Below are 57,671 nucleotides of genomic sequence, written 5' to 3'. Positions count from 1 at the left end.
GGTGACGATGAGCTGGTCGCGGCCGTTGTGCGCGAGCAGCTGACGGAAGTCGGTGCGCTGGAACGCCGAGTAGCGCCACTTGGTGACCTGGATGTCGTCCGGGCCGGGGGTGAGTTCGTCGATGACCTCGGTGTCGCGGCCCGTGCTCAGCCCCACGCCCCAGAAGTCGGCGAGGATGCCGCGACGCGACGGATGCTGGTCGCCGGGCTGCATCGTGTAGACGACGGGGATACCGGCGGCCAGGCACGCCTCGCGGAGGCGGACGATGTTGGGCACCACGGTCGCGAGCGGTTCGGCGTCGCGCTGGTAGGCGTCGATGAAGTACCTCTGCATGTCGTGGATCAGCAGGGCGCAGCGGGACGCGTCGAGCGTCCAGTCCACCCGAGCATCGGGAATCTCGTCGCCGGTGGGCAACTCGTACGGATCGATGCTCGGGATGGCCATGCGACTTCCTTCTGCTGTTCGGGGGTACGCGTGCGGGCACCGAAAGTGTCGGCATGCGTAGGCTACCCTAACCAACCCTGCGGTGGGATGTCTCGTCCCCCGGATACGCGACCGGCCCGCACCGGAGTTCGGTGCGGGCCGGTCGGCGACAGTGGAAGCCGTCAGTGGAAAACCGTCAGATCAGACGCCAGTCCTCGAGGCCCTCGTACAGCGGCACGGACTGCGCCAGGGCGCTCACGCGGGTGCGCAGCGACTCGGCGTCGGCGCCACCGACGAGCGTCTGCGCGATGATCTCGGCGACCTCGGCGAACTGCTCGTCGCCGAAACCGCGGGTCGCGAGCGCCGGGGTGCCGATGCGCAGGCCCGAGGTGACCATCGGGGGACGCGGGTCGAACGGCACGGCGTTGCGGTTGACGGTGATGCCGACCTCGTGGAGGGCGTCCTCACCCTGCTGGCCGTCGAGCTGCGAGTTGCGCAGGTCGACCAGGACCAGGTGCACGTCGGTGCCGCCGGTGAGCACCGAGATGCCCTTGTCGGCGACGTCGGACTGCGACAGGCGATCGGCGATGATCCGGGCACCGGAGAGGGTGCGCTGCTGACGGTCCTTGAACTCGTCGCTCGCGGCGATCTTCAGTGCAACGGCCTTTGCGGCGATCGCGTGCATGAGCGGGCCGCCCTGCTGACCGGGGAAGACGGCCGAGTTGATCTTCTTCGCCCATTCCTGCTTGGCGAGGATCAGGCCGGAACGCGGGCCACCGAGCGTCTTGTGCACGGTGGTGGAGACGACGTCGGCGTAGGGCACCGGCGACGGGTGCAGACCCGCGGCGACCAGACCGGCGAAGTGCGCCATGTCGACCCACAGGTAGGCACCGACCTCGTCGGCGATGGAGCGGAAGGCGGCGAAGTCCTCGTGACGCGGGTAGGCGGACCAGCCGGCGACGATGACCTTCGGCTTCTCGCGCAGGGCGATGTCGCGGACCTCGTCCATGTCGATGCGGTGGTCGTCCTTGCTGACCCCGTAGGACGCGACGTCGTACAGCTTGCCGGAGAAGTTGAGCTTCATGCCGTGCGTGAGGTGGCCGCCGTGCGCGAGGTCGAGACCGAGCAGCTTCTCGCCGGGCGTCATCAGCGCCATGAGCACCGCCGCGTTCGCCTGCGCACCCGAGTGCGGCTGGACGTTCGCGAAATCGGCGCCGAAGAGCTCCTTGGCGCGGTTACGGGCGAGGTCCTCGACGACGTCGACGTTCTCGCAGCCGCCGTAGTAGCGACGGCCGGGGTAACCCTCGGCGTACTTGTTGGTCAGGACGCTGCCCTGGGCCTGGAGGACGGCGCGCGGCACGAAGTTCTCCGACGCGATCATCTCGAGCGTGTCGCGCTGACGCGACAGCTCGCCGGCCATGGCCTCGGCGACCTCGGGATCGAGGTCGTTCAGTGCGGCAGTGTTCACGTCGGCGCCGGGCGCAGCGGTCATCGAGGTTTCTCCAAGCAGAGGGCGTCAGGGATACGAGCTCCAGTCTACGAAGGCCGTCCACCGCTGCGGAAGCCGGTCCCCGAGCAACCTGCGGTTCACCGCAGGCTGCTGGGCACCAGGGGTTCGTCGAGCAGGCGCCGGAAACGGTCGGCGCGCTCGGCTCCGGCCGGAACCTGCTCGAGCCAGCCGCCGAGGAGCCGGTAGCCCTCGACGTAGGTGCTGATGTAGGCACGCCACAACGGCGACGACAGAAAGCGCAGCGACTGCCGGGCACGTTCGGGGCTCGACAGCGACCAGCGCTGCAGGAATTCGACGACCTCGTCGTGGCTGCGCCCGCGGTCGTGGAGCAGCAGCGCGGCGTCCTGCCGCACCGACAGCAACTGCTCGGACGCCTCGGACAGTTGTTCGGCGAGTTCGCCGTCGAACCGGAGCCCGAGATCGGCGTAGATCTCCTGCGCCCACGTCCCCCAGCCCGGGCCGACGATCGCGTCGAGTGCGAGATCGGCGAGCCCTTCGGCCATGAGGCACTGCGGGGTGTTGACGAGGAACAGCGTCTGCTCGGCCTGACCGCCGGCGACGAGACCGGCCTCCTTGCGGCAGTGCTCGGTGTGGTGACCGGGATACGCCTCGTGCGCGATCAGCCGGGGCAGGTGCGCCATCGTCTGTTCGAGATCGGAGTTGATCGCGACCCGCGACCGGTAGTCGCCGAGGTAGTAGTTGAAGCCCGACCACGGCTTGTCGCCGACGACCTCGTACTCGACACGCTCGGTGTCGGGCAGCGGGTGGACCGCCCGCACCTTCTCCCGCAGAGCGCTCGAGAACGCCTCGACGCATTCGGCGAGACGATCGGCGGGGATCACCTCGGACTTGCGGTGGGCCTGCATCCGTTCGGTGAGCGATCCGGTGCCGGGCAGCAAAGCGTCGAGGCGACGGTGCGCGTCGCGGTAGGCGTCCTCGTCGCCGGGCTCGATGCGGACGTCGAAGTACGCCTCGACCTCGTCGACGAAACCGATCTCCTCCCCCGCGAACTTGCGGGCCGAGCAGTCGAGGGCGCGCAGATGCACGTCGAGGAAACGGGTGCGCTCGTCGGACAGTCCCGCACCGGGCAGTTCGTCCCGCAGCCGTCGCGCGGTGTGTGATAGATCACGGGGATCGGGAGTCGGGGCGTTCTCGACCTTCCGCCGCAGCGCGGGATCGCCCGTGTAGGCGTCGACGAACCCTTCCTCGAGCCGGTCGAAAGCCAGGCCCAGCAGCAGATATTCGTTCACGAAGTCGTCGGCTCCCATACCGGCCGAGCCTAGTCGCTCGTCGGCGAGCCGACACAGGAGAACCCGCCGGAGTGGGGACCCCGGGGAGGCATCCGCCTGTGTCAGCGAGCACAATCCGTTACATGGACATGCAACGCCGCATCCGCCGCGCCACCGGGAAGCCGTGCCGATGGCTCGTCTGAACGAACCGAGCCCGTATGTCGAGTTCGACCGCAAGCAGTGGCGGACGCTGCGGAAGTCGACTCCCCTCGTCCTCACCGAGGACGAACTCATCGGGCTTCGGGGCCTGGGCGAGCAGATCGACCTCGCGGAGGTCGCGGAGGTGTACCTCCCCCTCGCCCGGTTGATCCACCTGCAGGTCGCAGCGAAGCAGCGGTTGTTCGCCGCGACCGCGACCTTCCTCGGGGAGAAGCATCCCGACCAGCAGGTGCCGTTCGTGATCGGTGTGGCCGGTTCGGTGGCGGTCGGCAAGTCCACCACGGCACGTGTGCTGCAGGCGTTGCTGGCACGCTGGGATCACCACCCGCGGGTGGATCTCGTGACCACCGACGGGTTCCTCTACTCCACCAAGGAACTGGTGCGGCGCAACATCATGCACCGCAAGGGTTTTCCCGAGAGCTACGATCGACGCAAGCTGCTGCGGTTCGTTACCGAGGTCAAGTCGGGAGCGAAAGAGGTTGCGGCGCCGATCTACTCCCACATCTCGTACGACATCATCCCGGGCCAGTACCACATCGTGCGGCAGCCGGACATCCTCATCATCGAGGGCCTGAACGTGCTGCAGACCGGTCCGCGACTGATGGTCTCCGACCTGTTCGACTTCTCGATCTACGTCGACGCGCGCATCGAGGACATCGAGAAGTGGTACGTGGAGCGCTTTCTCGCGCTGCGCAAGACCTCCTTCGCCGATCCCGAGGCGCACTTCCACCACTACGCGAACCTGTCGGACCGGGACGCGATGAGTGCCGCGAAGGAGATCTGGCACTCGATCAACCTGCCGAACCTGGTGGAGAACATCCTGCCCACGCGACCGCGCGCGACCCTCGTCCTGCGCAAGGACTCGGATCACGCCATCAACCGGCTCCGGTTGCGCAAGCTCTGACGCGGCCTGCCGCTCGGCCCTGCCTCAGGCGCCGAACCGGCGGTGCTGTCAGGCGCCGAAGCGGCGGTGCCGTGCGGCGTAGTCGCGCAGCGCGCGCAGGAAGTCGACCCGGCGGAACTCGGGCCAGTATGCCTCGGTGAACCAGATCTCCGAGTAGGCGGACTGCCAGAGCAGGAATCCGGACAGTCGCTGCTCGCCGGACGTACGGATCACGAGATCCGGATCGGGCTGGCCGGACGTGTAGAGGTGACTGTCGACGCCGTCGACGGTCACGGACTCGACGAGTTCCTCGCCGCGCAGCCCCTGCGCGTAGCGCACCCGCAGGAGCGACTGCACCGCATCGACGATCTCCTGGCGACCGCCGTACCCGACGGCGACGTTGACGTGCGTGCCCGTCCGGCCCGCGGTGCCTGCCGCGGCCTCGTGCAGTCGCTTGGCGTGGTCGGCCGGGAGGAGGTCGGTGGTGCCGACGATCTTCACGCTCCAGTTCTGGCCGGGCGCGGAGATCTCCTCCACCACGTCGGAGATGATCTCGAGCAGAGCATCGAGCTCCTCCGGGTCGCGCCGGAGGTTCTCGGTGGACAGCAGGTAGATCGTCGCCGTCTCGATGCCGGCCGCGTCGCACCAGCCCAGCAGTTCGGCGATCTTCTTGGCGCCCTCGCGGTGACCGTGACTGACGTCGGTGAAGCCGTTCTCGCGCGCCCAGCGCCGATTGCCGTCGCACATCACCGCGACGTGTCGCGGATTCCGTGCTCCTTCGAGTTCCTTCAGCAGCCGGCGTTCGTAGAGCCGGTACAGCAATCCGCGGACGCTCACCCCGTCATCACCACGCGAGTCACATTACGCCCAGGCACAGGGAGGGTCGCGTCGGTGGTCACAGAGTCTCCCGGAGCGCGGTTCCACGCTGTAACGTGGCGACGGAACAAACCTACGGGTGCGTAGGTTACTGTCCGGTACCGGAAGGAGCGCACGCATGACGGCCTTCGGCCTCGAGGAACTGCCCGTCAAGCCGCGGATGCGCGGATGGATCCACGCCTGGGCGTTCGGCGTGGCCGTCGTCGCCGGTGCCGCACTCGTCGCGGCAGCGGCCTTCCTCGCCGACCGTCCGGACGCCGTACTCCCGGCGACGGTCTACAGCCTCACCGTGTGCGGAGTGTTCGGAGTCAGCGCCCTCTACCACCGCCTGAACTGGGGTCCCCGGGCCCGCGTGTGGATGAAGCGCGCCGACCACTCGATGATCTTCGTGTTCATCGCCGGCAGCTACACCCCGTTCGCGACGCTCGCCCTGCCCCCGGAGTCCGGGCGGCCGCTGCTGATCGTCGTGTGGGCGGGCGCACTGGCGGGCGTGGCTCTGAAGATGCTGTGGCCGACCGCGCCGCGCTGGGTCGGTGTGCCGCTGTATCTGTTGCTCGGATGGGCGATCGTGCCCGTCGCCGGACAGCTGGTCGCCGAGGTCGGTCTCGCCCCCATGCTGCTCCTGTTGGTCGGAGGGCTCTTCTACAGCGGAGGTGCGATCCTCTACGCCACCCGCTGGCCCGATCCGTGGCCCGCGACCTTCGGGCACCACGAGTTCTTCCACGCCGCGACGGTGATCGCGGCCCTGTGTCACGCGGTAGCGGTGTGGCTGGTGATTCTCGGTTGAAACCTCATGGGCCGCTTCGTGCAACTTCTCACACCACCTGAAGCAACCGGCACCCGTTTGTAGACTCGCGAGGGATGTCTATTCCGTTGCTCGCCTTCGAACTGACCGAGACCAACCGGGACTGGCTGATCCACCGGCCGCTGGCGATCGTGAGTTACATCGTCGTCGCGATCGCGCTCCGCTTCGTCCTCCACCGGCTGATCGACCGCATGACGAAGCCGCGCGAGAGATCCGGCAAGCCCCGCCGATCGTTCCTCGCGCCGCTGCAGGAACGCGCCGAACGCGCCATCGGTGATCCCTACGCGCGCGAACGCCGGATCCAGCGTGCCCAGACGATCGGCTCGGTGTTCAAGTCCGGTGTGTCGGTCGTCGTGCTCGTCTGGGTGGTGCTGCAGACGCTCGACACCCTCGGCTTCAACGTCGCGCCGTTCATCGCCTCGGCCGGTATCGCCGGTGTCGCGCTCGGTTTCGGTGCGCAGAACCTCGTCCGGGACTTCATCTCGGGCATGTTCATGCTGCTCGAAGACCAGTACGGCGTGGGCGACGTGGTGGACCTCGGCGACGCGGTGGGCACCGTCGAGTCGGTCGGCCTGCGCGTGACGACCGTCCGCGACATCGACGGCACCCTGTGGTTCTGCCGCAACGGCGAGATCCTGCGCGTCGGCAACATGAGCCAGGGCCACGCCGTCTCCGTGATCGACGTGCCGATCGCGCCGACCTCCAACGTCGACCGCGCCTGCCAGATCGCCCTGCGGGCCGTGCTCGACGGCGTCGAACGCGAGGACATCGCACCCGACGTCCTGGAGAAGCCCGAACTGCTCGGGGTCAACTCCGTGACGGCGGGTGCGGTGACGCTGCGGCTGACCGTGCGCGTGCGCGCCGGCAAGCAGTGGGCGATCCGCCGCAGCCTCACCCGCTCGGTGCTCGAGGCATTCGATCAGAACGGCATCGAGTCGCCGAACCTCGCGGTCGCAGCTCCCGTGAGCAGCTAGACCCTCTCCGGCGAGCGCTCCACCACCGGATCCGCCTCGGTCCGCCGACCGGCGCGGATCCGGTCGAAGGCGATCACGAAGAGCAACGAGACAGCGCCCCAGATCGCGAACGTGACCAGGTGCGGACCGACGGTGTCGCCCCCGAAGTAGAGGATCGAGCGCACCGATTCCACGGCCGCCGGCATCGGCAGCACACCGTGCAGGAACCGGAAGGCCTCCGGCGTCATGTACATCGACATCGCCCCGTTCGAGGCGGGCACACCGAGGAACATCAGGATGCCGACGGCGGGGATGACGGCGAGCAGCCCGAACAGACGGTGCAGCGCCAGCGTGAACATCGAGGTCGTGAACGTCGCCACGATCCCCACGCCCCACAGGGGCAGGAAGTGCCCGTCGACGGCTCCGGTGATCGGGTCGGCGATCACCCACAGGACGGCCGGCATGAACAGCGCCCACCCCGCGGAGATCGGCAGGAAGCGGCGCAGGACCATCGCGGCGGGCTGCGCGCCGCCGGCCACGACGACCACCATGAAGCCGGACATGATCCAGCCCATCGCGACGTAGAGCGTCACCGTGCCCATCGTGTCGGAGCCCGGCAGCGGCGTCATGTTCTCGACGGTGAGCGGCAGCTGCATGCCGCCCGCGACCTGCTCGAAGACCCGCTGCACGACCTGCTGCTGGCTCATGCCCGCAGCCTCGTTGGTGATGAGGGTCGCGGTCGGGGACGCCGCAGACGGCAGGACGAACGCCGCGACGATCTCGCGATCCCGGACGTCGGCGCGCGCTGCCTCGATCGAATCCGAGGTCCGCAGGTCGAACAGACCGGACATGTTCTGCTCGAGCCCGGCGACCGTCTGTTCGGCCTGTTCGGTGCTCGCGGCGACGACGGTGACGGGCATGTCGCGCGGCGTCGGCTGGTACATCGCGCCGAGCATGATCGACAGCATCAGCACGACCATCGCGAACGGGAAGAACGCGAGGGTCAGGTACCGCACGCGGTTGCTCTCCGGACGCGGTCCGGGCGTGAGCGACGGCATCGTGATCTCGGGATCACCGGCGTCGGGGTTGCGGCGACGCTTCAGGGCATCGACCCCGAGGGTCGCGGCGAGCGCAAGCACCGCACCGATCACCAGCACCAGGAGGTGCCCGCCGACCCCGTCGCCGCCGAAGTAGACGACCGACCGCAGCGACTCACCGGCGGCCGCGGTGGGCAGGAAGCCGTGCAACCACGGGTAGATCGACGGCAGTGCGTACACCGACATACCCAGATTCGACGCGGGGACGCCGAGGACCATCACGAAGAGCATGCCCACCAGGACCGCCATCGGTCCGAGGATCCGGGTGAGGAACAACTGCACCGAGCCCACGGCGAAGATGGACAGCCAACTGATTCCCAGCAGCGTCGCGGTGGGGCCCTCGACCGCGCCGAGGATCGGTCCGGCGACGAGCCACACGAGCGTGCCGATCAGCACCGACCAGCCTGCGAGCAGGGGCACGATGCGACGGAAGCGCAGCAGCTCGGGCGAGTTGGACAGCATGATGCTCAGCGGCATGTAGCCCGCGAGCATCAATGCCTGCGCCATGAACATCACGCCCAGACCGGCCATGTCGTGGTCCGGTAGCGGAGCCAGGTCCTCGGCCGTGAGGTCGAGACCCGATCCGATGATCGGCGGGGCCACCAGACCGGTGACCATGTTCGACTGCGAGGCCCCGGCGGCGCCGGCGGTGTACACGGTGGCGGTGCCCGCGTCGGACAGCGAGACGGCGCCCGCGACCTCCCGGGAGAGCACGAGGTCGCGTGCCCGGTCGTCGGTCCCGACGACGCGGACGTCGACCGCCTCCGGATCGGCGCCCTCGAGTGCGCGGGCGAAGTCGTAGGCCTGCTGCTGCGACGATCCGGCGACGGCGATCGGCATGTCGTGCGGGGCCGGTGCGTGCATCGCGTACAGATAGCCGGTGATCATCATGCCGACCATCAACAGCGGCATCACGAAGATCGCGACGTAACGCCCGATCTGTTCCTTGCGGGCGCGGGCGAGCTCGGCCTCGGTCGGGCCGTCACCTCCCGGTGGATCGTTCTTCTCGGTCGTAGCGGTGTCGGTCACTGACGAACTCCTCGATATCCGGTCATGGACTGAACGCTTCCCGGCCGGTACCGGCAACTCGGAAATACGCTGACTGACTTAAAAAGCTACGCCGCGTGTCTTAAAGTGGACAACCTGAGACACTGGTGACGTTCGTCCCACCCACCGATGAGCCGTACGGCAGAACGAGAGAGCAGCGGGTTCCAGCGTGAGCACCTACGGCGACCAGGCACGGCGAGCACTACTCGACTCCGCGGAGGAACTGTTCGCGACCTACGGCGTCGACGGGGTCTCGAACCGGCGCATCGCCGAGCACGCGGGCAACGCGAACCACTCGGCCGTCAACTACCACTTCGGGAGCAGGGACGAACTCGTCCGCGCGATGGTCACCCGCTACGCCGAGGACACCCGCCGACGACGAGCCGAACTCGTCGGCCTGCTCGGCCCCGAACCGGGACTGCGCGACTACCTGAGCTGCCTCGTCGTCCCGTTCACCGATCAGCTCGCATCGATGCCCGTCCCCAGTTGGCGCGCCCGGTTCCTCCGACAGCTCCGGACGGTCCCCTCGATGGTCGACATCGTGGGCCGCAGCGTCGTCGAGGATCCCCATCTGGACGCTCTGATCGAACGGGCCAGGGCGTGCGTCGCCGACATCCCCGACGGTGTGATCACCGGTCGGTCGTGGCTGCTGGGGAAACTCGTCGTGGACGCGTGCGCCGACTACGAAGCACGGCTCGAACGGGAACGGGTGGAACCCGACTGGACGGGTTTCGCCCTGTTCCTCGTCGATGCGATCGCCGGAATGTTCGAAGCGCCGGTGACGAGCGTGGGCGATTTCCTCGGCTCGCGCACCGTCTCCGCATGGCCGTGACAGGTCAGACCGCGGCGAGGACCTCGCGCAGTTCCGTCGCCGTCGTCACCGGCCGATCGCACACGAAACCCCTGCACACATAGGCCGCGGACGCTCCGTCGACGAGCGGCCGACCGTCGAGCAGCGGCGACGAGTCCGGTTCGCCACCCACGACGACCGCTCCCCCGGGCGCGATCCGGCGCGCGAGGTCCAAGAGTTCGCCCCCACCCACGACGGCGACCTGCAGCGGACCGCGCACCGACGCCTCGGCCACGGTCAGCCAGTGCCCTCCGGCACGCGGCGCCTTCTCGAGCAGGATCGACGCCGCCGACAGCGACAGCGCGGCGGCGTCGGCGTAGCGGGGGTCGTCGTGCACGAGCGCGGACAGACCGAGCAGCGCCTCGGCGATCAGCGAGGCCCCCGACGGCGTCGCCCCGTCGACCGGATCGCGCGGCCGGGCGACCAGCGATTCGGCGTCGTGCGCGGTGTCGAACCAGCTCCCTGGACGATCCGGATCCGCGAACTGCGTGAGCGCGACGTCGGCGAGTTCTCGCGCGCGCTCGACCCAGCTCCTGTCCCCGGTCCCCTGATGGACGGCGAGCAGTGCGGTGACGAGCGCTCCGTAGTCCTCGAGCACGCCCGAGGGAGATCCGACGACACCTCCGAGCGACGCGCGGCGCAGTCGTCCGTCGACGAGGTGCCGGTCGAGCAGGAACCGCGCGCACCTCGCCGCGGCGTCGATCCAGGCGGGTTCGCCCAGTGCGACGCCGGCCTCGGCCAGTGCGGTGATGGCGAAGCCGTTCCAGGCGGTGACGACCTTGTCGTCGCGCCCGGGTTGCGCGCGATCCTGCCGGGCCGCGAACAGGCGGGCCCGCACGTCGGCGAGACGGGTCGGATCGTCGGGCTCGTCGAGCAGCTGCAACACCGAGGTGCCGTGCTCGAAGGTGCCGCCGGGAGTGACGGTGAAGGCCTCCGCGGCCCACCGGCCGTCCTCCGCGCCGAGCACCTCGACGAGCTGGTCGGGAGTCCACACGTAGGTCAGGCCCTCGACCCCGTCTGTGTCGGCGTCGAGCGCCGAGGCGAATCCGCCGTCCGTGGTGAGCAGGTCGCGTAGCAGGAACTCGGCGGTCTCCCGGGTGACCCGCGTCGGCAGTTCCGCGCCGGTCACCCGCGCGAGGTGCGCGTACAGCCGCAGGAGCAGCGCGTTGTCGTAGAGCATCTTCTCGAAGTGCGGCACCGTCCAGGCGACGTCGACGCTGTAGCGGGCGAAACCGCCACCGAGCTGGTCGTAGATCCCACCTCGCGCCATCGCGTCGGTCGTGCGCTCGACGAGACCGAGCGTGTCGGCGGAGCGCGTGCGCTCGTATCCGCGCAGCAGACCCTCGAGCAGGTTGGACGGCGGGAACTTGGGTGCACCCCCGAAGCCACCGTGTTCGCGGTCCTCGTCGGTGGCGATCGCAGCGGCTGCCGCGTCGAGTAGGGGCGCCTCGACGGCGGCTTCCCCGACGGGCAGTCCCCCGCTGCTGCGACGGAGCTCGGTGGCCACGGCGTCTGCGGCCTGCGTGACCTCGTCGCGACGGTTGCGCCAGGTCTCGGTGATGGCCTCGAGCAGTTGGACGAAGGACGGCATGCCGCCGCGCGGCGTGTTCGGGTAGTACGTGTTGCAGTAGAAAGGGGAACCGTCCGGGGTGAGGAAGCAGGTCATCGGCCACCCGCCCTGACCGGCCATGGCGACGGTCGCGTTCATGTAGACCGCGTCGATGTCCGGCCGTTCCTCGCGGTCGACCTTGATGCACACGAAGTTCTCGTTCATGACGGCGGCGGTGGCCTCGTCCTTGAACGACTCGTGTGCCATGACATGACACCAGTGGCAGGCCGCGTACCCGATCGACAGCAGGATCGGCACGTCGCGCTCGCGCGCCTCCGCGAGCGCGACGTCGCCCCATTCCTGCCAGTGGACCGGATTGTCGGCGTGCTGCCTCAGATAAGGGCTCAGGGCGTCGGCCAGTCGGTTCGCCATGCCCCCACGCTACGGAAGGAGCATCGTCGGTGACGGCCGGTCGTCAGCTTCCCTTGGTGGGTTCCGGACGTTCCGGACCGGTGGCCTTCGTGCCGCCGGCCTTCTCCTCCTCGGCACCGCCGGGGATCGCACCCGGCAGCGTGCCGTCGTCCACGGCCTGGTCGGGCTCGGGGTGCTCCGGCTGGAAGTTCTCGGGCAGCTTCTTCAGCCGCTTGTTCATGTTCCAGATCAGCAGAGCGGTCGCGACCAGCAGGACCACCACGATGGCCAGTCCGAGCGGGGACGCCTTGCCGAACTCGGGGCCGGTCGGCTCCTGAGCCAGAATCTCGACGGCCAGAACATCGACCGCGAGCGTGCCTATCGTCATTTGCCCTGTCCGTCCTCGATGCCCGCGAACAGATCCGTCTCGGGAAGCTCCGTGCTCACGCGGGTCTTGGCCAACTCGAACTCCTCGGTCGGCCACACCTTCTGCTGGATGTCCAACGGCACCGCGAAGAACGATCCGTTGGGGTCGATCTGGGTGGTGTGGGCCCGCAGCGCGTCGTCGCGCTTCGGGAAGTAGTCGCCACAGGTGATCTGGGTGGTCACGCGCCCCATGATGTCGCCCTGCTCGGTGCGCCACTTGCTGAGCCACTGCTCCATCGGGAAGGGCTCCCCGCGACGCTCGTACTCCTCGCGGAACAGTTCGAGCCGCTTACGGATGAACCCGTGCGAGTAGTAGAGCTTGCTCACCGCCCAGGGCTCGCCCAGCTCGGGGTGGAAATCCGGATCCGCGGCCGCTTCGTAGGCCGCGACCGACACCTCGTGGCACCGGATGTGGTCGGGGTGCGGGTAGCCGCCGTTCTCGTCGTAGGTGGTCATGACGTGGGGGCGGAACTCGCGCACCGACTGCACGAGCCGGCGGACCGGTTCGTCGAGCGGGATCGCCGCGAAGCAGCCCTCCGGCAGCGGAGGCTTCGGGTCGCCCTCGGGCAGTCCGGAGTCGACGAAGCCGAGCCACTGCTGCCGCACCCCGAGGATGCGGGCCGCCTCGGCCATCTCCTCCTGGCGCACCTCGCTCATGCGCTCACGGATGCCGGGCACGTCCATGGCGGGATTCAGGATGTCGCCGCGCTCTCCGCCCGTGAGCGTGACCACCAGGACCTCGTGCCCCTCGGCCGAGTACCGGGCCATCGTGGCCGCGCCCTTGCTCGACTCGTCGTCGGGATGGGCGTGCACGGCCATGAGCCGTAGTCCGCTCACGTGTATTCCTCCACCTCACGTCGTCTGCTTCGCCGGAACCGACCCTGCGCCCGCGTCGCGGTCGCTTCAGATCCGTCCTCTATAGTTCCACCTGATAATTCCGACGTCAGCCGTGACCCTGCGGCGACGCCCGATCCATCGTTCCGCTGTGAAAGCAAAGTGATGAGCAACACCGTGCCCACCGACCGGTACCCCTCCTCCCGGTACCCCGGACCCCGCGTGTCGACACGCGGCAAGCGCTGGGGTTTCACCATCGCCGGTCTGCTCGCGGGGCTCGTCGTGGCGTTCGTTCTGTTCCAGAACAACTCGGCTCCGATCGAGTCGGAGGTCGTCGCCTTCGAGATCATCGACGACAGCACCATCGACATCCAGCTCAAGGTCACGCGCGACGATCCGTCCGAGGACGCCGTCTGCATCATCCGGGCCCGGTCGAAGGACGGCAGCGAGACCGGACGGCGCGAGGTGCTCATCCCGGCATCCGATTCGCAGACGGTCGTGCTGACCTCCACGGTCAAGACGTCACAACGCCCCGGAATGGGCGACACCTACGGCTGCGCCACCGAGGCCCCCGAGTACCTCCGCGCACCCTAGGAACCTGCCGCGACCAGCGTCTTCCTGCGCTTTCCCGGAGCAGCGACGGGAGTGATGCTAAAATAGCCGGATACACGGTTCCACCCTTTGGGGCCGTGTATTGCTGCATAAGAGCATCAACAGACAGTACGACTTCCGTTCAGCCTGACAACAAGGGGGGACGACGGGGGTCGTGCTGTCGCGGTCGTTGCATGTGCACGACTTGTCCACGGAGCCGGGGGCTCCAACCCGAAGGAAGTGATCGAGGATGACCGAGACCCAGGTGACCTGGCTGACGCAGGAGTCGTACGACCGGCTCAAGGCCGAGCTGGACCAGCTCATCGCGAATCGTCCTGTCATCGCCGCCGAGATCAACGAGCGTCGCGAGGAAGGCGACCTCAAGGAGAACGGTGGCTACCACGCAGCCCGTGAGGAACAGGGCCAGCAGGAAGCCCGTATCCGTCAGCTCCAGGAGCTGCTGGGCACCGCCAAGGTCGGCGTCGCTCCGACCGAGTCGGGTGTCGCCCTCCCCGGTTCCGTCGTCACCGTCTACTACGCCGGCGACGAGACCGACACGGAGACGTTCTTGATCGCGACCCGCGAGGAAGGCGCCCGCAACAGCGAGCTCGAGACCTACTCCCCCAGCTCGCCCCTCGGTGGCGCCCTGATCGACGCGAAGGTCGGCGAGACCCGCGAGTACACGCTGCCCAACGGCAACACCATGAAGGTGACCCTGGTGAGCGCTGAGCCCTACCGCGGCTGATCCCTCCGCAGACGAAGGCCCGACCGGATTCTCCGGTCGGGCCTTTCGCGTGTTCACGGCAGGTATCAGAAGATGCGCCGCGCCTTCATATCGGGGAAGACCGGCCCCACCCGCACGACGTCGCCGGTGGTGGGTGCGTGCACCATCTGCCCGCCGCCGATGTAGATGGCGACGTGACCCGGTCCGCCGGCCTGCCAGTTGCCGAACAGCAGGTCGCCGGGGCGTGCCGCGTACAGCGGCACCTCGGTGCCGATGTGCCACTGTGTCTCGGACGTGCGCGGCAGCGTGATGCCCGTCGCGGCGAAGACCGCGTACGACGTCAGGCCCGAGCAGTCGAAGCCGCCGCCGGACGGCCCGTTGATGTTGCCGCCACCCCAGACGTACGGCAGGCCGAGGTACTTGAAGGCCAGGTCGACGATGCGATTGCCGACGTCGCCGGCCCCGCCTCCGATGCCCAGGCCGAGGAACGGCGAGAGCATGCGGGCGAAGACGTGCTCGGTCGCGCGGATCTTCGCGACGTAGGGCTTCGTCTGGTTCTCGTAGTCGGGATGACCGGACGGCATGCCACCCGAGCGCTTCACCGCGCCGAGACCGGCGTTGTAGGCCGCGAGGGTCAGATCGAGGGTGTCGCCTTCGACCAGACCGCGTTTCTTCCAGTCGTCGATGAGCTTGTAGTTGTCGCACAGGAGGTTGCCCGACGCCATGACCGGGTCGGCGATACCGAGAACGTCGGCCTTGCCGTCACCGTCGGCGTCCTTGCCGTACTGGTCCCAGGTGCCGGGCATGAACTGCCCCGGACCGCGGGCGCCGACCGGCGAGACCGGTGCGGTCGGGCCGTACCGGAAACCGTTCTCGGCGGAGTAGAGGGCCGCGAGGACCGGCGCGGAGATCCCGTCGCACAGTTCGCCGGCCTTCTTCAGCCACGGCGCGAACACGGCGATCGCACCGATGGGTGCGAGTCGCGTTCCGGGAAGGATCGCCGGGATCGACGGCAGTGCGATCCCGGTGCCGGGGATCGTGGGACCCGGTTGCGGGTTCCCGACCGCGCCGGTCGCCGGCGGTTGGACCGGTATCCCGAAGAGTCCGGGCCGGGCGGCCGGCGGTTCGGGCGCCAGCGCGGGCGGAGCCGCTTCCGGATCGGCGGGGTGCAGTGCCGCGGCCGCCTCCTCGGGCAGATGCGGCTCGATCGCCCCCGCGACCGCCGTTGTCGCATCCGCGACCGCCTGTTGGGCTCCCTGCTGCATCGGTTCCGGCAACGACGCGACGAAGTTCGCCACGTCCGTGTCGGCGTTCTCGGCAGTCGCCTCGAACGATTCGATCGCCCCGTTGATCTGATCCTTGATCTCTGCTGGTAAGTCCACACCCTGAACGAGCGCACTTGCTGCCGTAGCCACTGCCACGATGACCGCAGACGGGTCCACCGACATCCGCTACCCCCACATCCATCCATCAACCGCTCTCACCGTAGCTGTGAGGTCGATCACCAGTACGGCTTCCGGATGTTCTTATCACATATATTCAGGAACACGTTCTAGTACTGGGACCAGTGGGATCCGTGTTTCCCGAGTGACCAGAGTTACGGTTCCGGATAGAAGTCCGCAGCATCGGGATGGGTCAGGACGTCCATGATGTCCACCGGATCGACCGTGCCCTCGGCGAGCAGCGCCACGAGCGTGTCCCGCTGGTCCTCCGTCACCGGTTCGCAGCCGCCGGGCATCACCCATCGGCCCTCACCCACCGGCATCACGCGGGCGCACAGCAACGTACCGGCAGGCACCTCACCTGCGAGCCAGGGCGCGGACACCTCGACCACCCGATCGCTGCGCACGTCGCGCAGCGTGAGCGACTCCTCCGGCGCACTCGCCTCGACCTCGAAGACCGAACGCTCGACCGCCAGCCACGAGCGGGCGAGCTCCGCCTCGTCCTCGGGAAGCAACTCCCCGCGACGCTCGACGAAATCCGCGAACGCGCCGGCATCGAAGAGCAGGACGTCCTCGACGAGCGGATCGGCCACGGCCTCGGCCACAGCATCGTCGTCCCCGTAGCCCGAGCGGGCCTCCGCCAGCGCGACCCGCTGTTCCGCCCATCCGGGTTCCAGGGCGTGCATGGCCGCCTTCATGTACAGCCAGTCGGACCGGTCCTCGAGCGAGTGGTCGGCGCGCCCGAGATGGCACGCCTTGTACTTGCGGCCCGACCCGCACCAGCAGCGGTCGTTGCGGCCGAGCCCCGGGACCTCCTTCGGCCGGTACCGTTCGAGCACTTCGTGGAGGGGATGTTCGTCACCGCCCGGCACCCGGGCGAGCAGGGACAGCCCCCGGATCGCGTCCCCGCGATCGGAGGCGAAGCGCGCGAGGTCGAACAACGGCAGGTCGAAGGCGGAGTCGAGGTCGGCCGAACGCTCGTAGTGCCGTTCGGCTTCCGTGAGGCGTCCGGTCGATTCGGCCGCGCGACCGGCGATCCAGTGCGCCGCCCCCGCCGCGCGTCGCGGCGCATGGTCGAGCAGCCACAGCGCGGCCTGTTCGATCGCCTCGGGCGCGAGTTTCTCCCCCACCAGTTCGTCGTAGACGGTCTCGGCGATCTCGGGATCGGACAGCACCGAGTACAGACCGGATTTCCCCACGGCGAAACGCTCGTCGAGTTCGGCGTCGTCGCCGCGTTCGAGGGCTTCGACCAGCGACGCGAACAGGGCCACGCCGGGCACGGCGTCGACGGGGATCCCGAGCTGTTCGGCATAGATCTCGAACATCGCCCGGTCGGAGTATCCGTCGAAGTCGAAACCGTTCGGTGCCACCAGGTCTCCGCTGCGGGCCAGACCGGCTCCGGCGAGCAGTTCCCCGAGGGGCAGGGACGGCGTGGAGAACGCGTCCGGCGTGTCGGCGAGCACGTCGAGGAAGGCGCCCTCGAGGCTCGCCACCTGCTCGCGGGCGATGGTCTGTTCGAGCGCGTGCACGAATTCACTCTCACTGCTCCGGACTTCGTCGTCGATCGGAGCGAACGACAGACGACCGTCCCGCGCGGTGAGCGCGAGCAGATCTCCCGGCTCGTGACCCGACAGTGCCTCTTCGGGAAAGACGATCGTCTCCTTGCGGAAGATTCCACCCGAATCCGTATCGTTCTGCGCGGCAGCAGCTTCGGATCCACCGGGCTGCACGAGATCGAACTCGTCGTCGTCGGAGACGAGCAGCAGGAGCGGTTCGATGTCGTCGACCGGGATCGCGTGCCGATCGAGTTCGTCCGCGGTGAGTCGGTGTGTCAGCGTCCTGCCCTCGAACAGCGCATCTGTCGCCGCGACACGGTCGTCGGACAACCACATCAGCAGCGGATGCGGTTCCGACTGTTCGAGATCGATCATCACCTGCTCGGCGGAGCCGAATCCGTGCTCCTCGAGATGATCGGCCACCTCGTCGATCGTCATGGGTCCGTGGCTCCGTACCGTATCGAGCACGGTGTCCCACAGGGCGGATTCGGGATGTTCGCTGTCCGTCACCACGTGATCGTACGGCCCCCGGCAGTGCTTCCGGGGGCTATGCGGTTCCTTCCGCAGGTCGCCGTCACGCGTCACGCATCGCAGGCGGCCTTCAGTCGGGTTCGGGCCCAGCCGGCCAGCGGGGTCGGGGTCGTGGTGGTGTAGTCGCGCGGGTTCTCCGGCACGAATCCGTCCCGGATGCCGGCCGTCATGTCGACGATCGCCGCCACCTGCTGCGGAGTCAGTCCGGCACCTTCCAGTTCGGCGCGGACGTCGTCGTCGGAGACCTGCCGGACGGTGACGGAGCGATCCAGCACTTCGCCGAGCACGGCCGCGACCTCCCGGAAGGACAGATCTTCCGGACCGTGCACCGCCTGGACGTGCCGTCCGTGCCAGTCGGAGGAGAGCAGCCGGGCGGTCGCGACGGCGGCGATGTCCTCGGGCGCCACCCACGGGAGCGGGCGGTCGACGTCCATCGCCGTCGTGAGCGTGCCGCCCAGGATCGAATCGAGGTCGAACAGCAGATTGGTGAAGAAGTACCCGCAGCGCAGGTGGGTCACGTCGATGCCCAGCTCGTCGAGGGCGGTCTCGGTGAGGGCGAGCCCGTCGATGTCGCCCATCCCCCGTCTGCGTTCGGCACCGCCGCTCGACTGGAAGACGACCCTGCGGATCCCGTTGGTGCGGACGGCCGCGACGAGACTCTCGGTGGCCAGCCGGTAACCGTCGAGCGGATCGGGCAGGGAGGTCGGTGGGTCCACCCAGTACAGGGCGTCGACCCCCTCCGTGGCTTCGACGACCGAGTTCGCATCCAGTTGGTCCACGCGAACGGCGTCGACGTATTCGCGTACATCGGAGGACAGGGCGGACGGATGCCGGAGCAGGACGCGGGGACGGAGGCCGGCCTGCACGACCAGCCGTACGACATGGCGCCCGACGTTCCCGGTCGGTGTGGTGATGGCAACGGTCATGGCTCCGACTCTTCCGAAACGGAGGGCGACGCGTCGATGTTTTTCCCGATCGAAACGAGAAGAAGGCGCCCTTCGGGACGCCTTCTTCTCGTGTCTTCTACGACCGGTGTGTCAGCCGAGCGCCTGTTCGACGTCGGCGAGCAGGTCGGCGGCATCCTCGATGCCCACCGACAGCCGGACGAGATCCTCGGGGACCTCGAGCAGCGACCCGGCGGTGGAGGCGTGGGTCATCGCACCCGGATGCTCGATGAGCGACTCCACGCCACCGAGCGACTCGGCGAGGGTGAAGATCTCGGTGCGCTTGCAGAAGTCCAGCGCGGCCTGGCGGCCACCGGCGAGGCGCACGGAGATCATGCCACCGAAGCGACGCATCTGCTGTGCCGCGTACTCGTGGCCCGGGTGCGATTCGAGACCCGGGTACAGCACCTTGGTCACGGCGGAGTGACCCGACAGGAAGTCGACGAGCTTCTCGGCGTTGTCGGAGTGCTTTTCCATCCGCACCGCGAGCGTCTTGATGCCGCGCAGCGTGAGGAAGGCGTCGAACGGGCCCGGCACAGCGCCCGCACCGTTCTGCAGGAACGCGAAGGCGGCGTCGAGTTCCTCGTCGTTCGTCACCAGCGCGCCACCGACGACGTCGGAGTGACCACCGATGTACTTGGTGGTCGAGTGCAGCACGACGTCGGCGCCGAAGGCCAGCGGCTGCTGCAGGTACGGCGACGCGAAGGTGTTGTCGACGACGATCTTGGCACCACCCTCGTGCGCGATGTCGGCGAGCGCCGAGATGTCGCCGATGTTGAGCAGCGGGTTGGTGGGCGTCTCCACCCACACGAGCTTGGTGTTCGGGCGCACGGCCGCGCGCACCTCGTCGGCGTCGTTGATCGCGGCCGGGGTGTATTCGATCCCCCACTGCGTGAACACCTTGTCGATGAGACGGAAGGTGCCGCCGTAGGCGTCGTTGGGGATGACGAGGTGGTCGCCCGGACGCAGCACCGAACGGAGCAGGCAGTCGGTGGCGGCCATGCCCGAGCCGAACGCCCGGCCGTAGGTGCCGTTCTCGAGCGCGGCGAGGTTCGCCTCGAGGGGGCGACGGGTGGGGTTGCCGGTGCGGGCGTACTCGAAGCCGTTGCGCATCTCGCCGACGCCGTCCTGGGCGAAGGTCGACGAGGCGTAGATCGGCACGTTGACGGCGCCGGTCTGGGGGTCGGGCTCGTACCCGGCGTGGATGGCGCGGGTCGCGAAACCGTGCTGGTTCTGGTCTGTCATGAAGATCTGTGTCCTATCGGCCTTGAGAGATGAATCCGAGCAGGTCGTGGCGGGTGATCACGCCGACGGGCTTGCCGTCGTCGATCACCATGAGCGCATCGGTGTCGCCGAACGCCTTCGTGGCGGAGTCGATCGACTCGCCCACGCCGATGTTCGGCAGCGGCGGGCTCATGTGCTTCTCGACCGGATCGGCGAGATTCGCGCGACCTTCGAAGACGGCGCTGAGCAGTTCGCGCTCGCTGACCGAACCGGCCACCTCACCTGCGGTGACGGGCGGTTCGGCACCCACGACCGGCATCTGCGAGACGCCGTACTCGCGAAGGATCTCGATGGCGTCGCGCACCGTCTCGGACGGGTGGGTGTGCACGAGGTCGGGCAGGTCGCCGCTCTTACCGCGCAGCACGTCGCCGACGGTGGAGTCGTCGGGCTTGCCGTCGAGCGGCGCGCGAAGGAAGCCGTAGCTGGCCATCCACTTGTCGTTGAAGATCTTCGACATGTAGCCGCGACCACCGTCGGGCAGCAGCACGACGACGACCGCGTCGGGGCCCTCGCGCTCGGCGACCTGCAGTGCGGCGACGACGGCCATGCCGCAGGAGCCGCCGACGAGCAGGCCTTCCTCGCGGGCGAGGCGACGGGTCATCTCGAACGAGTCGGCGTCGGAGACGGCGATGATCTCGTCGGGGATCGACGGGTCGTAGGCGGAGGGCCAGAAGTCCTCACCGACACCTTCGACGAGGTACGGCCGGCCGGTGCCGCCCGAGTACACCGAGCCCTCGGGGTCGACGCCGACGACCTTCACCGCACCGTTGGAGACCTCCTTGAGGTACCGGCCGGTACCCGAGATGGTGCCGCCGGTGCCGACGCCCGCGACGAAGTGCGTGATCTTGCCGTCGGTGTCGTTCCAGATCTCCGGGCCGGTGGTCTCGTAGTGGCTCGCCGGGCCACCCGGGTTGGAGTACTGGTTCGGCTTCCAGCCACCGGGGAGCTCACGGGCGAGACGGTCGGAGACGCTGTAGTAGCTGTCGGGGTGCTCCGGCGGGACCGCGGTCGGGCACACCACCACCTCGGCACCGTAGGCCCGCAGCACGTTGCGCTTGTCCTCGCCGACCTTGTCGGGACACACGAACACGCACTTGTAGCCGCGCTGCTGCGCGACCAGGGCCAGGCCGATGCCGGTGTTGCCGGAGGTGGGCTCGACGATCGTCCCGCCCGGCTTCAGTTCGCCCGACGCTTCGGCCGCATCGATCATCTTCACCGCGATGCGGTCCTTGGAGCTGCCGCCGGGATTGAGGTATTCGATCTTCGCCGCTACGAGCCCCGATCCGGGTTTCACCACCGTGTTGAGCTTGACGAGGGGGGTGTTTCCGATGAGGTCGATGACGGAATCCGCAATGCGCATGACTCCATGTTCCCACGTCGTGGCTTTCCGGCAGGGTGACGGTGTACACCCCCCGGGAAAACACCCCCCTGGGAAACGACCTCTGCGAAACGACCCCTGCGAAACGACGAAGACCCCGGACCGTGGTCCGGGGTCTTCGTGGCGTACTGCTAGTCGTTCTGGAAGTAGCTGAGCAGTCGCAGGATCTCGACGTACAGCCACACCAGGGTGACGGTCAGGCCGAGGGCGACGCCCCAAGCAGCCTTCTCGGGGGCCTGTGCGCGGATCAGCTGATCGGCGGAGTCGAAGTCCAGCAGGAAGCTGAACGCCGCGATGCCGATGCACACGAGGCTGAAGATGATGGCGATCGGGCCGCCGTCGCGCAGGCCCAGGCCACCGTCGATGAAGAAGCCGGCGATGAGGTTGCCCAGCGCCAGGACCAGGACACCGACGAGGGCGCCGACGATCATGCGGGTCAGGCGCGGCGTGACGCGGATGGCGCCGGTGCGGTACACGACGAGCATGCCGAAGAACACGCCGAAGGTACCGAGGACGGCCTGCGCGATCAGGGTCGCGCCGCCCGCGCCACCGAACGTGATGTCGGTGAACATGAACGACAGCGCGCCGAGGAAGAAGCCTTCCGCCACCGCGTAGGCGAGGACGATCGCCGGGTTGTCCATCTTGCGGCCGAACGTCGCGACCAGCACGAGGACGAGACCGATCAGACCGCCGCCGATGACGAACGGAGCTGCCAGGCCGACGTTGGAGTTGACCAGCACGTAGGAGATGAGTGCCGAGACGGCGAGCACACCGAGCGTGATGCCGGTCTTGGTGACGACGTCGTCGATGGTCATCGTCCGCTGGTCGGTGGGGCGTGCCCACGGATCCGTCTGCGGCTGACCGAATTGCTGAGTGACCTGCGCGGCGCCCGCCGTCGCAGAGCCGAACGTGGCGTATCCGCCGCCCTCTTGCTTGGGCAGGTTGCGGAACACCGGGTTACTGGTGGTGCGCACCGTGCACTTCCCTTCTCGTGGTCGCTTCTGTCCGTTCAACGAGGCAGTGACCTCACGAGTTCCCGTTTCGTCGAGAAAGCTCGGACGAAACGGACTCTACCGGCTCCGCACCGACCGGGTCACGGTGAACTTGCGGTTGCGTCCCTCGACGCGGGTCGGCCCGACGATGCGCATCAACGCGGGGCGGTAGTCGAGATGGCGGTTGTAGACCGTCCACGTCTGTCCTCCCGGGCGGAGGATCCGGGCCGCGGCGTCGAACATCTTGTGGGCCGCGCCGGTGTGTACGGCGGCGCCGATATGGAAGGGTGGATTGCACACCACGAGGTCGACCGACCCCGCAGCGATCATGCTCGCGGCGTCGTCGCGGAGCGTGTCGATCCGGTCGGCGAGCCCGTTCGCGGCGGCCGTCTCCGCGGCGGAGGCGACGGCGGCGGCGGATTGATCGGTCGCGATCACCCGGATCTCGGGCAGCTGCCGGGCGAGCATCGCGGCGAGGATGCCGGTGCCGCAGCCGAGGTCCACGGCGAGCCTCGCGTCCGTGTCGTTGCGAGGCAGTCCGAGATCCGGGAAGTGATCGAGGAGGAAGCGGGTGCCGATGTCGAGGCGCGGGCCGGCGAAGGCGGCTCCGTGCGCGACGACGGTGAGGTCGAGTTCGTCGAGCCGCTCGCGGACGGGATACGAGGCCGGTCCGGGAGTTGCTCTGCGCGCGGTGAGCACCCGCGACTTCTGTCGTCCCCGGGACGCGCGCACCTCGGCGAAGGACGCACCGAGGACGTCGTTCATCGCGAGGCCGATGTGCTTGTCGCGGCCACCGGCGAACACGACGACCTCGGGGTCGGCGTGGCGGGCCACGGTCTCGGCGATCTCGGTCAGTGCCGAGAGCGAACGGGGAAGGCGCAGCAGCACCACCCGGGCGCCGGTGAGCAGGTCGGCGTCGAGTCCGCACGAACGGTAGCGGTCGGTGAGATCCTCACGCTCGGCGTTCGCAGCGAGGGCGCGCTCGGCCACCACCGAGTCCTGATGCACCCGGATCCGCTCCGCGCCGAACCGGACGGCCGCACCCAGGGTCAGGGCGCCGTACTGGTCGTCGACGATCACGACCGTGCCCGGCGCGGCGGACTCCAGGGCGGGAGCGGCTTCGTCGAGGAGCAGGCGATCGGCCCCGTCGACGGCGAACAGGTTGGGCGCTTCCACATCCGGGAAGCGCCTCAACCTGTCGTACAACTCGTCGATCAACACTCGACCGTCAGCACTCGCCCTTTCCGGCGTTCTCGATGGCACGCAGGGTGTCGGCCTGCTCCTCTTCGCTGAGGTCCTGCCAGGCCGGGAGCTGCTGCTGGGCGTCGGCGACGGCCTGGGCCGCGGCCGCGCGGTCCTGGCCCCACTCCTCGAGCTCGTCGAGGTAGGGCAGCAGAGCCTCGCAGTTCTCCTCGTAGCTCTTGCCGAGTTCGACGCTGGTACCCGAGGTGCCGGCCTCCGCCGAAGCCGAGGTGGTCGTCGTGGTGGTGGTCTCCTCGGCCGAGTCGGATCCGTCCGAGGATCCACACGCCGCCGCAAGCAGGACCACACCTGCACCGAACAGCGCCGCGAGAGTCTTCTTCATCTATGTCCCACTTCTGGTCGCAGTGTCGTTTCGTCCGTTCCCGGTGAGGCACCGTGGTCCGGCCGGACCACGTTAGACCAGGGGCGACGCACGATCTGCAGCGGGCGTGCACATTTCGAGACTATCCTGGGGAAACGGCTTCCCGAGGTGATTGCGCCGATGACCGAGAACGATCCGGCCGCCACTCAGCGCGCGCCGATTGTCGACGTCGCAGAGACCGACATCGTGCGCGCGCTGCACGATGCCGGTTTCACCGACGCCGTGGAGATCGGCCGCGGCGGCTTCGGTGTGGTCTACCGCTGCCGGCAGGCCGAACTCGACCGCGACGTCGCGGTGAAGGTGCTGCGGCGCTCCCCCGAACCCGCCGATCTCGAACGCTTCCTGCGCGAACAACGCGCGATGGGACGACTCTCCGGCCACCCCAACATCGTCACCGTGCTGCAGGCCGGCGCGACGGACACGGGTCTGCCCTATCTGGTGATGCACTATCACCCGCACGACTCCGTCGACACCCGCATCCGGCGGCACGGTCCGATCACCTGGCCGGAAGCGGTCCGGATCGGGGTGAAGGTCGCCGGTGCGCTCGAGACGGCCCATCGTTCCGACGTCCTGCACCGCGACATCAAGCCCGGCAACATCCTGCTCACCGAATACGGCGAACCGCAGCTGACGGATTTCGGTATTGCCCGCATCGGCGGCGGCTTCCGCACCACTGCCGGGGAGATCACCGGCTCCCCCGCGTTCACGGCCCCCGAGGTGCTGCGCGGTCACGCCCCGACTCCGGCCGCCGACGTCTACGGCCTTTCCGCGACCCTGTTCGCGGCGATCACCGGTCACGCGGCCTTCGAACGGAAGGAGGGCGAGAAGATCGTCGCGCAGTTCGTGCGCATCACCTCCGAGCCCGTCCCCGACCTGCGCGGCGAGGGCATCCCCGACGACGTGTGCGAGGTCCTCGAGCGCGGCATGGCGACCGAGGCCGAGGACCGGCCGCAGACGGCCGCCGAGTTCGGCGATCTGCTCCGCGACGTCCAGCGCGCCCACAACCTGCCGATCGACGAGATGGCGCTGCCCGGGTCACCGCCGTCCGGCCCGTTCCCACCGCGTTCGGCGCCACCGGTCACGGGGCCGGCCTCCACGGTCTCCGGCCGGTCGGCCACGGTCTCGGGACGCACGGGTCCGTCCACCGCACCGTCGACCAGGTTCCGGCCGCCCTCGACGTCCCGTCCTCTGATCGAACGCAGCCGTCTGATCTCGTTCCTGCGAGCCGGGGGACGACGCCGTCTCATCGCCATCCACGCCCCCACCGGCTTCGGCAAGTCCACCCTCGCGGCGCAGTGGCGCAACGTGCTCGCCGCCGACGGCGTGCCGGTCGCGTGGTTGACGGTGGACAGCGACGACAACAACGTCCTGTGGTTCCTCGCGCACCTCGTCGAGGCCATGAAACAGATCCGGCCCGTGCTCGCACGCGAGCTCGGCCAGATCCTCGACGCGCACGGCGACGAGGCCGAACGGTACGTGCTGTGCACGCTCATCGACGAGCTGCACCGCACCGACACCGCGGCGACACTGGTGATCGACGACTGGCACCGCGTCACGTCGAAGGAAACCGTCGCCGCCCTCGAGTTCCTGCTCGACCGCGGATGCCATCACCTGCAGATCGTGGTGACGAGCCGCAACCGTTCCGGACTTCCGCTCAGCCGCATGCGCGTTCGCGATGAGTTGGTCGAGATCGATTCGACGGCACTGCGATTCGGCGTGGACGAATCGAACGCGTTCCTGCGCGACATCGGCGGGATAGACCTCGACCCCGAGGACGTGGAGGATCTCACCCGCACCACGGAAGGGTGGGCCGCGGCCCTGCAGCTCGCATCGTTGTCGTTGCGCGACAGCGACGATCCGTCGTGGCTCATCGAGAACATCACCGGCCGGCACCATGCGATCGGTGAGTTCCTCGCCGACAACGTCCTGGCCGGGCTCGAACCCCGGATGTACGAGTTCCTCCTCGCGACCAGCATCACCGAATCGATCAGCGGCAGCCTCGCCGCGGCACTCACGGGCGATCCGCGCAGCCAGGCGATGCTCGAGGAGGCCGAGGAACGCGACCTGTTCCTGCGGCACGTCGACGACGAACGCGTGTGGTTCCGCTATCACCACCTGTTCCTCGACTTCCTGCGGCGACGTCTCGAACGCGACCATCCCGGCGAGGTCGCGGATCTGCACCGCACCGCCGCCGACTGGTTCGCCCGCAACCGCATGCTGCAGGAGGCCGTCGATCACGCCCTCGCCGCCGACGACACCGACTTCGCCGTCGACCTGCTCGCCGACGACGGCATGTACCTGATGGAGCACGGCCACATCGCCACCCTGCTCGCCCTCATCGACAAACTGCCGCCGCGGGCAGTCGCGAACGATCCGCGCCTGCTGCTCACGCAGGCCTGGGCCAACAGTGCGCTGCTGCGACTGGACCGGTGCCGCAGAACCCTCGCAGCGGTGCGGGAACTACTCGACCGTGGGGTGCCGGACAGCTACGACGTCGAAGCACTGGGCATCGAGGCGAACGCCGTGGAGGCGTCGATCCTGATGAACTCCGATCGTATCGACGGCATCGACGAACTCATCGCGCCGTGCCTGGAGAATCCGACGTCCGTCCACCCCTGGGTGGTGGCCGCCGCAGTCGACTTCGCCTCGTACGCCGACATCTTCCGCTTCGACTTCGCCTCCGCGATCCGGTGGCAGGAATGGGCGGAGCCCTACCACCGCGAGACCCGCGGGCCCTTCGCATCGATCTACGGTCAGTGCCTGTGCGGCATCGCCGCGAACGAACGGCTCGACGTCGCCGCGGCCGAGAAGTACTTCCGCACAGCGCTGCGCCGAGCGCGGCGCAACGGCGGGATCCACACCCACGGCGGACGTCTCGCCGCCGCCATGCTCGGAGAGTTGCTCTACGAACAGGGCCGGATCGCCGAGGCCGAAGCGTTGCTCGACGAGAGCAACCTTCTCGGAATAGAAGGCGGTGGAACGGATTTCCTCATCGCCCGCTTCGGTACCGCTGCCCGACTGAAGATGTTGCAGGGCAACCGGGAGGCGGCCGTCGCCCTGCTCGCCGAGGGACTGCGGGTGGCGGCCCTGCACGACCTGCCGCGCCTGCGGGCACGCATCGAGAACGAGCAGGTCCGGCTCGGACTCACGGCACCCGGAACACCGGCACGCACGATGCCGGAGGACACCACACCCCATCCGGACGGAACCGTCGAGATCACCCTCCAGATCGAGGACTCCACCGCCATCCGGCTGCTCAGCGAGAACGGGGAGCCCGAGGCAGCGGAACAGGCCGTCGACTGGGCGCGGATGTGGGTGCGGCGCACCGCCTCGCGTCCCCGCGCCCACCTGCAGGCCCACCGCCTGCTCGCCTCCTGCCTGCATGCGGCCGGACGCATCGAGGAGGCCGAGGAGACCCTGGCCGTCGCGGCCGACGCGTGCGCGGCGCGCGGGATGGTGCGCTACCTGACCGACGGTGGGCCACACGTGATCGCCACGCTCACCTCGATGCGGGAACGGATCGAGCAGGGTACGTGGCCTGACGATCGGCCACGGATCGACCTCGCGTTCGTCGACGAGGTGCTGCGATTGGTGGACACCGCGCATCGTCCTGTCGTGTGACCCCTACGGCAGAGACGTGGTGTGAACACCGCGCATCGGGGGGATCCTGCCGAAGTGACGGACCGATACGACAACTCCATCCGGACCCGACGGTGGACCCAGGGGAAACTCGTGGACGAGGGTTTCCCGCTCTCCGCCGTCTCGGAGCATCTCGCCGATCCCGAGGCCCTCGTCTGGGTGGATCTGTGGGATCCCGAGCACGCGGCCCTGCTCGAACTCGCCGAGGAATGGAATCTCGACCCGCACGCAGTCGAGGATGCGCTCGCGCACGGCGAGCGCACGAAGGCCACCCGCTACGCCACCCACACCTTCCTCACGGTGTACGCGACCCATCTGTTCCCGGATTCCGAGGACGAGGATCAGGCGCACGAGTCCCGGCTCCGCACCACGCGGATCTCCGCGTTCGTCCTGGCCCGCGGCATCGTCACCGTTCGCCGCGGCACTCCGTTCGACATCGACGAAGTGGTGCGCAGGTGGGACGAGAACACCGACCTGCTGCAGTACGGGCCGGGTGCGCTGATCCACGGTCTGCTCGACACGGTCGTCGACGGGCAGTTCGAGACCATCCAGGAACTCGACGACGCTGCCGAGGACCTCGAGGACTGCCTCTTCGAGGACGGCGCTTCCACCCGGCAGATCCAGCAACGCGTCTACCGGCTCCGCAAGGAACTCGTGCAACTCCGGCGGGTCGTGCTGCCGATGCGCGAGGTCGTCAACGCCGTCCTGCGCACCCGCGCCGAGAGCAACCACCACCCCGAGCTCGACAGCTCCTACAACGACCTCTACGACCACGTGATGCGTGCTGCGGAGTGGACCGACTCGCTGCGCGAGATGGTGAACACCGTCTTCGAGACGAACCTGTCGCTGCAGGACGCGCGCCTGAACATCGTCATGAAGAAACTGACGGGATGGGCCGCGATCATCGCGGTCCCCACCGCCGTCACCGGCTGGTACGGCATGAACGTGCCCTATCCCGGAGTAGGCGAGGCGTGGGGACTGATGAGTGGGGTCGGGATCATGGTCGTGTCGGCGATCGTGCTGTACGTGCTGTTCAAGCGCCGCGACTGGTTGTGAACCCGCGTTGCTCGGTGAACGGTTCTGTTCAGAGGAAGACGACGAGCAGCACGACGATCACGACGACCACCGCGACGGCAGCGATCACCGCACCCGCCGAACGCCGGCGCTGCACCGGCCCGTCGCGGACGAGCTCGGGATCGGCGTCGGGAGCGTCGCCGATCGGGTCGTTGTTCTCGGGACCGGAGTTGGTGGGATGCGACATCGGTCTCCTCCTGGCTGTTTGTGTCGAAGTCTGACACGGACGAGTCGGTCGTGTTCGGTTTCAGGCTGTTCGGGTCGGGTACTCCGTCAGGGCAACGTTCGATGACACAGGAGGACCCCATGGCCGACTTCGTCGACAAGGCAAAGCACAAGGCAGAAGAAGCGGGCGGCAAGATCAAAGAGAACACCGGTCAGGCGACCGGCGATCGTGATCTCGAAGCCGAGGGTCGCGGCGATCAGACCTCCAGCGGTCTGAAGCAGGCAGGCGACAAGGTCTCGGATGCCGTCGAGAACGTCAAGGACGCTTTCAAGAAGTAGCCCCTGAACTGCGCGGTGCCGGTAGTTACGACTACCGGCACCGCGCTGTTCGGGCGCTGCGCGCCGCGTCGTTCGGGTACTACGCAGCAACCCCGCTCCCAAGGGGTTGCTGCCGGGACTACTTCGAGGAGGTTCCTTCGGTGTCGTCGAAGAAGTGCCAGGTGCCGTCCTGCTCGTTCTGCGCCTCCATGCGCCAGCCGAGTTCGCTGTTGTCGGCACGCTGGTCGACGAACCAGGCGTGCGCGTCGTCCGCGCTCTCGATTTCCTTGGTATCCACGACGTTCCCGGTCGGGTCGATCACTCTGTAGGTAGCCATGCCGAGTGTCTTCCCACGCGACTCGCCGGTCAAACGTCGCGCGAACCTTCTGGTGTAGGGTGGAGACATCGTTCGGCTCGCACATGATGAGCAACCTCGCACCACAGTGCCCGAAGGTTCCGAACCGGACGTGAGAGTTCCCCGCCGCGTGTACCGCGGCCCCTCTTCTTCGCACTGCCCTACGGCCGGGGTCTACCCGGCCGCACCCGAAAGGACGGCCATGAGCCAGAACAAAGAATTCGACGGACCCCTCTTCCTCGCGCCCACCACTCCGGAGGCCGACGCCGAGACCGAACCGGTCACCGCTGTCGCCGAGGTGAGCGGCCCCCACGACTACACCTCGATCTTCTCCGCACGCGGCGCCTGATCCCGCATCATCCGGCCGCGACGCTTCCGCCTCGGTCGGCTGCGAAGTCGGCCAGCGCCTGCGACACCTGCTCGGGCCGCCCGTCGTTCTGATCGGCGGCCGCAGTGAGCACATCGATGTGGTTGTATCCGGGCAGAACCCACCTGCGTTCGTTCGGATGATCCGTCTCCGGCAACGAGATCCCACCGCTCGCCACCAACGTCACCACAGGATTGCGCGCGACACCGTCGCGGTGGAGATGACCTTCGAAACGGGTCGCCGACGCCAGGTCGAACGGAAGCTTCGACGGGAAGTACCACTCGGTGAAATCCAGTGGTGGCTCCGACAGATTCCGCGCCAGCTCCGCGATCGACGTCACCTCGCTCCCCCGATCGGTATACCGCGCCTCGTCCGGTGACGACGCCGCCGTGCCCACCTCGTCGTAGTCGAGCCACCGGTAGACGACTCCCGGATCCGCGAACACCGCCGGCGACGCCTTGGGCGCATCGCCGAAGAATCCAGACCTGAGCACCTCAGGTGTGGCGGGAACAGGAAACAGCTTGTCGCGCACGGGCGCACCGGTGATGAATCCGACGCTCGCCTGCAGGAACCCCAGCGGTTGCGAATTGTCGTCGAGGATCGCGCCGAGCACCGCCTCGTTGGTCGCATTCAACGTCCGCACATCCGGGTTGCCCGTCGCGAACATCGCGTAGTCCCCCGACAACAGAGTGCGCAACGTCCAGTCGACGTTCGGGTTGTCGGGCATGCGCGGGACGATTCCGTCGGTGCCGTCCGGGTCCAGTCGCGCGGCGAGTCCGGTGAGTGCGAGCAGATTCGTCGTCTCGGGATTGATGACGGCGGGAAGTGCCAGCACCGGCGACGCCGTCGAGATCGATCCGGAGAACGCATCGAGCGGCGCCGAGACCGCGTCCGGCACATCCGGGAGGGCGCCCCGCCCCGGGAACGGCGCTCCCGCCTCGATCACCGTATCGAGCGCGAAGTACCCACCGCACTGGTTGTAACCGGCATCGTCGGTGGTGGCGGGATCTCCGTCGAAGTCCCATTCCGCGAAGTAGCCGGTGATGAAACCGCCGAGAGAATGCCCGCCGCACAACATCTTCCGTTTCCGCAGCGCCGGGTCGGGAAGCTCGTGACGTAGCAGGTCGTACTGGTCGCGCAGCGTCTGTTCGAGTCCGACCTGCGAGAGCCACGCGACGTCGGTGCCGCTCGCGTGGCCGGCGAATCGTCGCCCGTCCACTTCGGCACCGCGGAAGTAGTAGTCGGTCGCGGTGTCGAGCGAACCCGTCCGCAGTGCCGCCCGGGTACCGGTGTGGTCCTCGAGGCAGTTCGATCGCCGGTCGAGTGCCCAGAACTCGAGGTGGGCACCGCGGGCCGCCGCCGCGACGACGGTGTTGCGCGCGACGCTCTCGAACGCACCCGCTCCCTCGAAGATCCCCGGTTGGGCGACGAGTATCCGGTCGGCGTCGGCCGAACTCTCCGGTCCGTCGGCCGACCGCCACCGCAGATACGACAGTCGGTCGCACGCGGCGGGTCGTGGTCCGGCCTCCGGCGGCAGGGGTGCGGGTATCGACACCACGGACCCGAGCACCTCGCCGGCCAGCGGCGCCGACGAGTCATACGGCGCCTCGGTACGCCCGGTCGGTTGCGCCGACACCACCGGCGCCGTCAGGACACTTCCCATCACCGCCGCAGCCAGTGCGGCGCCCATCATTGCGCGCATTCCCCATCCCCCGATCGGTTCGTGCGTATTGAACACCTCTGCGGGAGCCAGGTCTACGGAAACGGCAGAAGAAAGGGCCCGTCGGAGTTCACCGACGGGCCCTTCATCGTCCACGCAAGGGGGAGACGTGCGCAGACCGATGGCCCCTGCCGTTCGGGGGAGGTGACAGGGACCATCACTCGAAGAGTCGGGACTTTCGGCCCTTCCGTTACGGGTGAAATGTGAGGGTGACACCCTGACCTGGGCATTTCCGTAACTTCGGGTCACATCTTCCGTTCTGCTGCCGTCCCGGCGGTCCCCGGAGGGCATGGTGCTAGGGTCGCCCGTGACACGGGGTGCTCCGCACGAGCGGGGCTGAGATCACACCCGTCGAACCTGATCAGGTAATGCTGACGAAGGGATGTCCCGACATGACCATGCCTGTCCCCACATCGATCCGTACCCTGCTCGCGCAATGAAGGCGCGGCGGACTCTCGCCGGACTGCTCACCCTCGTCGCCGCACTCTCCGCGGTCGTCGGGTGCTCGTCCGATTCCGGCAGCGACACCATCCGATTCGCGTTGGACTGGACGCCCAACACCAATCACACCGGTCTGTACGTGGCGCAGCAGGAGGGGCTGTTCGCCGATGCGGGTCTCGACGTCGAGATCCTGCCGTACAACAACGCGACACCCGACACCCTCGTCGATGCCGGTAGCGCCGAGTTCGGGATCTCCACGCATGCCACGTCGACCATCGCCAGAGCTGCGGGTTCCCGGACCGTCGCGGTCCTCGCACCGCTGCAGCACTGGGCGACGGGGATCGCCGTGCGGGCCGACAACGCCGAGATCACGCGGCCGGCGGATCTCGACGGCAAGACCTTCGCGGGCTTCGCGAACCCCGGCGAGGACGAGATGCTCGCCGAGGTGATCCGCAACGACGGTGGCCGCGGTGAGTTCGAGAGCGTGACGCTCGGGACGTCGTCGTACGAGGCGGTCTACTCGTCGACCGCCGACTTCACCGTGTCGTACCTGGCGTGGGAGGGCCTCGAGGCCGAGCACCGCGGCCTGCCCATGCGGTACTTCGGCTTCACCGACCACGGCTTCCCCGACGCGTACGCGATCGTCGTCGACGGCAACGAGGACTGGATGAGGGAGAACCCGGAGCAGGCACGCGCTTTCGTGCAGGCCCTGCACCAGGGTTACCGGATCGCGGCCGACGATCCCGATCGCGGGGCACGGGCGCTGATCGAGGCGAATCCCGGGGCCTTCCCCGACGAGGAACTCGTCTACGAGAGCCAGCGCATGCTCGCCGCCGACTACATGCGCGACGCCGCCGGTGCCGTCGGGGTCCTCGACGCCGGGAAATGGTCGGGCTACGCGCGGTTCCTCTACGAGAACGGCCTGCTGTCCGGACCCGACGGCAGCCCGCTGACGACCGAGCCGGACTGGTCGACCTATGTCACCGATGACTACCTCGAAGACCGATAACACCGGCCGCGCACGTCGACTCCTTCCCGCGCTGCTCGTCGCAGGGGCGCTGGTCGCGATCTGGCAGTCGTACGTCGTCGTGAGCGGTATCCGCCCGCAGGTGTTGCCCTCCCCCGCACGCGTTCTCACGCAGGGATGGGCGCATCGCGTCGACATCGCCGGGCACGCGTGGTCCACTCTGCAGGTCACGCTCGTCGGGTTCGCCGTGTCGCTGGCCCTCGCGTGGACCCTCGCGATCGCCGTGGACTTCTCGCCGTGGTTGCGACGGGCCTTCGTGCCGCTGTTCGTGGTGTCACAGACCCTGCCGATCATCGCGCTCGCACCGTTGATGATCATCTGGTTCGGTTTCGGACTACTGCCGAAGATCCTCGTCATCGCGCTCGTGACGTTCTTCCCCGTCGCGATCGGACTGCTCGAAGGGTTCGCGGCGGCCGACCGGGAGGCGGGTGCGTTGCTGCGCAGCATGGGCGCGTCGCGGTGGCAGCAGTTCCGTTACGTGCGCCTGCCGTCCGCGCTTCCCCGCTTCTTCACCGCCCTGCGGATCGGGATCACCTACGCCGTAGTGGGGGCGGTGTTCGCCGAATACGTCGGCGCGACATCCGGTCTGGGCATCTACATGAGCACGCAGAAGAATTCGTTCCGCACCGATCTCGTGCTCGCAGCCGTGGTGGTGACGGCCGTTCTGTCGCTCACGCTGTACGCGCTGACCTACGTCGTCGAACGGCTGGTCGCGCCGTGGGCTCTCACGAGGGGTACGACATGAGTGCGGTGACGGTGACATCGGTCCGCAAGGCGTACGGCGACCGGGCGGTGATCGACGGCATCGACTGCTCCGTCGAACCCGGTGAGTTCGTGTCCGTCATCGGGCCGAGCGGCTGCGGCAAGTCGACGCTGTTCTCGATCGTCGCGGGACTCGAACAGCCCGACGCCGGACAGGCTCTCGTCGGCGACTCCCCCGCGGCGCCCGGGCGGGTCGCGCTGATGCCGCAGAAGGACCTGCTGTTCCCGTGGCGGACGGTGCTCGACAACTGCGCCCTCGGACTCGAGGTGCAGGGCGTGCCGCGATCCGACGCTCGTGCCCGCGCCCGTGAGCTGTTGCCGACCTTCGGCCTGGCGGGCTTCGAGGACGCCGCCCCGCACCAACTGTCGGGCGGTATGCGCCAACGCGCGTCGCTCGCACGCACGGTGCTGCAGGGGCGCGACGTGCTCCTTCTCGACGAGCCGTTCGGCGCACTGGATTCGCTCACCCGCACCGAGATGCAACTGTGGTTGCAGCAGGTGTGGCAGCAGCATCGGTGGACGGTGCTGATGGTGACGCACGACGTCCGCGAGGCAGTGTTGCTGTCCGATCGGGTCGTCGTCCTCGGTCCGCGACCGACGCGGGTGCAGCACGAGGTGCGTGTGCACCTGCCCCGACCTCGAACCCTGGAGACGTGCGTGTCGAGCGAGTTCGTGGCGCTCGAACACGAGCTCATGGAGGTCCTGCACCGCTCACGTCACGAGGATCAGCGGAGGATGCCCTCGAGATAGTTGCCGGTCGCTCTGCCCACCGGCGGTGCATCCGCTACAAAGTTCGCCGTCCGCTACAGAAATTGCCGTAGCGGATGGCGAGAACGGTAGCGGACGCGTCCGACGTACGCGACGCCGACTCCGTCGACGCGTTCTTCGCGACCGTCTACGACACCCTCGGCCCGGTCACCCTGGCGATCAACAACGCGGGCGTCGAGCAGTTCGGCTACCTGTGGGAGGTTCCCGCCGAGGATTGGCAGCGCGTTCTCGACATCAACGTCACGGGCGTGTTCAACGGCGTGCGGTCCGTCGTCCCGCGCATGGCGGAGGCCGGGGTTCCGGCACACATCTGGAACCTGTCGTCCATCGGCGGGATCGGAGCAGCCCCGCGCCAGGCTCCCTACATCGTGTCGAAGCACTCGACGCTCGCCCTGACCGAGTGCCTGAAGCTGGAGGTCGAGGCGGCGGGATACGACATCACCGTCGCCGCGGTTCTGCCCGGCCCGGTGGTCAGCAGGATCTTCGAGCGGGCCGGCGGGGACTCGGAAGCCGGTGCGCTCGAACGCGAGGCGATGTTCAAGGTCGGCGAGACCGCCATGCCCGCGCTCGAGGCAGCGGAGCGGATCTTCGCGCAGGCGGCCGAGGGTGCGTTCTACCTGTCGACGCATCCGGAGATGACCGGCTACCTGATGAACGGACGCGCGGAGCAGCTCCAGGCCCAGAGCGCTCCGCAACTGCCTGCGGAGGCGTAGCGCACCTCCGAGCTGTGGTCATCCATCCGCTACAAGAATCGCCATCCGCTACGGCAAATTGCTGTAGCGGATGGCAAGCGATGTAGCGAATGCATCGGGGCGATCCCGGACCTGTGCCCCCAGTGGGACTCGAACCCACACTTGGCGGATTTTAAGTCCGCTGCCTCTGCCAATTGGGCTATAGGGGCGTGGGGATCACACTAGCGTTCACGACTGTCCACCACCGCGCCGGGGCGCGAGATTCTTGAAGTACCGTGCGACGGGCCAGCGTTCGTATCCGGCGCCCTCGTAGACGGCGCGCGCGCCGGCATGGCCGGGGTCACCGCCCGTCTCGACCATCATCATCGTCATGCCGGCGGCGCGGACGAGGCCGTCGGCGTGGTCCATCAACGCCGACGCGACGCCTCTGCGCTGATGACGTGGGTCGACGGCGAGCACGTGGATCTCCCCCATGCTGTCCTCCGGGTGCACGCGCACCGACACCCAGCCGAGCAGCTCGTCGCCGTCGACGGCCAGATGGACCGACTCGGGTTCGTCGTCGAGGACCCTGCCGAGATCCTCGATCTGCCGCGACTCCCAGCCGTTCGGATAGAAAGAGTCGTAGACGAAGGCCGGGACGGCGGGCCGGTACAGCTCGAAGACGGGACGCCACGCCCGGATCGAGAGATCGAGTATGTCGCTTCGTCGTTCGGCCGTGTACGCTTCGATCCTCATTGCTCCTCGACCTCCTCGGATCCGACTTCGAGTGTGCTCCTCGCCCGGGCTGTAACGCACCTCGATTTCCGGCCGACATCCTGCGGGGACACAAGTACACAGCGGACAGCCGGGTGGTGGACCGGGCACGAAGAGTAAGGACCATGGATGCGCTTCACGACCGCACGACCACTGATCGGGCGACTCGCCACCGCGGTAGCCGTCATGGCTCTGACTGCGACGCCGAGCCTGGTGGCCCCACCCTCTGCACAGGCCGAGGGCATCGTCTACCCCGCGTCCGTGAACGACTCCTTCTACAACACCCCCGACGACATCGCCGACCGGCAGCCCGGTGACGTCCTCGCCGCGCGCGTCGTTCCGCCGCCGCTCGGATTCCCCGGCACCGACGCCGTCCAGTTGAAGTTCCGGTCGACGAACTCCGCCGGCGAACCGATCTCCGCAGTGACCACCGTGCTGTCCCCTCAGGGTGGGGCGCCGGGTCGTCCTCTCGTCTCGTACCAGGCGATCATCAACGCGCTCGGACTCGAGTGCGCGCCGTCGACCGCTCTGTACGCACCGAACCCGCTGCGAGGGATCCGGGAGTCCCCCGGCCTGCTCATCGCGATCCAGCGCGGCTGGTCGCTGGCCGTTCCCGACCATCTCGGACCGAACAGCGCCTACGGCGCCGCGAAGGTCGGCGGGCAGATCACCCTCGACGGCATCCGGGCCGCGCAACGCTACGCCCCGCTCGAACTCGCCGACAGCCCGGTCGGCATCGCCGGCTACTCCGGCGGCGGGATGGCGACGGCGATGGCCGCAGCACTCGCCCCGACCTACGCGCCCGAGATTCCGATCGTCGGCTCCGCCTACGGTGGCGTCCCGATGGACATCGGCGAGATGGCCCGGGAACTCGGCGAATCCGCGCATCCCGCCTTCGGCCTGGCGATGGCGGCCGCCCTCGGCCTCGAACGTGAGTACCCGGACCGCATGCCGGTCACCGAACAGCTCAACGGCGCGGGGCAGGAACTGCGCGACCGCATCGCCAACGCGTGCACCAACGAGATCCTGCTCGCCGGTGCGGGTCGCAGCATGGCCGACGTCGCCGACGCCGCGATGGGCCTCGCCCTGCTCGACAGCCCGACCGTGCAGGAGGTGCTGATGGAGAACAGCGTCGAGAAGGTCCCGACGGTGCCGAATGCCCCGGTGTACGAGTGGCATTCACCGACCGACGTGCTGATCCCCCTCGATGCGATCTCCACGACGCTGCGCAGGTACTGCGACGCCGGTGTGCCGGTGCGGACCGAACTCGTGCCGAGTCCCGATCACATCACGGCCGCCGTGATCGGCCTGCCGGGTGCACTGGACTTCCTCGACGGCCGATTCGCCGGCGTCGCGCCGTCGTCGAACTGCGGGACGGTATGAACACCGCTCGGAGCGTGACCGGACGACGATTCCGTCGGACGTTCGCGGTCGGCGGCATGTCGCTTGCCCTGCTCGCGGTTCTTCCGGGCACGGCGTCCGCGCACCACCAGGAGTTCGTTCCTCTGCCGACCACATACTCGTTGGGGCGGGATCACTCGGTACCGTGCAGCGGGCAGCTGACCGGCCACGTGTTCGCCCCGCACGATCGACCGGGAACGATCCTCATCGATCTGTCCTGGTCGACGTTCTTCGGCGGTTCGTGCACCATCACCGCATTCGTCAACCACTGGGGAAGCAAGAGGAACGGCGTACGCGCCCTCGAGCTGACATCGGCTCCCGGCGAACCCCGGGCACGCTCCCAGCGGACAGATCAGTATCGACATCGGTTCCGGCGATGCGGGAATGACGGTGACCACCGACGGTCTCAACACGACCTATCTCGACCCCGCCCGGTTCACCACTCGTTTCACGGTGCCCTGACGGGATTTCCGGTCGTCACAATCGTTTCCGCTCGATCCGACCAGGACATGCATCAGGCCCGCCTCGAATGACGAGGCGGGCCTGATGGTGTCTCGGATCCCCTGGGGGAACGGGAGATCGAATCAGATCACGGTGATACCGGTGGCCTGGGGACCCTTGGCACCCTGGCCGATCTCGAAGCGCACGCGCTGGTTCTCGTCGAGGCTGCGGTAGCCGCCCGACTGGATCTCCGAGTAGTGCGCGAACACGTCAGCGCTGCCGTCCTCGGGGGCGATGAAGCCGAATCCCTTGTCGGCGTTGAACCACTTCACGATTCCCTCTGCCATGTCTGTCTCCTTCTGTCGTGTTACTCGAGCTCCGCCGAGAGTTCGGTGGAGCGAGGCCGCCATCACATGCGGTGACTTCCGAAAGGAGAACCAACCGCCCGCAACAAGGATTTGCGAGCGTGGACAAGACGCGAACAAAAACTTCGACCGAGACACAGTCAACCACACATTCGCCGATTCGTGTGGATCGAGCCCCGGAAACCGGGGTCGAAGCCACATGAATCGGAGAACTAGCGGGCGACGGAAAGAGCGATGCCGTCGAGGATGTCGTGCTCGCTCACGACCAGCTCGGTGATGCCGGCCCGGCGGCCGAGTTCCTCGGCGAGAACCATCGTGATGATCGAGCCACCACCGATGACGTCGACGCGGCCGGGGTGCATCGGGCCGAGCGCCGCGCGCTTCTCGCGGGTCGCGGCGACGAGACCGTCGCACACCTCGCGCAGACGGTCGAACGGCACCGACGACAAGTGGATCTTCTCGGAGTCGTACTCGTCGAGTTCGAGGGCGAGCGCGGCGAGGGTCGTCATGGTGCCCGCGACACCCACCCAGGTGTGGGCCTGCTCGACCGGCACCCGCTCGAGCGCTTCGCGGATCTTGTCCGCCGCGACCTCCCGTGCCGCAGCGACCTGCTCGACGGTCGGCGGGTCGTCGTGCAGGCACCGCTCGGTCAGCCGGACGCAACCGATGTCGGTGGAGTAGGCCGCGTGCACACCGTCGGCGTCGCCGAGCACGACCTCGGTGGAACCGCCTCCGAGATCGACGACGACGAAAGGCCCACGTGCGGAGTCGAGTTCGCCGACAGCGCCGGCGAAGGACAGACGCGCCTCCTCGTCGCCGGTGATGACCTCTGCCTCGGCCTCGGGGATCACGGCACCGAGCACCTCGCGGGTCATCGCGAAGAAGTCCTCACGGTTGCTCGCGTCGCGCGTGGCCGAGGTGGCGACCATGCGGACCGCGGTGGCGCCGGTCTCGCGGATGAGATCGGCGTACTCCACCAGCGCGACCCGCGTGCGTTCGATCGCCTCGGGTGCGAGACGTCCGGTGGCGTCGACGCCCTGCCCGAGCCGCACGACCTTCATGAGGCGGGTGACGTCGGTGAGAGTGCCGTCCTCCGCGATGTCGGCGATCAGCAGGCGGATGGAGTTGGTGCCGCAGTCGATTCCCGCGACCCTCACTGTTCTTCTCCACGCAGCTCGGCGTAGGTGGGCCAGTCGGCGGGGATCGCCGTGCCACGCAGACCGGCGTCGGCGGCGAGTGCGACGGATTCGTCGCCGAGCGGGTTGACGCCCGGTCCCTTCGCGAGCGAATGCGCGATCAGCACGTGCAGGCACTTGACGCGCTCGGGCATGCCGCCGCCGGTGAAGTCGGTGCCGAGCGACTCGATCGCGTCGCGTTCGGCCAGGTACGACTCGTGGGCGCGCAGGTAGCCCGCAGCCAGTTCCTCGTCGGTGCCGAGACGCTCGGTCATCTCCTTCATGACCCCGGCCGATTCCTGCCGGCTCGCCTCGGCCGTGAGGCGCGGGTCGGTGAGGTAGTACAGCGTCGGGAAGGGCGTGCCGTCGGGCAGCTTGGGCGCGGTCTTCACCACTCCGGGCGCACCGTCGGGGCAACGGTAGGCGATGGCCAGGACGCCGCGGGGTTCGCGCCCGAGCTGGGCGGCGACGGCGTCGAGGTCTTCTTGCGTGACGTGATCGGTCACCCGGGAACATCTCCTGGTTCTGGGGGTGCCACAGGCATCTGCTGCGGCACGGGTTCGGGCTCGGGTTCGGGTGCCGGTTCGGAGACCGACAACCACAGGTCGCTGTACCAGGCGCCGGTCGTCGGCCGCTCGGGTTCGCGTTCCTCGCGTTCGGGTGGGGCGTCGCCCGGCAGTTGCACCTGGTAGGGAATGTCGCCGGGGACGACGAACCGCAGTCGCTCGCGGGCCTGGGCGCGGACCCAGGCCGGATCCTCCATGCGGGCCTTCTGTTCCTCGAGGGCCGCGATCTCCTGTTCGAGCTGCACGCGTTCGGCGGCGAGCTGCTCGGCTTCGGAACGCTGGCTCACGTAGGTGCGCAGCGGCACCGCGAGGGTGAGGGCGAGACCGCACACGACGAGGGCGAGCACCACGGCGCGGCCGGTGGACAGGCCGAGGACGGTGCGTTCGGTGCGGGGACGGCGGGAGTCGCGGGGCGCGCCGACCCGGGTGGGGCGCGCTCGCCCCGAACCACCGGGGCGGCCGCGACCGGGCGACGAATGAACGGGGTCCTCGCGACCGGCCGGCCGCGCACCCGCGTTCTCGGCCGAGTGTTCGGCCGGGGCGGTAGATCCCGTGGGCCGGATCCGGCCCGGACGCCGGACGCCCGACACACCCTCGGTGCGGGTGCGCCTCGCTCCGGGACGGGATCTACCGCGCTGACTCATGCCGGCGATCAGCCCTCGACGGAGAACCGCGGGAAGGCGAGCTCGCCGGCGTAGCGAGCGACGTCACCGAGGGACTCCTCGATGCGCAGCAGCTGGTTGTACTTCGCGACACGCTCCGAACGGGCGGGCGCGCCGGTCTTGATCTGTCCGCTGCCGACGGCGACGGCGAGATCGGCGATGGTGGTGTCCTCGGTCTCGCCGGACCGATGGCTCATCATCGTCTTGTAGCCGTTGCGGTGCGCGAGGTCGACGGCGTCGAGGGTCTCGGTGAGGGTGCCGATCTGGTTGACCTTCACGAGCAGCGCGTTCGCGGCGCCCTTGACGATGCCGTCCTCGAGGCGCTCGGGGTTGGTGACGAACAGGTCGTCGCCGACGAGCTGGATCCTGTCGCCGATCTCTTCGGTGAGCGCGACCCAGCCCTCCCAGTCGTCCTCGCTGAGCGGATCCTCGATGGAGACCAGCGGGTACTGGCCGAGCAGCTCGGCGTAGAAGGCGCCCATCTCGGCGGCCGTGCGGTTCTGGCCCTCGAACTTGTAGCCGGTGCCCTCGGTGTAGAACTCGGTGGCCGCGACGTCCAGCGCGAGCGCGACGTCGCTGCCCAACTTCAGGCCGGTCTTACCGATGGCCTCGCTGATGAGGTCGAGCGCGGCCTTGGTGCCCGCGACGTCGGGGGCGAAGCCGCCCTCGTCGCCGAGGCCGGTGGCCAGGCCCTTGCTCTTGAGCACGGACTTGAGGGAGTGGTAGACCTCGGCACCCCAGCGGAGGGATTCCTTGAAGGTCGGGGCGCCGATCGGGGCGACCATGAACTCCTGGACGTCGACGCCCGTGTCGGCGTGGGCGCCACCGTTGAGGATGTTCATCATCGGAACGGGAAGGATGTGGGCGTTCGGGCCGCCGACGTAGCGGAACAGCTCGAGTCCGGACGACTCCGCACCGGCCTTCGCGACGGCGAGCGACGCGCCGAGCAGGGCGTTCGCGCCGAGGCGGCCCTTGTCGGGGGTGCCGTCGGCGTCGAGGAGGGCCTGGTCGACGGTGCGCTGCTCGGTGGCGTCGAGGCCGATGATGGCCGGGCCGATCTCGGCGAGGACGGCCTCGACGGCCTTCTCGACACCCTTGCCGAGGTAACGCTCGCCGCCGTCACGCAGCTCGACGGCCTCGTGCTCGCCGGTGGAGGCGCCCGACGGCACTGCAGCGCGGGCGAAACTTCCGTCCTCGAGCAGCACCTCGACCTCGACCGTGGGGTTGCCACGGGAGTCGAGGATTTCGCGGGCTCCTACCTGCTCAATGATGGCCACTGGCTGATTCTCCTTCGATGGACTGTCACGCTGCGGTGTCTGCACGCTGGGGACAGCCTAACGGTCGCGACCTGCGTGTGAGGCACAGGCGCGCTCGAGGCCCGGCGCGGTACCGTCTACGGCCGCACTCCCACGCCGTAGGCGGCGGCGCGGTCGCGGACGAGCATCAGGTATTCGGTGGACCGGTTGTAGGCCATCAGGGCGTTCGTCCAGCCCTCCGCGGTGGTCAGGTCGCCTCCGCGGGCGCACAGATAGCGACCCGCGGTCAGGGCTGCGTCGTCGATGTTGTCGGGGTCGGCGATGCCGTCGCCGTTCGCGTCGACACCCCACCGGTCCCAGGTCTCGGGGATGAACTGCATCGGCCCGACCGCCCGGTCGAGCACCGGGTCGCCGTCGAGGCGGCCACCGTCGGTGTCGCGGATCTCGGCGTTGCCCCGGGTGCCGTCGAGCGGGACACCTCGGATGGGCGGCGAGACGCTGCCGTCGGATCCGACGGACGCGCCGCCGAACCGTCCGTGGCTGCTCTCCACGTTCCCGATGCCGGCGAGGGTCGTCCACGACAGGCCGCAGTCGGGGGTGCCGACGGCCAGGACGGCCGACGCGTGCCCGTATGCCTCGAGGGCCGTGGTGGGGATGCCCAGTTCGCGGGACTGTGATTCGGCCCAGTCGGCGAGCTGTGCTGCTGTGCGGCCGGGGCCGTTCACGTCGATGGGCGGAACGGGCAGGCCGGGAGCCGGTGGAACGCCGTCGGGGATCTCGACGGACGGCCGCCGGGGTGAGTGCAGTGCGGACTCGACCGCCACGAAGACGACGGCGACGAGCGCACTGAGCAGGACCACCGGCCACAGCCAGCGTCGGGGTTCTCGATCGGACGGCACCCCTCCATATTCCATACGGGACGAAAACCCCATGTAGACGCACCGGCAGATGCACCGGCAGACCCACCGGCGCCGACGATCCCGCCTGATCGTCGGCGCCGGCCTCGGAGGGTGGAATCCGCGAGGGGTCGGACTCCACCGGGGGTCAGGTTCCGACCGGGATGGTGTCACCCTCCTCACCCGGCACGGCGGCCACGGGTCGCGCACCGGACCACGCCTGCCACGCGCTGCTCACGATGTCGTTCAGGTCGCGGCGGGCCTGCCACCCGAGATCTCGGCTCATGCGTTCCGCATCGGCCACCACCCGCGCCGGATCCCCGGCACGTCGATCACCGACCCGCCAGTCGAAGCACACGCCGCTCGCGCGCTGCACCGCCCTCATCACTTCCAGCACACTTGCGCCGTGCCCGCGTCCGACGTTGTAGGTGGCGGCGGTGCGTGCGGACCGTGTCGTCGGCACCACGGCCGCGTGCGCATCTGCCAGGTCTGCGACATGGATGTAGTCGCGGATGCATGTTCCGTCCGGAGTCTCGTAGTCGTCTCCGTAGACGGTCGGGGGTAGACCCTCGTCCAGGGCCTGGAACACCTTCGGGACAAGATTGTGCGCCCCCCTGTCCGCGAGACTCGGTTCTCCGGCTCCTGCCACGTTGAAGTACCGCAGGGCCGTCCAGCTGATGCCTTCGGCTGCAGCGATGTCGCGCAGCATCCACTCGCACATCAGCTTCGTCCGCCCGTAGGGGGAGGCCGGGTTCGTGGGCGAGTTCTCTGTGACCCTCTCGCAGTCGGTCGTGCCGTATACCGCTGCGCTCGACGAGAACACGATCGACCGCACGTCCGTACGCACCATTGCCTCGAGAATGCTCAACATCCCGAAGACGTTCTCGCGGTAGTAGTACCCGGGCCGGGCTGTCGACTCGTCCACGGCCTTCCGACCGGCGAGGTGGACCACGGAGTCGACGTCGTAGAGATCGAGCACATCGGCCACGAATGCACTGTCGCAGACGGTCCCGGTCTCCAACGGCACACCGTCGGGGACCAGTTCCGGCCGTCCGGTGGAGAGGTCGTCCAAGACGACGACCTCATGGCCGTCCCGGAGCAACGACCTGACGACATGCGCTCCTATGTAACCGGCACCTCCGGTGACCATCAGCATCGTGTCCGCCTCTCGTAGACAAGCGTGGGTCGGGATCGAATTCGGAACAGAAGGGTGTGGATCAGTACGCACTGTCGCCGCGGAGGACGGCGCCCACCGTGCGCCGGAGGATCGACAGATCCATCAGGAGCGTCCAGTTCTCGATGTAGCGCAGATCCAGCCGAACGGACTCGTCCCAGTGGAGATGGTCACGACGACTGACCTGCCACAGTCCGGTGAGTCCGGGTTTGACGAACAACCGGCGCGCGGCGCCATCGTTCCCGTACCGCTCGACCTCGGATTCGAGCGGTGGCTGGGGCCCTACCAGCGACATGTCCCCCTTGACGACGTTGACCAGCTGTGGAAGTCCGTCGAGCGAATGCCGGCGGATGAACCGCGCGATCCGGCTCGCGCCCGGATCGTTGCGGAACTTGTATACGGTGTACGTGCGTCCACCGCGTCCCACCCGGACCTGGGAGTGCAGAATCGGACCCGCACCGTCGACCTTCGTCGCGACAGCGACGACCAGCATCACCGGTGCGAAGATCATCAGGATGAGCATCGCCAGGACCCGGTCGAGTACGTTCTTCACGATCCAGGCGGGGCCGCTGTAGCAGGGGGCGCTCAACTGCAGCAGAGGTAGCCCCGAGACCGGGGTGATGTGCAGGCGCGGTCCGACGACGTCCATGAGCACAGGGGCGACGAGCAGGTCCGCGCCGAGCCGTTCGAGTTCCCAGCTCAGGTTCCGCATCCTCGGATGTGACCATCGGCCGGACGGCAACAGCGCGACCGCTTCGAAACGATGCTGTTCGACGATGGTGATGACGTTCTCGTCCGTGCCGAGCACGGGGACGTCGTCGATCGCGAGGGGGCGGGCATCGGCAGAAGCGTCGGGCGCAAGGCAGATGCCGTCGACCCGCCACCCCGCTTGCTGCAGAGAATCGGCACGCGCGACGAGTTCGTGCACTTCGTCGAGGTCCCCGGCCACCAGCACCGAACGGAGACAACGACCTTGCGAACGCCCCCGGGACAGTCGCCACTGCAGGATCTTCCGGCCCGCCAGGGTGAGCACGAGCGCGATCGGCAAGGCGCCGAAGGCCCAGGACCGGCCCGCAGAGGTCCCCCATCCGTATCCGGCGACAGCGAGCGCCGCGATCGCGAACAGGTATCCTCGGAGGATTCGCCGATACTCCTCACCGCCGGATCCGAGAGTCCTTTCGTCCCAGACCCTCTGGGCGGCAAGCGAGACGATCGTCGTCAGCAGGGCGGCAGCGACGACGACCGGCGCCCGCCACGAGTCGATTCCGCCACGCAGGTAGCCGACCATCACGACGGCGTGAGCGACCACGAGAGCGAGCAGGTCGCAGCACACCACTGTCGTCCGGTACCGGCGTTCCCATCCCGTCCTCTGGATCACCGGGGCGACAGGAGCGAACGGCACGTCGGCAGGGAGGACGATCGAGTATCCCGGCTTCCGATGCCGCAGTAGGGCCACCCGGGACGAATCGTCGAGCGTTGCCGCAGAACCGTTCTCACGCTTGTACATTCAAGGTCATCCCTGCTCGGAGTCGTTGACGCCCCGACCATCAAACCGTACCTTGAGAATGTTTTATTGGCAATAACAAACTTGCCGTCAATCAATATTCGATTGTTCCGTATCCGTTCGCCGGCCCCCTCCATCGGTCCGCTCCCCACGGCAACCGGATGTGCCCGGTCCGCAACATCGGTTCGATCCGTTCCGGTGCGGCCGGCTTACTCAACAGGAAACCTTGCGCACGCGTGCACCCCAGTTCCAGAAGGTGTTTCACCGCCCCCATCGTCTCGACACCCTCTGCCACGACGTAGAGCCCGAACGAGGAAGCCAGTCCCACGATGGAATCGACGATGACCCGATCGCCCTCACTGTGCTCGAGATTCCGGACGAACCCTCTGTCGATCTTCAAGGTGTCGACGGGTAGGGACTGCAGATGCCCCAGGGAGCTGTATCCGGTTCCGAAATCGTCGATCGCGACCCAGACCCCCAGCCGCTCGAGGCGGGAGAGGGTGTCCTTCGTCCGATTCAAGTCACCGACAACTACATTCTCGGTGATCTCGAGGCACAACTCCGACCCCGCCATGTCGTATCGCCGAAGAACCGATTTGACTGTCGTGTCGAAATCCATCGATACCAGTTGCACCGGCGACACGTTGACACTCATGATCATGCGGAGATCCGGTATCCGCTGCTTCCATTCCGCCAGCTGCGCACACGCTCGTCCGATCACCCATTCGCCGAGTTCCCCGGCAAGATTGGTCGACTCTGCGATCTCGATGAACTCCCCCGGCTGGAGGAGACCCAGCGGTGAATTCTTCCACCGCACCAGCGCCTCGACGCCGAGGATCTTTCCCGTACGAAGGTCGACCTCCGGTTGGTATTCCAGCATCAGATGGTCGTCGTCGATCGACGTGCGCAGGTTCATCTCGATGATGGTCCGGCGTTCGACCTTCTCGTTCATGTCCTCGGTGAAGACACCGATACCGTTGCCTCCCTGCCGCTTCGCCACCATCATCGCCTGATCTGCATGACTGAGAAGGGCTGCCGAGTCCACCTCTCCCGGTGTTCCGAGCGCAACACCGACGCTGACCCCGCGGCCGACGGTCTGTCCGCCGAGCGCTACGGACACCCCCACCGCTTCATGCATCGCTTCTGCGCGTGTCATCGCCTCCTCGAGGGAGCTGACCCCTGCCAGCACGATCACGAACTCGTCACCTCCGAGACGCGCCACCAGGTCGTCTTCTTCACTTCCCTTCGAGAGGCGTTCAGCGATACGGCAGAGATATGCGTCAGCGGCCTGATGCCCCAGGAAGTCGTTCAACGCCTTGAGCCGGTCGAGATCGAGGAACAACACTCCGACCGGACCCGGTTCGTCCTCCTGCAATCTGTGGTCGAGATGTTCGAACAACGCGCGCCGACTCGCCAACCCGGTGAGTGCGTCGTGATACGCCGCTCGTCGTAGATCCTCCTCGGCTTGAACACGGGCCTGCACCTGGGCGAGGAGAGCTGCGATGAGCGTCAGCGCATTGACCTCGTCCTCGCTCCACGGCCGGTACCCCTCCTTCACGAAACCCAGCGTCCCGGTCGTCACCTGTCCGGACACCAGTGGCACCGCGGCCACTGAGACATCCGGCATTCCGGAACCCGCGCGTACCCGGTCGACGTAACCCGACGCGTCCAGCGGAGTATCGGACGGCAGTTCCACAGGAATCAGCAACGGCTTCTTCATGTGTTCGGAGGCGGCGAATATCGGGTCCGCGTCCCGGAAATAGACCGTCCCCAGCGGATCCGGGTCGGGAACGTTGCCGCGTGGCGGCCACTCCGCGATCAGGATCGTCGCTCCGATCGCATGATCGTTGTACCGAAGGAAACAAGTGTCGATGTCGAGGTGCTCGAAGAGATCCTGCAGCACGCCCCGGGCGACCTCCCGATGTGATGCGGCATCCGCCGGCATCAGACGTGCTGCGATCCTGGTGACCAGGCTCTCGAACGTCGATCGTGTCCCGGGCATCGCGTCCCCATCGTCGAATTCAGCAAGTGGTGGTCCCACCGGCGGCCGTGACGTCCCGCACCCGATCGGTGCGACGCCTGCTGCGGGGCGTACCGACAGGGGCGCGGCCCAGACGCATCAGCAGGGCGACCCTGCGGTCTCCATCGACCTGCAGCACCGCAGCGAGATCCTTCTGCAGCGCCCCGAGGTCGTCCACCCGCTCCGGACACAACCGCGCCAGATCCTCACAGGAGTCGGCATACAGGAAGATCGGTGAGACCGGATGCACTGCCAGTCCCTGCCGTTGCGCTGCGATCCACACACTTTCGACCGCAGCGCCGGCGCGGACGTAGTCGGCCGGGGATGCCCCTTCTGCGAACACGGCGAGGACTCCGGGACTTCCCGATACTCGATCCCGCGTGATCCTGCCGAGCCCACCGCCGAGATCCCATTCTCTGAGCCGATCGAGAGCATCGTGACGGAGAACGACGTCGAGCATCGCCTCCTCTGCGGTGTCGAGACCGAGTGAGGCCACCTCGATTCCGCTGTCCGGATCGGGATCGCCGGGCCACCGCAATTCACGGATCAGCTCTGTCCGGAGCGAAGGGGTCAGATACCGCAATCGATCCGACTCCGCCAGGATCTCGGCGATCGCACCGATCTCGTCGGGCGCGGTGACGAGCCGGATCTGCCCCTGGACGAGTTCGGCCGCCGTGTGCAGCGCCGATATCTGGCCGTCGGTGATCGCGTACCCGTCGCTGGGATATCGATTGGTCTCGCGAGCGAGCATCGTGTCGTACTGCGCCGCGAGATCCGGGTCCGTACCGATGCCGAGTTCGAAGCGCATGACCGGGACACCCGGCCCGATGTCGTCGTCCTCCGCGAGAAAAGTATGTCCCCCGAGAACGCCGTGGACTGCGGCAGCGACACGCGCGTTGTGCAGCGCCGCACCGAGCGCTACCCAGCTTCCTCGCCGGTGCAGATCCATGAGCACCGGCTCCGGATCGTGCGCGAGAGCGAAGACCGCGCTGCCGGACTCGACGAGGATGGACCACGGCTGGGCGTTGCCACCCGAGGGTGCCCTGATCGCAGCGTCCACGATCGCGGTCATCGGATCGTCCACCACCGGTTTGCTCGGCGAGACGGCATCTGGTTCGACCATCGCGTGTACCGGGACTTCGGGAAGGGCGAGCCTGAGATCGAGATCGATTCGGCATCGGCCCGATCCGATCGGGTCGCCGAGGACGATTGCCCGCACCGCGGTCGCCACCGTGACTCCCCCCAGGCCGACATCGCTGCCGAGCTGTGGCCACGCCTCGAGCGTCTCGCCCACCTCGAGGAGGGATGCGGCCAGCCTCGTGGATATCTGCTCCGCGCCGAGGATCCTCAACACGTACGGAACCTTGTCGCGGTTGGAGAGCGTAGCGAGTACCTCGGGATCGAGGTCGCCGAGCAACCCGTGGAAGGGTGGGCGTTCGTCGACGTCGAAGCGCTCGACGTCGAGCAGACCACGGTCGCTGGTGTGCATCACCACGGGAACGCGCCGGCGAGCGGCTGCGATCCGGATCAGCAGCTTCACGTCGAGCGAGTCGCATTCGTCGACCGTCACGTCGAGGCCGTCGACGAAGGCGTCGACCGTCTCGGGGGTGACGCCCTCGGACCACACCTCGATCGGAAGGTAGGGATCGAGTTCGGCGATGCGCCGCGCGGCAATGACGGCCTTGTTGGTCCCGAGGTCCAGCAGCGATACCGGGATCCTGTTCAGATTCGATAGTTCGAGTGTGTCGAAATCGGCGAGTCGCAGCGCACCGCACGCACCTTCCAGTGCCAGGGTGTACGCCACGGCATGGCCGACGCTGAGCCCCACGACTCCGACCGTCGCGGTACGAAGCCGCGTCTGCTCACTCCCGGTGATCTTGTTCCGGTTGCGGTCCAGACGAAGTCGCTCGAATCCCTCGGGGCCGAGGACTCGCACCACCGTGCGACGCCACGGATAGTAGGCCCACCGGGGCGCTTCCTCCGTCGTCCCATCGCCGAGACGGGCCAGGCCGGTGAGCTGCTCGTCCAGCCGATCCCGCACGGTGACTCCCTCACCTCGCAGGCGATGCAACTCCTCCATGTCCGCTTCCCGATCCTCGGCCAGCAGTACCGCGCTGTACACCGTCTCCCCGGAACCGTCACCCCTATCCGGACCTGCAGTCATCCCGCCTCCGTGCCCGATGCGTCGCGTATGTCCCTACTCCCCGGGAACCACGTCGCGGGGTCCTCCCCACCGGGAACCAGAAGCGAGGCACCGAGCTTCTCGAGGTCCCGGCTCCGCCGGTCCGACCCGCACCGCATCCGGTCCCACAGCAACAGTTGCGTCTCGTACCGGTCGTCGGGATAGGGAGCGGACGGTATCCGATCCACGACGTCCGCACCGGTCCTGCGCCACATCTCCAGCGCGTTCCGCGAAGCGGTACCCACCAGATACCGGGCTCCCAGCAGTTCCATGCAGTAGGTCGCCGTGCGCGCCACTCCCGCGCTGAGCTCCCGACGGTTCGACGCGTCCTCCGCCACCCACCCCGTCTTCGCCTCGACCAGACCGTGCGCGAGACACGGTTCCAGGGTCCGGACCACAGCCGCCCGGTGAAGAGGATCCGTCCACTCATGCACCGCATGTGCCTCCTCGGCACGCTCGTACGGCCCGAGAGCCCGCGACCCGCCGTGCACCTTCCCGTCCGCAGTAACGGCGGCGAAGAAGTAGGTCGTGATCGTGCCGTCGCGGATCAGGTCGTATTCGAGTGCGATCTCCACGTCGTACCGCCGATAGGAGTTCCGGGCGCCGGCCAGGAATCGACGCCACAATTCCGGTTCGGTCGTCGGCGACGCGGCGACGAAGTGATAACCCGAATCCTCGTCCCAGAAGCCCAGCGTGCGGTGCGATAACGGAAGTTTCGGCTCCACGAACACCCTTTCCCCCGGGAACGACGAGCACCCCCCGACCACAACGAGGTCGTGTGCTCGTCGCCGGGCTCGGTCAGGCCAGCGAGATATACAGTTCGGGTTCCCCCCGCTCGGGAATGCAGGCCACCTCTTCTCCGAGCGCCCGATTGATGAGCCCCTCCTTCTCCGCCATCTCGACCTGACGCCACAGTTCGCGGTAGGGGTCGGGCGACGGCCCGTCCAGGACGAACCGAGCGGCGAACTTCTCCCCCACCCGGACCATCGAATCCCCCACGGCAAGCTCTTCCGGCTCGTCGCATCGGTATCCGAACACTGCCGACCATCCTGCTCTCGGATGACAGACGAACACAACGGTCAGGTCACGAATATTACGAGCGCGCAACCGTTCGACGGTGAATTCCATCAGTCCGTCCGAGTCCCGCGTCACCCCGGGTTCCAGACCCGGAACCACCAGTCCGCCGACGAGATACGGCTCGACCTTCACGATCGTGAACGTCATTTCGCCACTTTCTCATCCGGTTCGACAATGGCGATGTAGAGTTCGATACCGTATGCGTGGGGGTAGTACTCGAAATCCCCCGTGAAGGCACGTTCGATCAGACCACGGGCCTCGGCGTCCCAGATCTGCTCCCACAGTTGCTCGAACACCTCGGTGAACCTGTCCCCCACTGCGGAGAATTTCGCATACCGGCCGGCAGGCACGCGCGAGACGAGATATCCCGGGGGTATGCCGTCGAGCGACTCGCAGCAGAATCCGACGGTCTGCGTGTAGTAGGAACCGATCTCCTCGGCATGATCCGTGTACGTCGCGGCCAACGGGCCACGCGTCTCTCCGTTGAGCACCGCCGACCATGCTCGTTCGAGATGCGGGTCGCGGACCTTTCCCAGGGCTCGACGAGGGCTTCGTACGGGAACACCCGCAACAAAAGTTTCACGACGATCCACGATTTGAAACGACATCGGGCTTCCTCCAAGCAAACGCTTCTGCGCCCCCCCCTGCTTCGTGGTGCCGCCCGACATCGGCGCCACGACTGGGACCAGTACGAGCGTATGTGCAAAGGGATACGGTTTCAAACGCAAATCAAAACCAAATTTAAGTATGTTTCGGCCTTGTTTTCATTCTTTGAGTATGCTTTATTGAGAACGTCGAGCCGGTCGGCAAGGACCGGCACCGACCGGATCCGAGAGAAGTCGACATGCGCGTACTCGTCACAGGACATCAGGGTTATCTCGGTTCCGTCTTGGTGCCGATTCTCCGCAACCGCGGCCACGAGGTATTCGGCCTCGACAACGGCACGTTCGCCGATTGCACGCTGGGCTCCGCGCCCCACGACCCGCCCGGAACGACGGTCGACATCCGGGACGTGAGAGCCGAGATCCTCGCAGGTTTCGATGCGGTCGTGCACCTTGCGGCCCTCCCGAACGACCCCCTCGGCACACTTCCGGCGGACGTCGTGCACGATGTCAACCATCGGGGCACAGTTCATCTGGCCCGCTGCGCGAAGGATGCAGGCGTCCGCCGGTTCTTGTACGCCTCGACCTGTTCCGTGTACGGCAATGCCGGAGGCGAACTCATGACCGAGAATGCTCCGCGTCGTCCACTCACCCCGTACGCCGAGAGCAAGGCACGGGCGGAGGATGATCTGGCAGACCTCGCCGACTCGGATTTCGCTCTCGTGTTCTTGCGTTGCGCAACCGCGTTCGGCGTATCACCGCGGATGCGCACAGACATCGTGCTCAACGGATTCGTGGCGTCGGCCGTGCGCACCGGAGAGATCCGCGTACCGTCCTACGGCATCCGATGGCGGCCACTGGTCCACGTGCGCGACATCGCGCAGGCCTTCGCCTGTGCACTCACGAGACCCGAACACGAAATACGGTGTGCGGCCGTCAACATAGGCACCGAGGAGGGCAATGTGACAATCCGTGAGATCGCGGAGTCCGTCGCGCACACGGTTCCGGGGACGACCGTGACCCTCACCTGCGAGTCCGACCCCGACCTCCGCTCGTACCGCGTGGACTTCTCGGCCGGCCGCCGTGCCCTGCCGGACTTCGTTCCCTCGTGGACCACCGCTGCCGGGGTGACGGAGCTGTATCGGAGCCACCTCGACACCGGAATCACCCGGGACAGTTCCGCACACCGCTTCACACGACTCGAGCATCTGCACCGCCTCGCGACCCGGGGACTGCTCGACCCGACCTTGCGGCCGAGACCGATAGGCGCGCACAGTGGATGAGCTGTCGAACGCCACCTCACGACAGGGGTCGGGCGATCGCCGGATCGGCTCGGTCACGTGAACAGATGTCGTGCGTGTGGTCACCATCACCTGGAGCGCGTGCTCGATCTCGGCTCCGTACCTCGCGACGATCTCTTCCCACCCGTCGAAACGGTCTCCACCACAGCAGAATCGGGTCCCACCCTGGCGATGGAACTCTGTGCGGGTTGCGGACTCGCCCAGCTGGCCGTGACCACCATCGTCCCCGACGAACCTCGAGGACACGAATCGCGGGCCCTGCAGGAACAGGCGCGATCGGCGGTCGAAGCCGTCGAAGCCGACGGATGGCTCCGCGGTAGCACGTTCACCGAGTTCGGTAGCCCGCACAGCGGATCATGGTTGCCGCTGCTCGTCGAGCGGGGCTTCCATCCCACCCCGGTGGGCGCTTCTGCTTCTCTCGTCCTCGATTCCTTCGCGATGATGCACGAACCCGACCAGCGAGCCGGTTTCCTGAAGCGTGCGGCAGCCCTCGAGCCCGATGGCACCTTCCTGATGCAGTTCCAGTCCCTGTCGGCGATCACGTCTCGAGGACGATGGAATACCTTGCGGCACGGTCACTTCGCTTACTACTCCCTGACCGCACTCCGCCGGTTGCTCGGTGACGTGGGCCTACACATCGCCCAGACGTGGATCTTCGATCTACACGGCGGATCGGTCCTGCTTGCAGCGCAACGTGATCCGTGGACGAGTTCGGCACCGGGAACACGGCGCCTGTTGGCCTCCGAACGCGCGATGGAATTGACGAACCCTGTCACTCTCGGCACCTTGCAACGGCAGGCCGACCGACAGGCAGCCGAGTTGAACAGCTGGTTGAAACAGATGCACATGCGGAATCGGAAGGTCTTCGCCTACGGATCGGCCTCCCAGGCCGTCGCTCTGTTCGTCCGGGCTCACGTGGATCGCTCCGTCATGGCCGGCATGGCCGACGGTTCTCTGCCCGCAGCAGGCCACCGCATGCCCGGCACCGACGTTCCCATCGTCGGCCTCGACGCATTACGTGCCGCGGCGCCCGACTGCATCCTGCTCACGGCTCCTGAACGGCTACACGAAGCACGAGTGCAGCTTCCGGAATTCCACGGCCGCTGGTATCTGTCACCGGACGGCCGGAACGGAGTCCGGTTCGGCGGCTGAGCGCTCGGTATCGATGCGGAGTGGACCGGATACTCGTCGCCTAGGAGGCGGTTCTCCAGTAGCGGCGCCACGTTTCCTCGTCGAGCCCGCCGCGCGGAACACCGTCGGTGTGCGCGGCCTCCTCCGCCGCCCGGATCGATCCGGCGAACGCGAGGATCGCCGACCGGAGCGTCGACTCCGTGTCACCCGTGCCGGTGATCCGGACGACCCGCAACGCCTCGGGCACCAGGTCCTCCGGGAGGCCCGCCCGCATCGCGCGTTCGATCACCTTGTCGGCCAGGGAGAGTGCAGGCTGCGCCGTCGCGATCCCGTCGAGGCACGACGCGCGTGCCTTCTCCGCCTTCTTCGCGACCTCCCACGCCGCTTCCTGCTCGGCGACGTCGAGCGGACCGGTGTGGCCGTTGGTCAGGTGCGGGCTGCGCGCTGCCAGCTTGGCGACGAGCGTCGCCGCCACGTCGTCGACCGTGAACTGCCCGTTCGCCTCGGCGATCCGGGAATGGAACAGCACCTGCAGCAGCAGGTCGCCGAGTTCTTCGCGGAGCTCGTCCGGATCACCCGACTCGACGGCGTCGAGGACCTCGTAGGTCTCCTCGATCAGATAGCGGCGCAGACTCTCGTGGGTCTGGGTGACCTCCCAACCCCCGAACGACCACAGTCTGTCCATCACGGCCGCCGCCTCGGCGAGAGCGGTGTAGTCGGTCATGCATTCACCGTCGCCGCGCTGTTCAGATCCACCGAACCCTGCGGCTTGCCGTCGAGAACGAGCAGGAAGTCGGCGATGTACTGCAGCAACGCCACGTCGCGCACCCGATCCGATCCGACCCCGCCGGTCCGCGGGATCGGCAACTGCACCAGACCGCTCGTCGCGCGGTACTGCGCGCCCGGATACAACCGCTTGAGCCGCATCTGCTTCGAGTCGGGCAGCTCCATCGGCGAGATCCGGATCTGGGTGCCGGTGACCGCGACCTCCTCGAGACCGTACTCGCGGCACAGCAACCGCAACCGGCCGACGGACACGAGCCGCTGGACCTCCTCGGGCAGCGGACCGTAGCGGTCGACGAGTTCGTCGACGACCGTGGCGATCGCGGCGTCGTCGTTCGCAGCGGCGAGCTTGCGGTACGCCTCGAGCCGCAACCGGTCGGACGCGACGTAGTCGGCCGGGATGTGCGCGTCGACGGGAAGGTCGATCCGCACCTCCTTGGGTGCTTCGTCGGTGGTGACCGTGCGGCCGTCGGCCGCGGCCCGGTACGCCTCGACGGCCTCGCCGACGAGCCGCACGTACAGGTCGAAGCCCACGCCGGCGACGTGGCCGGATTGCTCGGCACCGAGAACGTTGCCGGCGCCGCGGATCTCGAGGTCCTTCATGGCCACGGCCATACCCGCGCCGAGATCGGAGTTCTGCGAGATCGTGGCGAGCCGGTCGTAGGCGGTCTCCGTCAGCGGCTTCTCCGCCGGGTACAGGAAGTACGCGTAGCCACGCTCGCGCGAACGCCCGACGCGACCGCGCAGCTGGTGCAGCTGCGACAGGCCGAGCGAATCCGCGCGTTCGACGATGAGCGTGTTGGCGTTCGAGATGTCGAGACCGGTCTCGACGATCGTCGTGCACACCAGCACGTCGAACTCGCGCTGCCAGAAGCCCTGCACCGTCTTCTCGAGCGTCTCCTCGTTCATCTGCCCGTGCGCGACCGCGACCCGCGCCTCGGGGACGAGATCGCGGAGTCGCTTGGCGGCCTTGTCGATCGAGCTCACCCGATTGTGGACGTAGAAGACCTGGCCGTCGCGCAACAACTCCCGGCGGATCGCCGCGGCGACCTGCTTGTCGTTGTAGGCGCCCACATAGGTGAGGATGGGGTGCCGTTCCTCGGGCGGGGTGAGGATGGTGGACATCTCGCGGATCCCGGCCATGCTCATCTCGAGGGTTCGCGGGATCGGTGTGGCCGACATCGTGAGCACGTCGACGTGCGTGCGCAGCGCCTTGATGTGCTCCTTGTGCTCGACGCCGAAACGCTGCTCCTCGTCGACGATCACGAGACCGAGGTCCTTCCAGCGGATCCCGGTCTGGAGCAGGCGGTGGGTGCCGACGACGATGTCGACGGTGCCGTCGGCCATGCCCTCGGTGATCGCGCGCGAATCGGATGCGTCGGTGAACCGGCTCAGTCCCTTCACCGTCACGGGGAAGGCCGCCATCCGCTCGGTGAAGGTCTGCAGGTGCTGCTGCGCGAGCAGAGTCGTGGGGACGAGCACCGCGACCTGCTTGCCGTCCTGCACGGCCTTGAACGCCGCACGCACCGCGATCTCGGTCTTGCCGTAGCCGACGTCGCCGATCACGACGCGGTCCATCGGCACCGCCTTCTCCATGTCGGCCTTGACCTCGGAGATCACCGTGAGCTGATCCTGTGTCTCGGTGAAGGGGAAGGCGTCCTCCATCTCCTTCTGCCACGGCGAGTCGGGCGCGAAGGCATGGCCGGGCGAGGCCTGCCGCGCTGCGTACAGCCGCACGAGCTCGCCGGCGATCTCGCGAACCGCCTTGCGCGCCTTGCGTTTGGTGTTGGCCCAGTCGGATCCGCCGAGCTTGCTGACGGACGGCAGCTCACCGCCGACGTACCGGGAGAGCTGGTCGAGCTGTTCCATCGGCACGAACAGCTTGTCGCCGGGCTGGCCACGCTTGCCGGGTGCGTATTCGATGACGAGATATTCGCGGCGGGCACCGCCGACGGTCCGCTCGACCATCTCGACGAACTTGCCGATGCCGTGCTGGTCGTGGACGACGAAGTCACCGGCGTTCAGGGCGAGCGGATCGACCTGGTTGCGACGCTTGACGGGAGTCTTGCGGCCCTCGGTGACCACGCGGTTGCCGGTGAGGTCGGCCTCGGTGACGACCACCAGCCCCGGCACCACATTGTCGTCGTTGCCGGGGAGGACGACGCCCTCGTGCAGGCAACCGCGCATGACACCGACCTGCCCGCGCACCGGTTCGGTGCCCGGTTCGAGCTTCGCGGCGGGGACCTCGTTCTCCTTCAGCCGCTCGAGGATCCGCTGTCCGGTGCCCGCACCGGCGACGACGATCACCGCGCGGCCACCGGCGGTGACGTGGGCGCGCAGGTTCACGAACAACATCGACAGCAGGTCCTCGGAGCCGCGGACCTCGGGGGCCGGCTGCACGTCGAGGACGAGTTCGGTGTCGGCACCGGACGCGAGCGGGCTGAGCGTCCACCATGGTCTGCCCGCGGCCTGCGCGGCCTCGCGCACCTGACGCAACGACCGGTAGGCCGACGCACCGAGATCGAGCTTCCGGCCGTCCACTCCGTTGAGGTTCGAGGTGTCGAGCGGCGCCGCGCCCCCGATCGAGGCGGCGGTCCACGACGCCTCGAGGAACTCCTGCCCGGTGCGGGCGAGATCGCTCGCGCGGGTGCGGACCTTCTCCGGATCGCAGATCAACACGTGCGTTCCGGCGGGCAGAACATCGGTGAGCAACTGCAACTCGCCGGGCTGCAGCACCGGCAGCAGCGCTTCCATGCCCTCGACGGGGATGCCGCCGGCCATCTTGTCGAGCATCTCGACGAGGGCCGCGTCGGCCGGGTTGTCCTGGGCGAGCTGCGCGGCGCGGGCCTTGACCTCGTCGGTGAGCAGCAGTTCGC

The 57,671-nt window shown here is 67.8% G+C and carries 52 protein-coding genes, 1 tRNA gene and 1 riboswitch (2 of these 54 running past the window's edge); of the genes, 17 read left to right on the top strand and 36 right to left on the bottom strand.

All coding sequences use genetic code 11. The features are described from left to right. The 3 genes from LPH33_RS06045 to LPH33_RS06035 all read right to left on the bottom strand — a co-directional run. Window positions 1-444 carry the 5' portion of an isochorismatase family protein gene (locus LPH33_RS06045; protein WP_160877111.1) on the bottom strand. The gene continues 243 nt to the left of window position 1, outside the view, so the window shows 444 of its 687 coding nt (coding positions 1-444); the start codon lies at window positions 442-444; its stop codon lies beyond the left edge, outside the window. Window positions 445-619: 175 nt separating this feature from the next. After that, window positions 620-1,915, bottom strand: coding sequence for a serine hydroxymethyltransferase (gene glyA, locus LPH33_RS06040; RefSeq protein WP_160877109.1), 1,296 nt, complete (start codon window positions 1,913-1,915; stop codon window positions 620-622). Window positions 1,916-2,010: 95 nt separating this feature from the next. After that, window positions 2,011-3,201 (bottom strand): hypothetical protein, encoded by a 1,191-nt coding sequence (locus LPH33_RS06035; RefSeq protein WP_016691281.1) that lies wholly within the window; start codon window positions 3,199-3,201, stop codon window positions 2,011-2,013. A gap of 151 nt (window positions 3,202-3,352) precedes the next feature. Here LPH33_RS06035 and coaA point away from each other — a divergent pair, with 151 nt between their 5' ends. Beyond that, window positions 3,353-4,285 carry a type I pantothenate kinase gene (coaA, locus tag LPH33_RS06030; RefSeq protein ID WP_016691280.1) on the top strand — a complete coding sequence of 311 codons (933 nt, stop codon included), beginning with the start codon at window positions 3,353-3,355 and terminating at the stop codon, window positions 4,283-4,285. 48 nt (window positions 4,286-4,333) lie between these two features. Here the strand turns inward: coaA and LPH33_RS06025 are convergent, their stop codons facing one another. Further along, a complete protein-coding gene (locus tag LPH33_RS06025) occupies window positions 4,334-5,101 on the bottom strand; it encodes an isoprenyl transferase (RefSeq protein WP_145692749.1) in 768 nt (255 codons plus the stop codon). A 157-nt stretch (window positions 5,102-5,258) separates the two neighbouring features. Between LPH33_RS06025 and trhA the strand changes: the two genes are divergently transcribed. After that, on the top strand, window positions 5,259-5,927 hold the full coding sequence (gene trhA / locus LPH33_RS06020; protein WP_016691278.1) for a PAQR family membrane homeostasis protein TrhA: 669 nt from the start codon (window positions 5,259-5,261) through the stop codon (window positions 5,925-5,927). 74 nt (window positions 5,928-6,001) lie between these two features. Then, complete coding sequence (locus LPH33_RS06015; RefSeq protein WP_026060961.1) at window positions 6,002-6,919, top strand: mechanosensitive ion channel family protein; 918 nt, start codon at window positions 6,002-6,004, stop codon at window positions 6,917-6,919. Here LPH33_RS06015 and LPH33_RS06010 read toward each other — a convergent pair. Continuing rightward, on the bottom strand, window positions 6,916-9,024 hold the full coding sequence (locus LPH33_RS06010) for an ABC transporter permease (RefSeq protein ID WP_160877107.1): 2,109 nt from the start codon (window positions 9,022-9,024) through the stop codon (window positions 6,916-6,918). The two genes, LPH33_RS06015 and LPH33_RS06010, sit on opposite strands and share 4 nt — an antisense overlap. A 187-nt stretch (window positions 9,025-9,211) precedes the next feature. Here LPH33_RS06010 and LPH33_RS06005 point away from each other — a divergent pair, with 187 nt between their 5' ends. After that, a complete protein-coding gene (locus LPH33_RS06005) occupies window positions 9,212-9,874 on the top strand; it encodes a TetR/AcrR family transcriptional regulator (RefSeq protein ID WP_088896592.1) in 663 nt (220 codons plus the stop codon). Between the two features lie 4 nt (window positions 9,875-9,878). On the opposite strand, the gene LPH33_RS06000 is transcribed toward LPH33_RS06005, so the two are convergent. The 3 genes from LPH33_RS06000 to mca are packed head-to-tail and all read right to left on the bottom strand — an operon-like array spanning window position 9,879 to window position 13,097. Then, window positions 9,879-11,873: a thioredoxin domain-containing protein gene (locus tag LPH33_RS06000; protein ID WP_229567426.1), complete on the bottom strand. Its 1,995-nt coding sequence runs from the start codon at window positions 11,871-11,873 to the stop codon at window positions 9,879-9,881. Between the two features lie 43 nt (window positions 11,874-11,916). Continuing rightward, a complete protein-coding gene (locus tag LPH33_RS05995; protein WP_060651825.1) occupies window positions 11,917-12,240 on the bottom strand; it encodes a hypothetical protein in 324 nt (107 codons plus the stop codon). Next, on the bottom strand, window positions 12,237-13,097 hold the full coding sequence (gene mca / locus LPH33_RS05990; protein ID WP_229568264.1) for a mycothiol conjugate amidase Mca: 861 nt from the start codon (window positions 13,095-13,097) through the stop codon (window positions 12,237-12,239). The genes LPH33_RS05995 and mca overlap by 4 nt, the downstream gene beginning before the upstream one ends. A gap of 180 nt (window positions 13,098-13,277) precedes the next feature. Here mca and LPH33_RS05985 point away from each other — a divergent pair, with 180 nt between their 5' ends. Together LPH33_RS05985 and greA are read left to right on the top strand one after the other, a co-directional pair. After that, complete coding sequence (locus tag LPH33_RS05985) at window positions 13,278-13,706, top strand: DUF4307 domain-containing protein (RefSeq protein ID WP_016691271.1); 429 nt, start codon at window positions 13,278-13,280, stop codon at window positions 13,704-13,706. 247 nt (window positions 13,707-13,953) lie between these two features. Further along, complete coding sequence (gene greA, locus LPH33_RS05980) at window positions 13,954-14,448, top strand: transcription elongation factor GreA (protein ID WP_006553878.1); 495 nt, start codon at window positions 13,954-13,956, stop codon at window positions 14,446-14,448. A gap of 65 nt (window positions 14,449-14,513) precedes the next feature. Here greA and LPH33_RS05975 read toward each other — a convergent pair whose 3' ends face one another. The 8 genes from LPH33_RS05975 to LPH33_RS05940 form a co-directional block, all read right to left on the bottom strand. Further along, on the bottom strand, window positions 14,514-15,875 hold the full coding sequence (locus LPH33_RS05975) for an NlpC/P60 family protein (protein ID WP_229567424.1): 1,362 nt from the start codon (window positions 15,873-15,875) through the stop codon (window positions 14,514-14,516). A gap of 149 nt (window positions 15,876-16,024) precedes the next feature. Then, entirely contained in the window at window positions 16,025-17,935 is a 1,911-nt protein-coding gene (locus tag LPH33_RS05970; protein WP_229567423.1) for an SEC-C domain-containing protein, read from the bottom strand. A 71-nt stretch (window positions 17,936-18,006) separates the two neighbouring features. Then, window positions 18,007-18,882, bottom strand: coding sequence for an NAD(P)H-binding protein (locus LPH33_RS05965; protein ID WP_160877101.1), 876 nt, complete (start codon window positions 18,880-18,882; stop codon window positions 18,007-18,009). 111 nt (window positions 18,883-18,993) lie between these two features. Continuing rightward, window positions 18,994-20,145, bottom strand: a complete 1,152-nt coding sequence (locus LPH33_RS05960) for a cystathionine gamma-synthase (RefSeq protein WP_160877099.1) — start codon at window positions 20,143-20,145, stop codon at window positions 18,994-18,996. Between the two features lie 13 nt (window positions 20,146-20,158). Next, entirely contained in the window at window positions 20,159-21,544 is a 1,386-nt protein-coding gene (locus LPH33_RS05955; RefSeq protein ID WP_006553874.1) for a cystathionine beta-synthase, read from the bottom strand. Window positions 21,545-21,693: 149 nt separating this feature from the next. Then, window positions 21,694-22,536, bottom strand: a complete 843-nt coding sequence (locus LPH33_RS05950; RefSeq protein ID WP_016691266.1) for a Bax inhibitor-1/YccA family membrane protein — start codon at window positions 22,534-22,536, stop codon at window positions 21,694-21,696. Between the two features lie 96 nt (window positions 22,537-22,632). Beyond that, entirely contained in the window at window positions 22,633-23,775 is a 1,143-nt protein-coding gene (locus LPH33_RS05945) for a class I SAM-dependent methyltransferase (protein WP_160877097.1), read from the bottom strand. Between the two features lie 7 nt (window positions 23,776-23,782). Continuing rightward, window positions 23,783-24,139 (bottom strand): hypothetical protein, encoded by a 357-nt coding sequence (locus tag LPH33_RS05940; protein WP_145692757.1) that lies wholly within the window; start codon window positions 24,137-24,139, stop codon window positions 23,783-23,785. 159 nt (window positions 24,140-24,298) lie between these two features. On the opposite strand from LPH33_RS05940, the gene LPH33_RS05935 reads away from it, so the two are divergent. Beyond that, complete coding sequence (locus LPH33_RS05935; protein WP_229567421.1) at window positions 24,299-27,799, top strand: serine/threonine-protein kinase; 3,501 nt, start codon at window positions 24,299-24,301, stop codon at window positions 27,797-27,799. 54 nt (window positions 27,800-27,853) lie between these two features. Next, window positions 27,854-28,873, top strand: coding sequence for a magnesium transporter CorA family protein (locus tag LPH33_RS05930; RefSeq protein WP_229567420.1), 1,020 nt, complete (start codon window positions 27,854-27,856; stop codon window positions 28,871-28,873). Between the two features lie 28 nt (window positions 28,874-28,901). Here the strand turns inward: LPH33_RS05930 and LPH33_RS05925 are convergent, their stop codons facing one another. Further along, entirely contained in the window at window positions 28,902-29,078 is a 177-nt protein-coding gene (locus LPH33_RS05925; RefSeq protein WP_162836410.1) for a hypothetical protein, read from the bottom strand. Between the two features lie 119 nt (window positions 29,079-29,197). Between LPH33_RS05925 and LPH33_RS05920 the strand changes: the two genes are divergently transcribed. Beyond that, window positions 29,198-29,395 (top strand): CsbD family protein, encoded by a 198-nt coding sequence (locus LPH33_RS05920; RefSeq protein ID WP_026060957.1) that lies wholly within the window; start codon window positions 29,198-29,200, stop codon window positions 29,393-29,395. Between the two features lie 118 nt (window positions 29,396-29,513). Here LPH33_RS05920 and LPH33_RS05915 read toward each other — a convergent pair whose 3' ends face one another. Continuing rightward, a complete protein-coding gene (locus LPH33_RS05915; RefSeq protein ID WP_006553868.1) occupies window positions 29,514-29,711 on the bottom strand; it encodes a hypothetical protein in 198 nt (65 codons plus the stop codon). 220 nt (window positions 29,712-29,931) lie between these two features. Between LPH33_RS05915 and LPH33_RS05910 the strand changes: the two genes are divergently transcribed. After that, entirely contained in the window at window positions 29,932-30,078 is a 147-nt protein-coding gene (locus LPH33_RS05910) for a hypothetical protein (protein WP_016691258.1), read from the top strand. A gap of 7 nt (window positions 30,079-30,085) precedes the next feature. Here the strand turns inward: LPH33_RS05910 and LPH33_RS05905 are convergent, their stop codons facing one another. Continuing rightward, entirely contained in the window at window positions 30,086-31,798 is a 1,713-nt protein-coding gene (locus LPH33_RS05905) for a hypothetical protein (protein ID WP_229567419.1), read from the bottom strand. Between the two features lie 321 nt (window positions 31,799-32,119). Beyond that, window positions 32,120-32,216: riboswitch (TPP riboswitch) on the top strand. 36 nt (window positions 32,217-32,252) lie between these two features. Here LPH33_RS05905 and LPH33_RS05900 point away from each other — a divergent pair. The 4 genes from LPH33_RS05900 (at window position 32,253) to LPH33_RS05885 (ending at window position 35,527) form a co-directional block, all read left to right on the top strand. Further along, window positions 32,253-33,266 (top strand): ABC transporter substrate-binding protein, encoded by a 1,014-nt coding sequence (locus LPH33_RS05900; RefSeq protein WP_016691256.1) that lies wholly within the window; start codon window positions 32,253-32,255, stop codon window positions 33,264-33,266. Beyond that, entirely contained in the window at window positions 33,244-34,029 is a 786-nt protein-coding gene (locus LPH33_RS05895) for an ABC transporter permease (protein ID WP_229567418.1), read from the top strand. Before LPH33_RS05900 ends, LPH33_RS05895 begins: the two co-directional genes overlap by 23 nt. Next, the gene (locus tag LPH33_RS05890; protein WP_016691254.1) at window positions 34,026-34,796 is read left to right on the top strand and encodes an ABC transporter ATP-binding protein; all 771 of its coding nucleotides are present in this window, start codon (window positions 34,026-34,028) and stop codon (window positions 34,794-34,796) included. Before LPH33_RS05895 ends, LPH33_RS05890 begins: the two co-directional genes overlap by 4 nt. Before the next feature lie 74 nt (window positions 34,797-34,870). Beyond that, window positions 34,871-35,527: an SDR family oxidoreductase gene (locus LPH33_RS05885; RefSeq protein WP_229567417.1), complete on the top strand. Its 657-nt coding sequence runs from the start codon at window positions 34,871-34,873 to the stop codon at window positions 35,525-35,527. A 114-nt stretch (window positions 35,528-35,641) separates the two neighbouring features. On the opposite strand, the gene LPH33_RS05880 is transcribed toward LPH33_RS05885, so the two are convergent. After that, window positions 35,642-35,715: transfer RNA gene (locus LPH33_RS05880), tRNA-Leu, on the bottom strand. Between the two features lie 19 nt (window positions 35,716-35,734). After that, the gene (locus LPH33_RS05875) at window positions 35,735-36,241 is read right to left on the bottom strand and encodes a GNAT family N-acetyltransferase (protein ID WP_160873908.1); all 507 of its coding nucleotides are present in this window, start codon (window positions 36,239-36,241) and stop codon (window positions 35,735-35,737) included. Window positions 36,242-36,388: 147 nt separating this feature from the next. On the opposite strand from LPH33_RS05875, the gene LPH33_RS05870 reads away from it, so the two are divergent. After that, complete coding sequence (locus tag LPH33_RS05870; protein ID WP_160873907.1) at window positions 36,389-37,642, top strand: lipase family protein; 1,254 nt, start codon at window positions 36,389-36,391, stop codon at window positions 37,640-37,642. A 602-nt stretch (window positions 37,643-38,244) separates the two neighbouring features. Here LPH33_RS05870 and LPH33_RS05865 read toward each other — a convergent pair. The 13 genes from LPH33_RS05865 to LPH33_RS05805 form a co-directional block, all read right to left on the bottom strand. Next, entirely contained in the window at window positions 38,245-38,448 is a 204-nt protein-coding gene (locus LPH33_RS05865; protein ID WP_016932996.1) for a cold-shock protein, read from the bottom strand. 230 nt (window positions 38,449-38,678) lie between these two features. After that, the gene (locus LPH33_RS05860; protein WP_160873906.1) at window positions 38,679-39,623 is read right to left on the bottom strand and encodes a Ppx/GppA phosphatase family protein; all 945 of its coding nucleotides are present in this window, start codon (window positions 39,621-39,623) and stop codon (window positions 38,679-38,681) included. After that, window positions 39,620-40,147, bottom strand: coding sequence for a DUF501 domain-containing protein (locus LPH33_RS05855; protein WP_006553860.1), 528 nt, complete (start codon window positions 40,145-40,147; stop codon window positions 39,620-39,622). Before LPH33_RS05855 ends, LPH33_RS05860 begins: the two co-directional genes overlap by 4 nt. Next, on the bottom strand, window positions 40,144-40,851 hold the full coding sequence (locus LPH33_RS05850; RefSeq protein ID WP_229567416.1) for an FtsB family cell division protein: 708 nt from the start codon (window positions 40,849-40,851) through the stop codon (window positions 40,144-40,146). The genes LPH33_RS05855 and LPH33_RS05850 overlap by 4 nt, the downstream gene beginning before the upstream one ends. Before the next feature lie 8 nt (window positions 40,852-40,859). Beyond that, window positions 40,860-42,146 carry a phosphopyruvate hydratase gene (eno, locus tag LPH33_RS05845; protein ID WP_094980862.1) on the bottom strand — a complete coding sequence of 429 codons (1,287 nt, stop codon included), beginning with the start codon at window positions 42,144-42,146 and terminating at the stop codon, window positions 40,860-40,862. Window positions 42,147-42,262: 116 nt separating this feature from the next. After that, window positions 42,263-42,985, bottom strand: a complete 723-nt coding sequence (locus tag LPH33_RS05840; protein WP_324256235.1) for a lytic transglycosylase domain-containing protein — start codon at window positions 42,983-42,985, stop codon at window positions 42,263-42,265. A 184-nt stretch (window positions 42,986-43,169) separates the two neighbouring features. After that, window positions 43,170-44,177 carry a UDP-glucose 4-epimerase GalE gene (galE, locus tag LPH33_RS05835; RefSeq protein WP_229567414.1) on the bottom strand — a complete coding sequence of 336 codons (1,008 nt, stop codon included), beginning with the start codon at window positions 44,175-44,177 and terminating at the stop codon, window positions 43,170-43,172. 61 nt (window positions 44,178-44,238) lie between these two features. Continuing rightward, entirely contained in the window at window positions 44,239-45,702 is a 1,464-nt protein-coding gene (locus LPH33_RS05830) for a sugar transferase (RefSeq protein ID WP_229567413.1), read from the bottom strand. Window positions 45,703-45,793: 91 nt separating this feature from the next. Further along, complete coding sequence (locus LPH33_RS05825) at window positions 45,794-47,701, bottom strand: putative bifunctional diguanylate cyclase/phosphodiesterase (protein ID WP_229567412.1); 1,908 nt, start codon at window positions 47,699-47,701, stop codon at window positions 45,794-45,796. A 19-nt stretch (window positions 47,702-47,720) separates the two neighbouring features. Beyond that, window positions 47,721-49,883, bottom strand: a complete 2,163-nt coding sequence (locus tag LPH33_RS05820; protein ID WP_229567411.1) for an Rv1355c family protein — start codon at window positions 49,881-49,883, stop codon at window positions 47,721-47,723. Further along, on the bottom strand, window positions 49,880-50,626 hold the full coding sequence (locus LPH33_RS05815) for a hypothetical protein (RefSeq protein WP_229567410.1): 747 nt from the start codon (window positions 50,624-50,626) through the stop codon (window positions 49,880-49,882). The genes LPH33_RS05820 and LPH33_RS05815 overlap by 4 nt, the downstream gene beginning before the upstream one ends. A gap of 73 nt (window positions 50,627-50,699) precedes the next feature. Continuing rightward, complete coding sequence (locus LPH33_RS05810; RefSeq protein WP_016691478.1) at window positions 50,700-51,125, bottom strand: hypothetical protein; 426 nt, start codon at window positions 51,123-51,125, stop codon at window positions 50,700-50,702. After that, window positions 51,122-51,586, bottom strand: coding sequence for an effector binding domain-containing protein (locus LPH33_RS05805; RefSeq protein ID WP_026060997.1), 465 nt, complete (start codon window positions 51,584-51,586; stop codon window positions 51,122-51,124). Before LPH33_RS05805 ends, LPH33_RS05810 begins: the two co-directional genes overlap by 4 nt. A gap of 236 nt (window positions 51,587-51,822) precedes the next feature. On the opposite strand from LPH33_RS05805, the gene LPH33_RS05800 reads away from it, so the two are divergent. Further along, on the top strand, window positions 51,823-52,863 hold the full coding sequence (locus LPH33_RS05800) for an NAD-dependent epimerase/dehydratase family protein (RefSeq protein ID WP_229567409.1): 1,041 nt from the start codon (window positions 51,823-51,825) through the stop codon (window positions 52,861-52,863). 99 nt (window positions 52,864-52,962) lie between these two features. Continuing rightward, window positions 52,963-54,033 carry a class I SAM-dependent methyltransferase gene (locus tag LPH33_RS05795; protein WP_229567407.1) on the top strand — a complete coding sequence of 357 codons (1,071 nt, stop codon included), beginning with the start codon at window positions 52,963-52,965 and terminating at the stop codon, window positions 54,031-54,033. A 40-nt stretch (window positions 54,034-54,073) separates the two neighbouring features. On the opposite strand, the gene LPH33_RS05790 is transcribed toward LPH33_RS05795, so the two are convergent. Then, entirely contained in the window at window positions 54,074-54,736 is a 663-nt protein-coding gene (locus LPH33_RS05790) for a MazG family protein (RefSeq protein WP_016691474.1), read from the bottom strand. After that, a protein-coding gene (mfd, locus tag LPH33_RS05785; RefSeq protein ID WP_229567406.1) for a transcription-repair coupling factor crosses the window boundary here: on the bottom strand, window positions 54,733-57,671 show its 3' portion. Its footprint extends 715 nt past the window's final position; only the last 2,939 of its 3,654 coding nucleotides appear in the window; its start codon lies off the right edge, out of view — the gene reads right to left on this strand; the stop codon is at window positions 54,733-54,735. Before mfd ends, LPH33_RS05790 begins: the two co-directional genes overlap by 4 nt.

This window comes from Rhodococcus sp. RDE2 (assembly GCF_020885655.1).
Taxonomy (GTDB): domain Bacteria; phylum Actinomycetota; class Actinomycetes; order Mycobacteriales; family Mycobacteriaceae; genus Rhodococcus; species Rhodococcus pyridinivorans.
This window is presented reverse-complemented; position numbering and strand designations above follow the sequence as displayed.

Coding starts and splice junctions, on each gene's coding strand:
- LPH33_RS05890 (WP_016691254.1), top strand. CDS start 34,026: ATGAGTGCGGTGACGGTGACATCGGTCCGCAAGGCGTACGGCGACCGG.
- LPH33_RS05900 (WP_016691256.1), top strand. CDS start 32,253: ATGAAGGCGCGGCGGACTCTCGCCGGACTGCTCACCCTCGTCGCCGCA.
- LPH33_RS05925 (WP_162836410.1), bottom strand. CDS start 29,078: ATGTCGCATCCCACCAACTCCGGTCCCGAGAACAACGACCCGATCGGC.
- mca (WP_229568264.1), bottom strand. CDS start 13,097: ATGGCCGTGCACGCCCATCCCGACGACGAGTCGAGCAAGGGCGCGGCC.
- greA (WP_006553878.1), top strand. CDS start 13,954: ATGACCGAGACCCAGGTGACCTGGCTGACGCAGGAGTCGTACGACCGG.
- LPH33_RS06000 (WP_229567426.1), bottom strand. CDS start 11,873: ATGGCGAACCGACTGGCCGACGCCCTGAGCCCTTATCTGAGGCAGCAC.
- LPH33_RS05850 (WP_229567416.1), bottom strand. CDS start 40,851: ATGAGTCAGCGCGGTAGATCCCGTCCCGGAGCGAGGCGCACCCGCACC.
- LPH33_RS05920 (WP_026060957.1), top strand. CDS start 29,198: ATGGCCGACTTCGTCGACAAGGCAAAGCACAAGGCAGAAGAAGCGGGC.
- LPH33_RS05910 (WP_016691258.1), top strand. CDS start 29,932: ATGAGCCAGAACAAAGAATTCGACGGACCCCTCTTCCTCGCGCCCACC.
- coaA (WP_016691280.1), top strand. CDS start 3,353: ATGGCTCGTCTGAACGAACCGAGCCCGTATGTCGAGTTCGACCGCAAG.
- LPH33_RS05875 (WP_160873908.1), bottom strand. CDS start 36,241: ATGAGGATCGAAGCGTACACGGCCGAACGACGAAGCGACATACTCGAT.
- LPH33_RS05885 (WP_229567417.1), top strand. CDS start 34,871: ATGGCGAGAACGGTAGCGGACGCGTCCGACGTACGCGACGCCGACTCC.
- LPH33_RS05790 (WP_016691474.1), bottom strand. CDS start 54,736: ATGACCGACTACACCGCTCTCGCCGAGGCGGCGGCCGTGATGGACAGA.
- trhA (WP_016691278.1), top strand. CDS start 5,259: ATGACGGCCTTCGGCCTCGAGGAACTGCCCGTCAAGCCGCGGATGCGC.
- LPH33_RS05810 (WP_016691478.1), bottom strand. CDS start 51,125: ATGACGTTCACGATCGTGAAGGTCGAGCCGTATCTCGTCGGCGGACTG.
- LPH33_RS05825 (WP_229567412.1), bottom strand. CDS start 47,701: ATGCCCGGGACACGATCGACGTTCGAGAGCCTGGTCACCAGGATCGCA.
- LPH33_RS05905 (WP_229567419.1), bottom strand. CDS start 31,798: ATGCGCGCAATGATGGGCGCCGCACTGGCTGCGGCGGTGATGGGAAGT.
- LPH33_RS05895 (WP_229567418.1), top strand. CDS start 33,244: ATGACTACCTCGAAGACCGATAACACCGGCCGCGCACGTCGACTCCTT.
- LPH33_RS05935 (WP_229567421.1), top strand. CDS start 24,299: ATGACCGAGAACGATCCGGCCGCCACTCAGCGCGCGCCGATTGTCGAC.
- LPH33_RS05800 (WP_229567409.1), top strand. CDS start 51,823: ATGCGCGTACTCGTCACAGGACATCAGGGTTATCTCGGTTCCGTCTTG.
- LPH33_RS05985 (WP_016691271.1), top strand. CDS start 13,278: ATGAGCAACACCGTGCCCACCGACCGGTACCCCTCCTCCCGGTACCCC.
- galE (WP_229567414.1), bottom strand. CDS start 44,177: ATGCTGATGGTCACCGGAGGTGCCGGTTACATAGGAGCGCATGTCGTC.
- LPH33_RS05960 (WP_160877099.1), bottom strand. CDS start 20,145: ATGACAGACCAGAACCAGCACGGTTTCGCGACCCGCGCCATCCACGCC.
- LPH33_RS05865 (WP_016932996.1), bottom strand. CDS start 38,448: ATGGCAGAGGGAATCGTGAAGTGGTTCAACGCCGACAAGGGATTCGGC.
- LPH33_RS05940 (WP_145692757.1), bottom strand. CDS start 24,139: ATGAAGAAGACTCTCGCGGCGCTGTTCGGTGCAGGTGTGGTCCTGCTT.
- LPH33_RS05965 (WP_160877101.1), bottom strand. CDS start 18,882: ATGACCGTTGCCATCACCACACCGACCGGGAACGTCGGGCGCCATGTC.
- LPH33_RS05805 (WP_026060997.1), bottom strand. CDS start 51,586: ATGTCGTTTCAAATCGTGGATCGTCGTGAAACTTTTGTTGCGGGTGTT.
- LPH33_RS05820 (WP_229567411.1), bottom strand. CDS start 49,883: ATGACTGCAGGTCCGGATAGGGGTGACGGTTCCGGGGAGACGGTGTAC.
- LPH33_RS05915 (WP_006553868.1), bottom strand. CDS start 29,711: ATGGCTACCTACAGAGTGATCGACCCGACCGGGAACGTCGTGGATACC.
- LPH33_RS05995 (WP_060651825.1), bottom strand. CDS start 12,240: ATGACGATAGGCACGCTCGCGGTCGATGTTCTGGCCGTCGAGATTCTG.
- LPH33_RS05975 (WP_229567424.1), bottom strand. CDS start 15,875: ATGTCGGTGGACCCGTCTGCGGTCATCGTGGCAGTGGCTACGGCAGCA.
- LPH33_RS06035 (WP_016691281.1), bottom strand. CDS start 3,201: ATGGGAGCCGACGACTTCGTGAACGAATATCTGCTGCTGGGCCTGGCT.
- LPH33_RS05955 (WP_006553874.1), bottom strand. CDS start 21,544: ATGCGCATTGCGGATTCCGTCATCGACCTCATCGGAAACACCCCCCTC.
- LPH33_RS05830 (WP_229567413.1), bottom strand. CDS start 45,702: ATGTACAAGCGTGAGAACGGTTCTGCGGCAACGCTCGACGATTCGTCC.
- LPH33_RS06015 (WP_026060961.1), top strand. CDS start 6,002: ATGTCTATTCCGTTGCTCGCCTTCGAACTGACCGAGACCAACCGGGAC.
- LPH33_RS05870 (WP_160873907.1), top strand. CDS start 36,389: ATGCGCTTCACGACCGCACGACCACTGATCGGGCGACTCGCCACCGCG.
- glyA (WP_160877109.1), bottom strand. CDS start 1,915: ATGACCGCTGCGCCCGGCGCCGACGTGAACACTGCCGCACTGAACGAC.